Annotated in this window: 49 protein-coding genes, 9 tRNA genes and 1 riboswitch (2 of these 59 cut by a window edge); of the genes, 40 read left to right on the top strand and 18 right to left on the bottom strand. The window is 46.0% G+C overall.

What is annotated here, in order from left to right; all coding sequences use genetic code 11:
- The 12 genes from tolB to HG547_RS14530 all read left to right on the top strand — a co-directional run.
- Positions 1 to 1,056, top strand: partial view of a Tol-Pal system beta propeller repeat protein TolB gene (gene tolB, locus HG547_RS14585; RefSeq protein WP_037419426.1) — the 3' portion only. The gene continues 273 nt to the left of window position 1, outside the view; the window shows 1,056 of its 1,329 coding nt (coding positions 274–1,329); the start codon falls outside the window, past its left edge; the stop codon is at positions 1,054 to 1,056.
- Between the two features lie 46 nt (positions 1,057 to 1,102).
- Entirely contained in the window at positions 1,103 to 1,636 is a 534-nt protein-coding gene (gene pal, locus HG547_RS14580) for a peptidoglycan-associated lipoprotein Pal (RefSeq protein ID WP_037419429.1), read from the top strand.
- A 24-nt stretch (positions 1,637 to 1,660) separates the two neighbouring features.
- Complete coding sequence (ybgF, locus tag HG547_RS14575) at positions 1,661 to 2,410, top strand: tol-pal system protein YbgF (protein WP_169548219.1); 750 nt, start codon at positions 1,661 to 1,663, stop codon at positions 2,408 to 2,410.
- Positions 2,411 to 2,552: 142 nt separating this feature from the next.
- A tRNA-Lys gene (locus HG547_RS14570) sits at positions 2,553 to 2,628 on the top strand.
- Between the two features lie 54 nt (positions 2,629 to 2,682).
- Positions 2,683 to 2,758 (top strand) — tRNA-Lys (locus HG547_RS14565).
- A 35-nt stretch (positions 2,759 to 2,793) separates the two neighbouring features.
- Positions 2,794 to 2,869, top strand: a tRNA-Lys gene (locus HG547_RS14560).
- A 35-nt stretch (positions 2,870 to 2,904) separates the two neighbouring features.
- Positions 2,905 to 2,980 (top strand) — tRNA-Lys (locus tag HG547_RS14555).
- Between the two features lie 35 nt (positions 2,981 to 3,015).
- Positions 3,016 to 3,106: transfer RNA gene (locus tag HG547_RS14550), tRNA-Lys, on the top strand.
- A 33-nt stretch (positions 3,107 to 3,139) separates the two neighbouring features.
- Positions 3,140 to 3,215: transfer RNA gene (locus tag HG547_RS14545), tRNA-Lys, on the top strand.
- A 35-nt stretch (positions 3,216 to 3,250) separates the two neighbouring features.
- Positions 3,251 to 3,341, top strand: a tRNA-Lys gene (locus HG547_RS14540).
- 33 nt (positions 3,342 to 3,374) lie between these two features.
- Positions 3,375 to 3,450 (top strand) — tRNA-Lys (locus HG547_RS14535).
- 33 nt (positions 3,451 to 3,483) lie between these two features.
- Positions 3,484 to 3,559 (top strand) — tRNA-Lys (locus HG547_RS14530).
- A 272-nt stretch (positions 3,560 to 3,831) separates the two neighbouring features.
- On the opposite strand, the gene HG547_RS14525 is transcribed toward HG547_RS14530, so the two are convergent.
- From HG547_RS14525 to acs, 3 genes are all read right to left on the bottom strand, one after another.
- Positions 3,832 to 4,092, bottom strand: coding sequence for a GrxA family glutaredoxin (locus HG547_RS14525; protein WP_011072684.1), 261 nt, complete (start codon positions 4,090 to 4,092; stop codon positions 3,832 to 3,834).
- Between the two features lie 60 nt (positions 4,093 to 4,152).
- Positions 4,153 to 5,925: a DEAD/DEAH box helicase family protein gene (locus HG547_RS14520; RefSeq protein WP_169548218.1), complete on the bottom strand. Its 1,773-nt coding sequence runs from the start codon at positions 5,923 to 5,925 to the stop codon at positions 4,153 to 4,155.
- A gap of 227 nt (positions 5,926 to 6,152) precedes the next feature.
- Positions 6,153 to 8,105: an acetate--CoA ligase gene (acs, locus tag HG547_RS14515; protein ID WP_169548217.1), complete on the bottom strand. Its 1,953-nt coding sequence runs from the start codon at positions 8,103 to 8,105 to the stop codon at positions 6,153 to 6,155.
- Positions 8,106 to 8,280: 175 nt separating this feature from the next.
- On the opposite strand from acs, the gene HG547_RS14510 reads away from it, so the two are divergent.
- Positions 8,281 to 11,718 (top strand): NahK/ErcS family hybrid sensor histidine kinase/response regulator, encoded by a 3,438-nt coding sequence (locus tag HG547_RS14510; protein WP_169548216.1) that lies wholly within the window; start codon positions 8,281 to 8,283, stop codon positions 11,716 to 11,718.
- Between the two features lie 19 nt (positions 11,719 to 11,737).
- On the opposite strand, the gene bioA is transcribed toward HG547_RS14510, so the two are convergent.
- Complete coding sequence (gene bioA, locus HG547_RS14505; protein WP_169548215.1) at positions 11,738 to 13,096, bottom strand: adenosylmethionine--8-amino-7-oxononanoate transaminase; 1,359 nt, start codon at positions 13,094 to 13,096, stop codon at positions 11,738 to 11,740.
- A gap of 122 nt (positions 13,097 to 13,218) precedes the next feature.
- Here bioA and bioB point away from each other — a divergent pair, with 122 nt between their 5' ends.
- From bioB to bioD, 4 genes are all read left to right on the top strand, one after another.
- Positions 13,219 to 14,271: a biotin synthase BioB gene (bioB, locus tag HG547_RS14500; RefSeq protein ID WP_037427489.1), complete on the top strand. Its 1,053-nt coding sequence runs from the start codon at positions 13,219 to 13,221 to the stop codon at positions 14,269 to 14,271.
- Between the two features lie 99 nt (positions 14,272 to 14,370).
- Positions 14,371 to 15,576, top strand: coding sequence for an 8-amino-7-oxononanoate synthase (locus HG547_RS14495; RefSeq protein ID WP_169548214.1), 1,206 nt, complete (start codon positions 14,371 to 14,373; stop codon positions 15,574 to 15,576).
- Positions 15,577 to 15,673: 97 nt separating this feature from the next.
- Positions 15,674 to 16,501 (top strand): malonyl-ACP O-methyltransferase BioC, encoded by an 828-nt coding sequence (gene bioC, locus HG547_RS14490; protein WP_169548213.1) that lies wholly within the window; start codon positions 15,674 to 15,676, stop codon positions 16,499 to 16,501.
- Positions 16,502 to 16,555: 54 nt separating this feature from the next.
- On the top strand, positions 16,556 to 17,251 hold the full coding sequence (gene bioD, locus HG547_RS14485; RefSeq protein WP_169548212.1) for a dethiobiotin synthase: 696 nt from the start codon (positions 16,556 to 16,558) through the stop codon (positions 17,249 to 17,251).
- Positions 17,252 to 17,337: 86 nt separating this feature from the next.
- Here the strand turns inward: bioD and HG547_RS14480 are convergent, their stop codons facing one another.
- From HG547_RS14480 to pepE, 3 genes are all read right to left on the bottom strand, one after another.
- Positions 17,338 to 18,306, bottom strand: a complete 969-nt coding sequence (locus HG547_RS14480) for a DUF3187 family protein (RefSeq protein ID WP_169548211.1) — start codon at positions 18,304 to 18,306, stop codon at positions 17,338 to 17,340.
- A gap of 666 nt (positions 18,307 to 18,972) precedes the next feature.
- Positions 18,973 to 20,556 carry a glucan biosynthesis protein G gene (locus HG547_RS14475; protein ID WP_169548210.1) on the bottom strand — a complete coding sequence of 528 codons (1,584 nt, stop codon included), beginning with the start codon at positions 20,554 to 20,556 and terminating at the stop codon, positions 18,973 to 18,975.
- A gap of 372 nt (positions 20,557 to 20,928) precedes the next feature.
- Entirely contained in the window at positions 20,929 to 21,639 is a 711-nt protein-coding gene (gene pepE, locus HG547_RS14470; protein WP_055648401.1) for a dipeptidase PepE, read from the bottom strand.
- A 285-nt stretch (positions 21,640 to 21,924) separates the two neighbouring features.
- On the opposite strand from pepE, the gene htpX reads away from it, so the two are divergent.
- Entirely contained in the window at positions 21,925 to 22,788 is an 864-nt protein-coding gene (htpX, locus tag HG547_RS14465) for a protease HtpX (protein ID WP_037419467.1), read from the top strand.
- Between the two features lie 325 nt (positions 22,789 to 23,113).
- Positions 23,114 to 23,464 (top strand): cytochrome c3 family protein, encoded by a 351-nt coding sequence (locus HG547_RS14460; RefSeq protein WP_037419470.1) that lies wholly within the window; start codon positions 23,114 to 23,116, stop codon positions 23,462 to 23,464.
- 70 nt (positions 23,465 to 23,534) lie between these two features.
- Here the strand turns inward: HG547_RS14460 and HG547_RS14455 are convergent, their stop codons facing one another.
- The gene (locus HG547_RS14455; RefSeq protein WP_169548209.1) at positions 23,535 to 24,281 is read right to left on the bottom strand and encodes a cytochrome b/b6 domain-containing protein; all 747 of its coding nucleotides are present in this window, start codon (positions 24,279 to 24,281) and stop codon (positions 23,535 to 23,537) included.
- Positions 24,282 to 24,577: 296 nt separating this feature from the next.
- Between HG547_RS14455 and HG547_RS14450 the strand changes: the two genes are divergently transcribed.
- Positions 24,578 to 25,213, top strand: a complete 636-nt coding sequence (locus tag HG547_RS14450) for a LuxR C-terminal-related transcriptional regulator (protein WP_011717426.1) — start codon at positions 24,578 to 24,580, stop codon at positions 25,211 to 25,213.
- Between the two features lie 141 nt (positions 25,214 to 25,354).
- Here the strand turns inward: HG547_RS14450 and HG547_RS14445 are convergent, their stop codons facing one another.
- Complete coding sequence (locus HG547_RS14445) at positions 25,355 to 27,121, bottom strand: PDZ domain-containing protein (RefSeq protein ID WP_169548208.1); 1,767 nt, start codon at positions 27,119 to 27,121, stop codon at positions 25,355 to 25,357.
- 145 nt (positions 27,122 to 27,266) lie between these two features.
- Here HG547_RS14445 and hinT point away from each other — a divergent pair, with 145 nt between their 5' ends.
- The 6 genes from hinT to tsgA all read left to right on the top strand — a co-directional run bounded on the left by hinT (position 27,267) and on the right by tsgA (position 31,283).
- On the top strand, positions 27,267 to 27,623 hold the full coding sequence (hinT, locus tag HG547_RS14440) for a purine nucleoside phosphoramidase (protein ID WP_011623075.1): 357 nt from the start codon (positions 27,267 to 27,269) through the stop codon (positions 27,621 to 27,623).
- Positions 27,620 to 28,147 carry a PaaI family thioesterase gene (locus HG547_RS14435; RefSeq protein WP_037427471.1) on the top strand — a complete coding sequence of 176 codons (528 nt, stop codon included), beginning with the start codon at positions 27,620 to 27,622 and terminating at the stop codon, positions 28,145 to 28,147. The genes hinT and HG547_RS14435 overlap by 4 nt, the downstream gene beginning before the upstream one ends.
- Positions 28,134 to 28,598: a PaaI family thioesterase gene (locus HG547_RS14430; RefSeq protein ID WP_088585477.1), complete on the top strand. Its 465-nt coding sequence runs from the start codon at positions 28,134 to 28,136 to the stop codon at positions 28,596 to 28,598. Before HG547_RS14435 ends, HG547_RS14430 begins: the two co-directional genes overlap by 14 nt.
- Positions 28,599 to 28,711: 113 nt before the next feature.
- On the top strand, positions 28,712 to 29,104 hold the full coding sequence (locus HG547_RS14425) for a YcfL family protein (protein ID WP_169548207.1): 393 nt from the start codon (positions 28,712 to 28,714) through the stop codon (positions 29,102 to 29,104).
- A gap of 269 nt (positions 29,105 to 29,373) precedes the next feature.
- Positions 29,374 to 30,078, top strand: a complete 705-nt coding sequence (gene deoD, locus HG547_RS14420) for a purine-nucleoside phosphorylase (RefSeq protein ID WP_037427467.1) — start codon at positions 29,374 to 29,376, stop codon at positions 30,076 to 30,078.
- Between the two features lie 50 nt (positions 30,079 to 30,128).
- Complete coding sequence (gene tsgA, locus HG547_RS14415) at positions 30,129 to 31,283, top strand: MFS transporter TsgA (protein WP_169548206.1); 1,155 nt, start codon at positions 30,129 to 30,131, stop codon at positions 31,281 to 31,283.
- Between the two features lie 77 nt (positions 31,284 to 31,360).
- On the opposite strand, the gene HG547_RS14410 is transcribed toward tsgA, so the two are convergent.
- The gene (locus tag HG547_RS14410; RefSeq protein WP_169548205.1) at positions 31,361 to 32,041 is read right to left on the bottom strand and encodes a Crp/Fnr family transcriptional regulator; all 681 of its coding nucleotides are present in this window, start codon (positions 32,039 to 32,041) and stop codon (positions 31,361 to 31,363) included.
- Positions 32,042 to 32,264: 223 nt separating this feature from the next.
- Positions 32,265 to 32,374: riboswitch (TPP riboswitch) on the top strand.
- Positions 32,375 to 32,427: 53 nt separating this feature from the next.
- Between HG547_RS14410 and HG547_RS14405 the strand changes: the two genes are divergently transcribed.
- From HG547_RS14405 to HG547_RS14370, 8 genes are all read left to right on the top strand, one after another.
- Positions 32,428 to 34,629, top strand: coding sequence for a TonB-dependent receptor (locus tag HG547_RS14405; protein ID WP_169548204.1), 2,202 nt, complete (start codon positions 32,428 to 32,430; stop codon positions 34,627 to 34,629).
- Positions 34,630 to 34,731: 102 nt separating this feature from the next.
- A complete protein-coding gene (locus HG547_RS14400) occupies positions 34,732 to 34,992 on the top strand; it encodes a hypothetical protein (RefSeq protein WP_037427460.1) in 261 nt (86 codons plus the stop codon).
- Between the two features lie 116 nt (positions 34,993 to 35,108).
- Entirely contained in the window at positions 35,109 to 35,774 is a 666-nt protein-coding gene (pnuC, locus tag HG547_RS14395; RefSeq protein ID WP_011072658.1) for a nicotinamide riboside transporter PnuC, read from the top strand.
- 74 nt (positions 35,775 to 35,848) lie between these two features.
- Positions 35,849 to 36,988, top strand: coding sequence for a phosphotransferase (locus HG547_RS14390; RefSeq protein WP_169548203.1), 1,140 nt, complete (start codon positions 35,849 to 35,851; stop codon positions 36,986 to 36,988).
- Between the two features lie 178 nt (positions 36,989 to 37,166).
- Positions 37,167 to 38,024, top strand: a complete 858-nt coding sequence (locus HG547_RS14385) for a DUF6279 family lipoprotein (RefSeq protein ID WP_169548202.1) — start codon at positions 37,167 to 37,169, stop codon at positions 38,022 to 38,024.
- Positions 38,025 to 38,090: 66 nt separating this feature from the next.
- On the top strand, positions 38,091 to 38,684 hold the full coding sequence (locus tag HG547_RS14380) for a DoxX family protein (protein WP_047538935.1): 594 nt from the start codon (positions 38,091 to 38,093) through the stop codon (positions 38,682 to 38,684).
- A gap of 129 nt (positions 38,685 to 38,813) precedes the next feature.
- Positions 38,814 to 39,362: an NAD(P)H nitroreductase gene (locus tag HG547_RS14375; protein WP_037419513.1), complete on the top strand. Its 549-nt coding sequence runs from the start codon at positions 38,814 to 38,816 to the stop codon at positions 39,360 to 39,362.
- A gap of 34 nt (positions 39,363 to 39,396) precedes the next feature.
- The gene (locus tag HG547_RS14370; RefSeq protein WP_069455139.1) at positions 39,397 to 39,894 is read left to right on the top strand and encodes a GNAT family N-acetyltransferase; all 498 of its coding nucleotides are present in this window, start codon (positions 39,397 to 39,399) and stop codon (positions 39,892 to 39,894) included.
- Between the two features lie 83 nt (positions 39,895 to 39,977).
- Here HG547_RS14370 and astB read toward each other — a convergent pair whose 3' ends face one another.
- On the bottom strand, positions 39,978 to 41,312 hold the full coding sequence (gene astB, locus HG547_RS14365) for an N-succinylarginine dihydrolase (RefSeq protein WP_037419515.1): 1,335 nt from the start codon (positions 41,310 to 41,312) through the stop codon (positions 39,978 to 39,980).
- 331 nt (positions 41,313 to 41,643) lie between these two features.
- On the opposite strand from astB, the gene topA reads away from it, so the two are divergent.
- Positions 41,644 to 44,280, top strand: coding sequence for a type I DNA topoisomerase (gene topA, locus HG547_RS14360; RefSeq protein WP_088586936.1), 2,637 nt, complete (start codon positions 41,644 to 41,646; stop codon positions 44,278 to 44,280).
- A 144-nt stretch (positions 44,281 to 44,424) separates the two neighbouring features.
- On the opposite strand, the gene zomB is transcribed toward topA, so the two are convergent.
- The gene (gene zomB, locus HG547_RS14355) at positions 44,425 to 45,204 is read right to left on the bottom strand and encodes a flagellar motor control protein ZomB (RefSeq protein WP_037419518.1); all 780 of its coding nucleotides are present in this window, start codon (positions 45,202 to 45,204) and stop codon (positions 44,425 to 44,427) included.
- Positions 45,205 to 45,431: 227 nt separating this feature from the next.
- Here zomB and cysB point away from each other — a divergent pair, with 227 nt between their 5' ends.
- Positions 45,432 to 46,406: an HTH-type transcriptional regulator CysB gene (gene cysB, locus HG547_RS14350; RefSeq protein WP_011622367.1), complete on the top strand. Its 975-nt coding sequence runs from the start codon at positions 45,432 to 45,434 to the stop codon at positions 46,404 to 46,406.
- 87 nt (positions 46,407 to 46,493) lie between these two features.
- Here the strand turns inward: cysB and HG547_RS14345 are convergent, their stop codons facing one another.
- The 4 genes from HG547_RS14345 to HG547_RS14330 form a co-directional block, all read right to left on the bottom strand.
- Positions 46,494 to 47,156: a response regulator transcription factor gene (locus tag HG547_RS14345; RefSeq protein WP_169548201.1), complete on the bottom strand. Its 663-nt coding sequence runs from the start codon at positions 47,154 to 47,156 to the stop codon at positions 46,494 to 46,496.
- Positions 47,157 to 47,365: 209 nt separating this feature from the next.
- On the bottom strand, positions 47,366 to 47,797 hold the full coding sequence (locus tag HG547_RS14340) for an acyl-CoA thioesterase (protein WP_037419524.1): 432 nt from the start codon (positions 47,795 to 47,797) through the stop codon (positions 47,366 to 47,368).
- Between the two features lie 149 nt (positions 47,798 to 47,946).
- Positions 47,947 to 49,011 carry a 3-deoxy-7-phosphoheptulonate synthase gene (locus tag HG547_RS14335; RefSeq protein ID WP_169548200.1) on the bottom strand — a complete coding sequence of 355 codons (1,065 nt, stop codon included), beginning with the start codon at positions 49,009 to 49,011 and terminating at the stop codon, positions 47,947 to 47,949.
- A 181-nt stretch (positions 49,012 to 49,192) separates the two neighbouring features.
- On the bottom strand, positions 49,193 to 50,005 hold the full coding sequence (locus HG547_RS14330) for a pyruvate, water dikinase regulatory protein (RefSeq protein WP_011072591.1): 813 nt from the start codon (positions 50,003 to 50,005) through the stop codon (positions 49,193 to 49,195).
- Between the two features lie 124 nt (positions 50,006 to 50,129).
- Here HG547_RS14330 and ppsA point away from each other — a divergent pair, with 124 nt between their 5' ends.
- From ppsA to HG547_RS14310, 4 genes are all read left to right on the top strand, one after another.
- Complete coding sequence (gene ppsA / locus HG547_RS14325; RefSeq protein ID WP_169548199.1) at positions 50,130 to 52,499, top strand: phosphoenolpyruvate synthase; 2,370 nt, start codon at positions 50,130 to 50,132, stop codon at positions 52,497 to 52,499.
- Positions 52,500 to 52,598: 99 nt separating this feature from the next.
- Positions 52,599 to 55,640: an FAD-binding and (Fe-S)-binding domain-containing protein gene (locus HG547_RS14320; RefSeq protein WP_169548198.1), complete on the top strand. Its 3,042-nt coding sequence runs from the start codon at positions 52,599 to 52,601 to the stop codon at positions 55,638 to 55,640.
- 88 nt (positions 55,641 to 55,728) lie between these two features.
- Complete coding sequence (locus HG547_RS14315; protein ID WP_169548197.1) at positions 55,729 to 56,220, top strand: DUF1285 domain-containing protein; 492 nt, start codon at positions 55,729 to 55,731, stop codon at positions 56,218 to 56,220.
- A 138-nt stretch (positions 56,221 to 56,358) separates the two neighbouring features.
- Entirely contained in the window at positions 56,359 to 56,778 is a 420-nt protein-coding gene (locus tag HG547_RS14310) for a MarR family transcriptional regulator (RefSeq protein WP_169548196.1), read from the top strand.
- A 29-nt stretch (positions 56,779 to 56,807) separates the two neighbouring features.
- Here HG547_RS14310 and HG547_RS14305 read toward each other — a convergent pair whose 3' ends face one another.
- Together HG547_RS14305 and HG547_RS14300 are read right to left on the bottom strand one after the other, a co-directional pair.
- Positions 56,808 to 57,155, bottom strand: a complete 348-nt coding sequence (locus tag HG547_RS14305) for a hypothetical protein (protein WP_037419354.1) — start codon at positions 57,153 to 57,155, stop codon at positions 56,808 to 56,810.
- Positions 57,156 to 57,350: 195 nt separating this feature from the next.
- Positions 57,351 to 57,671 carry the 3' portion of a Glu/Leu/Phe/Val dehydrogenase dimerization domain-containing protein gene (locus tag HG547_RS14300; RefSeq protein WP_047538898.1) on the bottom strand. 714 nt of this gene lie beyond the right edge of the window, so the window shows 321 of its 1,035 coding nt (coding positions 715–1,035); its start codon lies beyond the right edge, outside the window — the gene reads right to left on this strand; the stop codon is at positions 57,351 to 57,353.

Genomic DNA, 57,671 nt, shown 5'->3' with positions numbered 1-57,671 from the left:
TGGGCTAATGTTAGTGCAGAAGCCGTTGTGGTTGGTTCGGTTAAGCCTTACGGCACGGATCAGTTTTTGGTGAGCTTTGATCTTATTGATTTGGTTAAAGCACAAAACCAAGCACTGAAAGGTCCTGCAAGTCCAACTGAATTTTTGATGGATAGTCGTCAGACAGTGATTTCTGCGACCCAGTTTCGTCAGTATGGCCACCGTATAAGTGATATCGTTTATGAAAAATTGACCGGTATTCGTGGTGCGTTTTTAACGCGCATTTCTTATGTATTGGTTAACCACAGTCAAAAAGCGGCTTATTCATTAATGATTGCTGACTATGATGGTTACAATGAGCAGATGTTATTGCGCTCTCCTGAGCCTTTGATGTCACCCGCGTGGTCACCCGATGGCCGTCGTTTAGCTTATGTGAGTTTTGAAAACAAAAAAGCCGAGATTTTTGTTCAGGACCTATACACTCAAGTGCGTACTAAGGTGAGTAGTTTCCCTGGCATTAACGGTGCGCCTTCTTTCTCGCCCGATGGTAAATCATTGGCCGTGACCCTCTCTAAGGATGGTCAACCTGAGATTTATGTCATTGATATTGCCACTAAGGCGATTAAACGTATTACCAACCACTATTCCATCGATACTGAGCCTTCTTGGTATCCTGATGGCAAGTCATTGTTGTTTACCTCCGAGCGTGGTGGTAGACCACAGTTATATCGTGTAGATTTAAATTCAGGCAAAGTGACCCGTGAAACCTTTGAAGGTGAATGGAATTTAGGTGGTTCAATTACCCCTGATGGTCGCAGCATGATTTTTGTGAATCGCACAAATGGTAAATTTAATATTGCACGTATGGATTTAAGTACGCGCTTTATGCAGGTGCTGACATCGACACGTTTGGACGAGTCTCCAAGTGTGGCCCCTAATGGTACTATGGTGATTTATGGCACTACGTATCAAGGCAAGCAAGTTTTAGCAGCTGTTTCTACGGACGGACGCTTTAAAGCGAGATTACCGGTAGGTCAGGGCGAGGTGAAATCACCTTCTTGGTCTCCGTTTCTCTAGTGTATTAGTTTGATTTATTAACATTTAATTTTATAAGGAACAAGTAATGGATCTGAACAAGTTGTTAAAAGCTATGTTGGTAGCACTTCCAATTATGGCTATTAGTGCGTGTAGCTCAACTTCTGAATCAGAAACTGATGCTATGGGCTCTACAAGTGGTTCTGGTAGTGAACTCAATGGTGGTGTTCAAACGGGCGGTATTGGTGGAATGTTGTCGCCTGAAGAGCAACAACGTCAGCAACTCGAGCAGTTGAGAAAAGAGCACATTATTTACTTCGATTTCGACCGCAGTGAAGTTCAAACTGAATATGCAGCTGTCCTCGAAGCCCATGGTACTTATTTAGTTGAGCACCCAAGTGTTCGTGTATTGATTGAAGGTCATGCCGACGAGCGTGGCACGCCAGAATACAACATCGCACTGGGTGAGCGTCGTGCTAAAGCTGTTGCTAAATACTTACAAGGCATGGGTGTACAACCAAGCCAAATGAGCATCGTAAGCTATGGCGAAGAGAAGCCACTTGACTTCACTCGTACCGATGAAGGTTTTGCTAAAAACCGTCGTGCAGTTTTAGTTTACTAAGATTGAATTACGGAGAGTAACGAGATGAAACGTGCCGTCTTAATTACGGCAATGTTCTTCGGAGCAGGAGCTGCAATTGCAGCTCCTGCTCCTGTTGAAGACCTTGCTGGTGGTTCAGGTGATGACAGACTTGCTCGTTTAGAGCGCATTGTAAAATCGAGACAACAAAGCGAAATTGATATGCAGCGCCGTCTGGATACTTTGCAGCAAGAAGTTCTCGACTTACGTGGTTTGACTGAACAACAAAATTATCAAATAGAGCAGATGCAGCAACGCCAGCGTCAGCTTTATGATGAAATTGCTAATTTATCTTCTAAAGCAGCGACTCCAGCCGCTTCAGTGGCTTCCACTCCTGCCGCTGCAGCAGCAACCGCGAATGCGGCCGCCAGTAGTTTAAGTGAAACGGCCAGCTACGAAAGTGCAGTTAATCTTGTGCTGAAAGAGCGTAAGTATGATGATGCAATCCCAGCCTTTCGCGCTTTCATTAAACAATATCCAGATTCAGTTTATGCCGCCAATGCTAATTATTGGTTAGGACAATTGCTGTTTAATAAAAGTGAGTTTGCTGAAGCTAAGCAAGTTTTCAATACGGTCGTGACCCGTTTTAGTGATTCCAACAAACGTGGTGACAGTTTAGTGAAGCTTGGCATGATCGCAGAGAAAATGGGCGATAAAGCAGGTGCAACTCAATATTACCAACAAGTAGTAAAAGACTACGCCAATAGCGCTGCAGCACGCATTGCTCAGCAACAACTGGCTGCAATTAAAGCGTAATTAACTAAAAAACATACTCTTAGTCTGTTTTTCATGCAAACGACAAAAAATTGGGAATTTACGCTTGCATGGGGAAATGAAAAAGGTATTATAGGCGCCCTCGGAACGGCGAGGTCGTTCGGGGCGCAAAATACCAGTATATGGGTCGTTAGCTCAGTCGGTAGAGCAGTTGGCTTTTAACCAATTGGTCGAAGGTTCGAATCCTTCACGACCCACCACTTACTCTAGTAAATAGAATAAGTTAACGGTATTTGAAGTGTAGTAGATTAGATGGGTCGTTAGCTCAGTCGGTAGAGCAGTTGGCTTTTAACCAATTGGTCGAAGGTTCGAATCCTTCACGACCCACCACTTTTCTGGAAGTGTAAAATTCAGAATCCTTAGATGGGTCGTTAGCTCAGTCGGTAGAGCAGTTGGCTTTTAACCAATTGGTCGAAGGTTCGAATCCTTCACGACCCACCACTTTTCTGAAAGTGTAAAACTCAGAGTATTTAGATGGGTCGTTAGCTCAGTCGGTAGAGCAGTTGGCTTTTAACCAATTGGTCGAAGGTTCGAATCCTTCACGACCCACCACTTTTCTGGAAGTGTAAAATTCAGAATCCTTAGATGAGTCGTTAGCTCAGTCGCTTATGTTATAAAGCTAGGGCAGTTGGCTTTTAACCAATCAATCGAATGGTTTAAATCCTTCATGATTCACCACTTACTGAAGTGTAAAATCAGCGTTCACTAGATGGGTCGTTAGCTCAGTCGGTAGAGCAGTTGGCTTTTAACCAATTGGTCGAAGGTTCGAATCCTTCACGACCCACCACTTTTCTGGAAGTGTAAAATTCAGAATTCTTAGATGAGTCGTTAGCTCAGTCGCTTATGTTATAAAGCTAGGGCAGTTGGCTTTTAACCAATCAATCGAATGGTTTAAATCCTTCATGATTCACCACTTACTGAAGTGTAAAATCAGCGTTCACTCGATGGGTCGTTAGCTCAGTCGGTAGAGCAGTTGGCTTTTAACCAATTGGTCGAAGGTTCGAATCCTTCACGACCCACCACTTACTGAAGTGTAAAATCAGCGTTCACTCGATGGGTCGTTAGCTCAGTCGGTAGAGCAGTTGGCTTTTAACCAATTGGTCGAAGGTTCGAATCCTTCACGACCCACCACTCTTTATCTCTTCTAGTAAAAATCTTCTTTCGCTATTCATCACTAAAAATCTTAATTTCACTGCATTTTCTAGTTTGCTCATAGACTTGTTGTCAGTTTTGCTCACGTGTTAAATGGTCCATATTGGCTGCAGATAAATAATAACAACTGGGGAAACATAAAATGGAACAAGCAAAATTGAGGTTGCTTTACTCTGCAACATTATTGATGTAACAACTGATGCAAAAGTAAAAAAGGAGACCTCAGGTCTCCTTTTTATCTCGTATTAGGGTTAACCTAACAGATTGTTATCACGAACATATTGTTCGAAATCGGTGCAACCACCTACGTGTTTTTCATCAACGAATATCTGGGGCACCGTTTCGACTGGCTTGCCGACAGTCTTCTCGAGATCCGCTTTAGAAATCCCTTCGGCGTGGATATCTACATATCTAAATTTAAAGTCATCACGTTTTTCAACGAGTTGCTCTGACAGTTGTACTGCTCGCACGCAATAAGGACAGCCAGGACGGCCAAAAATAACAACGTACATAATAGCTCCTTAGGATTACTTTAAGCGTTTTATACCATAGCGCTAACCGAATTGATAATGTCAGATGTGTTTATTTTCAGTTTGATAGCGCCCTTGGTAATCGAAATAGCTTTCGAGCAGATCCCAGCCTTTTTTGTGCTTTTTCAGCAGTAACAGATCTGGCATCCGAAAGGCGGCACTATCGGCAATCAGCTCAGACACTTTTTTGTATTGCTTAGGTTTAATGCCTGGCGTGCGACTATGGGGGAAAATAAACAGCGCATACAAGGCACGCCATTGGGCGGGTGTTTGCAGCTTAAAGTGCCGATTAAACTCATTTCCGTCAATGTCTAGATATTGCACCTTAAGATCGCCTGCATCATCCATTAACGTCATATGCTGGCAGCGGAACAGATGATGGTGTTGCTTATTCAATACTTGCTTAAGGCGTTTATCGGGGTCGATTAAGGTCGAATGGCAATGCTGGCAAATACGCGCCGCAATGTCGTTCTCTTGTCCGCAATCGGGACAGGATTTAGACCTAAATCGAAAGTCACATTGTTGCTTTTGCCCATGATGCTCGACAATGCCCTGACAGCGACGGCCAAAGTGCTCGATAATATCGCCATCCTTGTCGGTTAATCCCCAAAAGATATTGGCAAACTGGCAGACAGGGCAATGCACTTGTACCGGAACCGACTTACTATTGGGCTTAGCTTGGCCGACTTCTGGAAAATACAAATCATAACCATTGGCCGCGTAATCAATCACTAAACAATCTTTTTTACCTTCACAGATCCTAAGGCCTCGGCCAATCATTTGCTGAAACAAACTCACCGATGCGGTGGGGCGTAAAATCGCAATCAAATCCACATGGGGCGCATCGAAGCCAGTGGTTAATACCGCCACGTTGACGAGGAACTTAAGCTCCCTCGCTTTAAAGCGCTCGATAAGCTCATCACGTTCATTATCTGGCGTTTGCGCCGTGATGATTGCCGTTTGTTCGCAGTGTTCCTTGTTAAGCTGGCTGACAATTTCTTCTGCATGGCGCACGGTCGCGGCAAAAATAATGATCCCTTGGCGATGATGACTCAGTTCAATCAGTTGCTTCACAATCGCCGTTGTGGCGCGCCCAGCGTGGTTCAGCAGCGCATTAACTTGGGCCTCGGGATATTCGCCATTGTCATTGGGTTTGATTCGGCTGAAGTCATATTGGGCACTTAACCCATCGAACAAGGTGGGCGCAGTTAAATAGCCTTGCTTAATCAGCGGACGGATGGGAAGCTCGAAAATACACTGCTCGAAGACCCCAAGCTCGGGCGAGCCGACTTTGCCGTGGTAGTGGCGTTTATAAATCCAGCCAGTGCCCAGTCGATAAGGGGTGGCAGTCAGGCCTAATAATTTGAGCTTTGGATTACGCTGCTGTAAATGACTTAATATCTGCTGATATTGGCTGGTTTTTTCGAGGCTGACTCTGTGGCATTCATCGATAATCACTAGCGAGAAGGGCTCATCGAATTGAGTTAAGGCGCGCACGGCGGACTGGATACTGGCCACGACGGTTTTGCCGTCAGTCGATTTTTGATTTAACCCAGCGGAGTAAATGCTGGCCTCAGTCGTCAGTAATCCCACCTTTTGCGCGTTTTGGGCAACCAGTTCCTTCACATGGGTTAAAACGAGCACTCGTCCTCTGGCGATGCGGGCAAGCTCGGCAATAACGATACTTTTCCCGGCACCCGTGGGTAGGACTAACACGGCGGAATCGGTGCTTTTTTTGAAATGCGCGATGGCGGCATCGACGGCTTGTTGCTGATAATCCCTGAGGGTAACGCTTGGGCTGGAATTAACTGACACGCTGCTAGCTATTCTTGGTCGACTGAGTTTAGCGCCAAGCTTAACACAGAACAAAAAAAATGCCCCTTGGTTGGAGGGGCAACTAAGAGAAAGGGGCAATCAGGCACTTTCTCAACAGGGTTTACTTGATTAAAAGGAACACTTGCTAAAACGGACAGGTGTTCAAATGAACAGGGGCTAAAGCCACACTTAACCGTGATAAATCACGATTAAGTGTGGGACAACGATTACTCGTTGCGATTCAAGCGAGTTTCAATCAAGGTTTCAATCACAGCTGGGTCGGCCAGTGTTGATGCATCCCCTAAATTGGTTACTTCGTTCGCGGCAATCTTACGCAGGAAGCGGCGCATGATTTTGCCTGAACGTGTCTTAGGCAATCCTGTTGCCCACTGGATAAGATCCGGTGTTGCTAAGGCGCCAATTTCCTTGCGAACCCATTGGCGCAGCTCTTGGCGAAGTTCTTCGCTTTCTTCTGTGCCGCGGGTTAAGGTCACATAAGCGTAAATACCTTGGCCTTTAATATCATGGGGATAGCCCACAACAGCAGCTTCAGCGACCAGTTCGTGTGACACCAGTGCACTTTCCACTTCGGCGGTACCTAATCTGTGACCTGAGACGTTAATCACGTCGTCCACACGGCCAGTGATCCAGTAATAACCGTCTTCATCGCGGCGAGCGCCGTCACCAGTAAAGTACATGCCACGGAAGGTTTTAAAATAGGTCAGTACGAAGCGTTCATGGTCACCATATACGGTACGCATTTGGCCTGGCCATGAGTCGAGCAGCACTAAGTTTCCTTCGGTTGCGCCTTCTAAAATGTTACCCATGTTGTCCACGAGCGCCGGTTGTACCCCAAAGAAAGGACGAGTCGCCGAGCCGGGCTTAGTATCAGTTGCGCCTGGCAGTGGGGTGATCAAAATACCGCCTGTTTCAGTTTGCCACCAAGTATCGACAATCGGGCAATGCTCGTGGCCGATGACCTCGTGGTACCAACGCCAAGCTTCTGGGTTGATGGGTTCGCCTACAGAGCCCATGATGCGCAGTGAGCTGCCATCGTACTTATCAAAATGTTGTTTACCTTCGGCCATTAGTGCACGAATAAGCGTTGGTGCAGTATAGAGAATATTGACTTTATGGCGGTCAATCATCTCGCCTAAACGCGCAGGGCTTGGGTGGTTAGGAACACCTTCGTGGATGAGCACCGTTGCGCCGTTGGCAAGCGGGCCATATACCATATAGGAGTGACCAGTAATCCAACCCACATCAGCAGTACACCAGTAGATCTCACCGGGTTTGTAATCGAACACATACTCGTGGGTCATGGAGGCATACACCATATAACCACCAGTAGTGTGCAATACGCCCTTTGGATTACCCGTTGAACCTGAGGTATAGAGTAAGAACAGCGGATCTTCTGCGCCCATTTCTTCGACAGCGCAATGTTCGGATGCGGTTTCAACCAGTGAATGCCACCACACATCGCGACCTTCTACCCAGTCAATCTTGCCGCCAGTGCGTTGAAGCACAATGACTTTCTCAACACTGGTCACATCGGGATGTTTTAACGCATCGTCGATGTTGCGTTTGAGCGGAATGGCGCGGCCACCACGCATACCTTCATCGGAGGTGATGACGATTTTGGATTTACCATCGATAACCCGAGAGGCGATAGAATCGGGTGAGAAACCACCAAAAACAACGGAATGCACAGCACCAATGCGAGCACAGGCCAGCATCGCGATGGCGGCTTCTGGCACCATTGGCATATAAATCGTGACGATATCGCCACGGCGTACGCCTTGGCTGCGTAGCGCGTTGGCAAATTTACATACTTGAGTGTGCAGTTCACCGTAGGTGATTTTGCGTTGTTCGTTGGCGTTATCGCCTTCCCAAATAATGGCGACGCGGTCGCTGTGCTCCGCCAAATGGCGATCAAGACAGTTTGCCGATGCGTTTAGGGTGCCGTCATAGAACCAGTTAATCGATAAATTATGATCGTCAAAAGTGGTTTTTTTGATTTTAGTGTATGGCTTTATCCAATCGATACGTTTGCCGTGCTCTCTCCAGAAACCCTCTGGATTGACAATCGACTCTTGGTACATTGTTTTATATTGATCGTTATTTACAAGTGCATTGGCAGCGATATTGCCGGAGACTTTGTAGAGAGACTGCGAGCTCATAGGGCTTCCCTTTCGAAAAATTGCGTGGTCTGAGTATGGTATGCAAGAGGGAGTCAACTCCATTAGACCTTGGTCTAGTTTTAAAATTTCCTTTATATTTAGGCTGTTGCACTCGAAAATCTGGCTAGATTTCAGCCATTATTTATCGCACAATAATGGAAAAAAGAGCAAAAATATGAATCTCACCTTAGTCGTCGCCGTTATTGCTATTTGTTATGTATCACTTTTATTCCTTTTAGCCTGGGGGGCGGAGCGCTGGTTTAGCGGCGTGACCAAGAAGCTGCAAGTGGTCATTTATGGCTTAAGCTTGGCGGTTTATTGTTCTTCTTGGAGTTTTTTAGGCACGGTTGGACAGTCGGCTAAGGATTTTTGGTCGTTCATTCCGATTTTTATCGGCCCAATTCTTATCTTCACCTTAGGGTTTGGCATGTTGCGCAAGATGGTCCTCGTGTCCAAGGCGCAAAATATTACCTCGGTCGCCGACTTTATTGCTGCCCGTTACGGTAAATCGCAAACCTTGGCGGCCATTGTTACCCTGATAGCGTTGTTTGGCATCATGCCTTATATTGCGCTGCAACTTAAGGCGATGGTGTTCAGCCTAAATCTATTTCAACCCGCGGATGACCCCTTAAATGGCATTATGATTGCGCTACTGATCACCGCGCTGTTAGCCATTTTTGCCATTCTTTTTGGCACTCGTAAGCTCGATGCTACCGAGCATAATCCCGGGATGATGCTGGCTATCGCGTTCGAATCCTTAGTTAAACTCGCGGCATTTTTGCTGGTAGGGATGGTGATTAGCTTTGGCGTATTTGACGGGTTTGGCGATATTTGGCAGCAGGCGAGTGATAAAGCGTTAATTCATAACCCAAACCCCCGTATTGAAACCTTGATGCCTGAACTGCTTGTCGGCATGGCGGCATTTTTGTGTATGCCGCGCCAATTCCATGTAATGGTAGTTGAGTGCGCCGATGAGTCGGTTCTTTCTAAAGGGCGTTGGTTGTTTCCGCTGTATTTGGCCTTATTTGGTCTATTTGTCGGGCCACTGGCATTAGCGGGTAAATTGATCTTGGGCGATAGCGTTGCAGCTGATACCTATGTGATTAATTTACCGCTTGCGTTAGATCATCCGCTGCTGGCGGTGATTGCGCTGTTAGGTACCTTATCTGCGGCGACGGGGATGGTGATTGTGGCCGTGGTGACAATCAGTGTTATGGTGAGTAACGAATGGCTCGTCCCTGTGATGTTACGTACTGGCAATATCCGCGAGAAAAACTTCAGCCAGTTTTCGCAGATGCTACTAAATGCCCGCCGCCTCGCGATTATCATCATCCTTGGGTTGGGTTACGGCAGTTATCTGGCGCTGGCTGATAGCGACTCGCTATCGCATCTGGGGATGCTGTCCTTTGGTGCTTTTGCCCAACTTGCACCCGCGTTAGTGGGTGGACTCTACTGGAAACACGGCAATCGTGCAGGGGTGTTTTTAGGACTCAGTGTGGGTTTTAGCTTGTGGTTTTACATCATGCTCAGTGGCATGACGGGTAACCAAAGCCCAGCGACATTAATGTCTAGTAATTTCGACCTATTAGATGCTATTACACCGAATGTGCGTGATGCGCTTACGGCGTTATTTGCCAATATTGCCTGTTATGTGTTGGGCTCGATTTGGTTCAGGGCCGGGGTGGCCGAGCGTATTCAGGCCAGTGCTTTTGTCAGCCCTGGTAAGCTTAAAAATAATGCCAATAAGAAAAGCGGCCCTATCTCGCAGCAGGATTTATTGATCTTAGCCAGCCGCTTTGTGAGTCCAACCCGCGCCTATGAAAGTTTTAGTCGATTCTCTACCGAAGCGGTTAAAAGTGACAGTTGGCATAAGGCCGCGACTCCAGAACTGATTGCTCATACCGAGCGTTTACTCGCTGGCGTGCTCGGCGCTTCGAGTGCTTCTTTAGTTATGGATTCGGTTTTACAAGGTCGTGACTTGGCCTTAGATGAAGTCTTTAGCCTTGTGGATGAAGCCTCATCCAAAATCATGCTTAGTCAAGATATGCTGCGCGGCGCTATCGAGCATGCCTACGAAGGGATGAGCGTGATCGACAGCGACCTTAACTTGGTTGCATGGAACTACAAATATGTCGAGTTATATCAATATCCTGAAGGCTTTTTACAGCAGGGTATGCCTATCAGTGAAGTGATCCGCTTTAATGCCGCCAGAGGTTATTGTGGTGATGGCGATATAGAGCAACAGGTTGAAAAACGTGTGCAGCATATGCGTAATGGCACACCGCATACTTCAGAGCGGCAACGTAAAGACGGTAAAGTGATTAAAATTCAAGGTAATCCCATGCCCGATGGTGGTTTTGTGATGACCTTTACCGACATTACCCAATATCGTGAGCAAGAACGGGCGTTGCTCGAAGCCAATGAAACGCTCGAGTCGCGTGTTAAAGAACGTACCTACGAACTAGCTCTGCTAAATAGTGAGTTACTTGAGGCCAAAGCACAGGAAGAAATGGCTAACGCCTCTAAGAGTCGCTTTTTAGCGGCGGTGGGGCACGATTTAATGCAGCCACTGAATGCGGCAAGATTGTTTACTGCGTCGTTATCCCAATACCCTAATTTGGATCGCGAGGCACGCACCACCTTATCCCATGTGAATAGCTCGCTTAAAACCGCCGGCGAGTTGCTCACCGACTTATTGGATATTTCTAAGTTGGATTCCGGCATGGTCGAAGTGAACCGCCGTGACTTTGCTATATCTGAGCTACTCAATGGTCTGTCGGTCGAATTTGAGGCGATGGCGGCGGACAATCAAATTCGCTTTAAGATGATCCCCTGCAGCGCGACGGTGAATTCTGATCCTTCTTTGCTCAGGCGTGTGCTGCAAAACTTTTTAACCAATGCCTACCGTTATGCCCGCGGAGGACGAGTGCTGTTTGGATGCCGTCATCGCGGCAGCGAATTGGAGATCCAAGTGCTCGATACGGGCTGCGGAATTGATGAGCATGAAACTCATGAAATATTTAAAGAATTTAAACGCTTAAATAATCCACGTAGTAAAAGTGTCAGCGGTTTAGGCTTAGGGTTAGCAATTGCCGATAGGATAAGCCGGGTACTTAACCACAGTATTCAGGTGTCTTCGCAATTGGGGCGTGGCTCGGTCTTTTCCATTACGGTTCCCTTAGGGGAAACCGTGCGCCAGCCGCAGGTGAAGGCATTGCCATCGTTATTACAACCGTTATCAGGGATTAAAGTATTGTGTATCGACAACGAGGAGGCGATTCTTGCGGGGCTTGAGAGCTTACTCAGTCGTTGGCAATGCGAGGTGATTTGTGCCAAGGATTTAGCCGATGCGCGGATTAAGTTAGGCCTTAAAGGCGTGGCGCCCGATATCGTGTTAGCCGATTTTCACTTGGATGATGGTCAAAACGGTGTTGATGCGATGGATGGGATCCGCGCACTCTATGGCAAAGAGTTACCGGGCATTTTAATCACAGCGAACACTCGCAAAGAGCTGGTGGAAGATGTGCAGCGCCGGGGTTATCACTATATGGCCAAAATGATTAAACCCGCGGCGCTGCGGGCATTGATATCAAGCCTGGTCAAAAAGGCTTAATAACTTGCGGCCATGGCGATTAGCCATGGCTGATGCAGATGTTTTGACCTCGACTTACGTCATCCGAAGTGGTTTTCGGTGGTGTAATGGTGGCCGCGACTTGCTTCATCGCTTGGGTGAGTTGGCTGAGCTGCGCCGAACTTATCACATAGGGCGGCATAATATAAATCAGGTTGGCAAAGGGTCTAACCCATACGCCTAGGTCGACAAATTGCTGCTGCAGCGCCGCGGTATTCACCGCTTGGTGCATTTCTAACACACCAACCGCGCCGAGCACGCGCACCTCTTTCACGCTGGGAATATCAATGGCATCGGCAAGCTCGCGCTGCATTTGCTGCTCGATGGCGGCAACCTGTGCTGGCCACTCTTGCTGATTGATTAAATCTAAGCTGGCGCAGGCGGCGGCGCAGGCAAGGGGATTACCCATAAATGTCGGACCATGCATAAAGACGCCGGCGGGTGATTGGCTAATGCCTTGGGCGACGTTATCCGTGCATAAGGTAGCGGCAAGGCTGATATAACCGCCCGTTAAGGCTTTGCCTAGGCAGAGAATGTCAGGCGTGATGCCGGCATGTTCATAGGCAAATAACTTACCGGTTCGGCCAAAACCCGTGGCGATTTCATCGAGAATAAGCAGCACATGATATTCATCACACAGGGCACGTAGGCCGCGTAAATACTCGCTGCTGTAGAAGCGCATTCCCCCTGCACCCTGCATAATCGGCTCGATAATCACGGCGGCAATCTCTTGATGTTGCTCGCGTAAAATGCGCTGCATTGGCGCTAAATCATCTTGGCGTAACGATTCACCAAAGGGCGTTTGCGGCGCGTCGACAAAACACTGTTTTGTGACTGCTTCACCAAACATGGTATGCATGCCACCTTCGGGATCGCAGACACTCATGGCGGCAAAAGTATCGCCATGGTAGCCCTTCTTCACCGTAAGAATGCGCTGTTTTTGGGCCTTTTGCGCTAAAGGTAAATCTTGCCCCTGCCAATATTGCAGCGCCATTTTGATGGCAACCTCAACGGCAATCGAGCCCGAGTCGCACAGAAAGACTTTCGTTAATGGCTCGCAGGTCATCGCCAGCAGTTTTTTGCAGAGTGTAATGGCGGGTTCATGGGTAATGCCACCAAACATGACATGGCTGAGTTGGTGCAATTGCTGCTCCATCGCCGTTAATATTGCCGGATGACCATAGCCATGCACGCAGGCCCACCAAGAGCTGGTGCCATCAATCAGTTTACGGCCATCGACCAATTCCAGCTCGCAGCCTTGGGCACTGTGTACCCCAAAAACAGGAAGTGCACGAGTCATGGAGGTATAAGGGTGCCAAATATGGGTGCTATCAAAATCCAAGTCGAGTAAATTGCGCATAAAAGCTCACAGTGTTGATTGAAAATTAATCAGTGGTAAACCTGTATCACTGGTTGGCGTTGACAGTTTAAGGGCTGAGGTTATCCTAGCCAAGGTAAAATACAAAAATAAAAGGGTGTTCAATGTCGCAGTTGCAAGTTCGTCATGATTGGAAGCGGGAAGAAATCGAAGCCTTATTTGCGCTGCCGATGAATGACTTATTATTTAAAGCCCACAGTATCCACCGTGAAGTGTACGATCCTAACGAAGTGCAGATCAGCCGCTTACTGTCGATCAAAACCGGTGCTTGTCCTGAGGATTGTAAATATTGTCCGCAGAGTGCGCGTTACGACACTGGCCTTGAAAAAGAGCGTCTATTAGCGATGGAAACCGTGCTCACCGAAGCGCGCAGTGCCAAAGCCGCGGGGGCTTCGCGTTTCTGTATGGGCGCCGCCTGGCGTAACCCGAAAGATAAAGACATGCCATACCTTAAGCAAATGGTGCAAGAGGTGAAAGCCCTCGGCATGGAAACCTGCATGACCTTAGGAATGTTAAGCGCCGAGCAAGCCAACGAGTTGGCCGATGCGGGCCTTGATTATTACAACCACAATTTAGATACCTCGCCTGAATACTACGGCGATGTGATCACCACCCGTACCTATCAAAACCGCTTAGATACCTTAAGCCATGTGCGCGCATCGGGCATGAAAGTCTGCTCTGGCGGTATTGTTGGCATGGGCGAAAAGGCCACAGACCGGGCGGGTTTATTGCAACAACTGGCGAATTTACCCCAGCATCCGGATTCTGTGCCGATCAATATGCTAGTTAAAGTGGCCGGTACTCCCTTCGAAAAACTCGATGATTTAGATCCGCTGGAGTTTGTCCGTACCATCGCCGTGGCGCGTATTTTAATGCCTAAGTCCCGTGTGCGTTTATCGGCGGGCCGTGAAAACATGACTGACGAACTGCAGGCCATGTGTTTCTTTGCGGGCGCGAACTCGATTTTTTACGGCTGCAAGTTACTGACTACGCCAAACCCTGAAGAAAGTGACGACATGGGGCTGTTCCGTCGTCTGGGCTTACGCCCTGAGCAGGGCGCAGCCGCGACTATCGATGATGAGCAAGCAGTATTAGCTAAAGCTGCGGCTCACCAAGATAAAGCTGCGTCTCAGTTTTATGATGCGGCTGCGCTATAACCACAGTGTATAAATGCGCTTCATTAAGCGTTGGAGCGCTTTACCTTCTAAAGGATTTATGGCGCTTACGTTTAGCAAGAAAATCCTGAGCAAGAGAATATGAGTTCACCACTCGCGTCAAAACTGGCTTCAAAAATCCGCGCCCGTCAGCAAGCCTTAGCAGGGCAAGGTTTGCTAAGGCAGCGTCAAGCATTATCAACAGATGCCGTGCTAAGCGACGCTGAGCCGCAGTTTTGCTTTGAGGGGCAAACTTATCTTAACTTCAGCAGTAACGACTACTTAGGGCTTTGCCGTGCGCCCGAATTAATTGCGGCGCTACACCGCGGTGCACAGCAATATGGTGTCGGCAGCGGGGCATCGCCACTGGTGACGGGCTACAATGAGGCGCATTTAGCGCTGGAAACCAAGCTGTGCCAGATAACCGGATTTGAGTCAGCGTTACTGTTTAGCTCAGGGTTTAGCGCTAATAGTACGCTCTGTAAAACCCTGTTCGATAAGCAAGATGTTGTGCTGGCGGATAAGCTGGTTCACGCGTCTATTATCGATGGTTTACGCGATAGTGGCGCAGATTTTAAACGCTTTTTGCACAACTCAACTGAGAGTGCGGAGCGGCTGTTAGCCAAAAACACGGTTTCAGCGCTGATCACTGAAAGTGTGTTTAGCATGGATGGCGATATTGCGCCGATTTCGGCGTTATCTGCACTTTGCCGCGCGCATAATGCGTGGTTGATTGTCGATGATGCCCATGGTTTTGGCGTGTCTGATATTTTTAATCAGCCAGCTGCCAACCTTATCGACATCCAGATAGTGACTTTTGGCAAGGCATTAGGCTGTCAAGGCGCAGCAATTCTGGGTAGTCGAGAGTTGATTGCGTTTTTAGTGAGTAATGCGCGGGAATATATTTATTCCACTGCACTGTCACCGGCCAATGCTGCGCTAGCTTTGGCCGCAGTTGAACACTGTGAAGCTCAACCTGAACTTAGGCAAAAGTTGCAGCGTAATATCTCGCTGTTCAAACAGTTATGCCAAGATGCCGATATTCCACTTCTTGGTAGTAATACCGCGATTCAACCTCTGATCATTGGTGATGCCGAGCAAACCTTACTGGTTGCGCAAAAGCTAAAAGCCATGGGGATTTGGGTTGGGGCAATTCGTCCACCAACCGTGCCCGTAGGCTCAGCAAGATTACGTATTACTTTGAGTGCATGCCATAGCGAGGCGGCAATTCGGTGCTGTGTTAAGGGCATTGCGCAAGTGCTGGCCGAAGTTGCACTACCTAGGGTATCTGAGCGTCCTGCGCGATAAGCTAATGTTTTCGATACTGCTTATGGCCGACGATTCGATGCCTTAATCTTGAGAGTTGAAAGATCAGAGTTTGATTTAAAAGTGAGAATAACCAGAGATGTTCATGCCGCTTGGCGTTAGCCTTAATCCCCATGAGCCCGCAGATCAGCTCTCGCATATTGCCGAGCGGTTTTCAGCAGCAGCCAAGAGCTATCAAAAGCATAACTGTTTGCAGCGTTTAAGCGGCGCGAGTTTGTTGCAGGGATTTGTAGCCAAGGGCGCAATTCTTGATATTGGCGCAGGGCCGGGAACCAATTTTGATCATAATGCCACAGGCACAGATATTAGAGTTTATGCACTCGATATCGCTTTGGGCATGCTGCAACAGCTTAATGCGACTTACCCTGAGCACCGGTGTGTTTGCGGTAATGCCGAGCAATTACCCTTTGCCGATGCGTGCATCGATAATATTTACTCTAATTTGGCTCTGCAGTGGTGCCATGACTTTTCGGCTGCAACCAGCGAAATGGCCAGAGTCTTAAAGTCAGGTGGAGAAGCGCATCTGAGTATCGTGGCGGCAGGCAGCCTGGCTCAGTTATCTACTCTTGGTTTGAGGGTCAATAGTTTTTTATCCCTTGAAAGCTTACAAGCGGCATTTGACGACACCGATTGGCAATTTCTTGATGTGAAGCTCATGCCAATGACCGTCTATTTTCAAGATCTTAAAACCTTACTTTATTCCATTAAGGGCGTGGGCGCATCGGTGCAATCCTCATTACAGACAGTAACTTCTGCAGATCCCGATGCCCATTTAGGTAAATTGCGTGGCCGCCACGATTGGCAGGCTTTACAACAACGCGCAGAACTATTTCGTGAGGCACAGGGCCTGCCTTTAACCTATCAGATCGCCCAATTTCGTGTGCGTCGCCAAGGTGGCTCGGTATAAGCCTCTAGCAACGGTTTGGCGCATGATTGGCCAATAGATTAACAAGGAAAACGCATGTTTTTTGTAACAGGTACAGATACCGATAGCGGTAAAACCTTAGTATCGACCGCACTGTTAACCGCATTCAATCGTGACGTTCTGTGCGCAGGGTCTTCGCGCTTAAGTCTTGGGGTGAAGCCTGTTGCCTCAGGCTGTGAAATCACTGAAAAGGGCTTGCGTAACAGTGATGCATTAAAACTGATGTCGGCCTCATCCCTTAAACTGAGCTATGAGCAGGTGAATCCGATAAGTTTTGAACCTGCGATTGCACCGCATATTGCAGCAAAACAGCAGGGAGTTAATTTATCCCCCGAGGCTATTTTGGCCAAGCTTGATCGCGCGGCGTTTGCGCAGGCGGATTTTTGTTTAATCGAAGGGGCGGGCGGTTGGCGTTTGCCCTTAGGGGAAGGGCGCTATTTATCTGAGTTGGTAAAACAGCTTAATTTACCCGTCATTCTTGTGGTAGGAATGAAGCTCGGTTGTCTAAATCATGCGTTATTAACTCAAGAAGCGATATTAGCCGATGGCTTAACGGTCGCAGGTTGGGTGGCAAACTGTGTCGATCCCAATATGAGTGTGTTCGATGAAAACTTAGCGTCGCTTAAAGAGATGATGGTATCGCCTTTCCTTGGTTGCATTCCTCATCTTAAGCAGGCGGATGCGGAGCATGCCGCCAACTTTATCGATATCCAATCCTTATTTCTGAAATAAGCTTATTCAAATAATAAGTTTGATATCAAAACAGAGGCAATATCGCCTCTGTTTTTGTTAGTTAGTGTAGATTTAATTTATTGTGTCTAAAACTTAACGCGATAGCCAATATTAAAGGCAATATCGGTGCTGTTATCCATATTGAAATAGTTTTCAACAATAGAGAATTCTATTGCACTGGTATCTAAATAGTAACGGTCGCCGAGTAATATTTCGTTCGAGGCTTTTGAAAAATCATTTTCGGTTTCGAGTAAGCCCTGATAGTGATGTAATTCAAGTAACCAGCCATGGCGACTCGTTAAATATTCATAACCGAGATTGACGGAATAAGCATGATTATCGTAGCTTATCCCCGAAAGAACCTCATTACCCTGCCTAAAACTAACAGCTGCGGTAGAATGAACATGATGTTTTTCATAACGAAAGCTGTAATTAAGCTGTAACGCTTGTTCAAAGCTTTCATCTTCAAAGGGGACTGAGTCGACATAGTTATAATATAGGCTGCCTCCTAAAGATAAGCCCTGATATTGGTTTTCAAACAATTGGTAGCCAACATAAAGTATGACGACATTATTGAGGTTTTCGCCTGAAATATCTTGTTGATTAACGGCATCTTTAGAAAATATTTGATTTTGATGTTTAGCGGCATCTTCACGACCATTTTGACTAAAACCAAATGCATCATGAAACCACATAGTTACTGAGTCTAAGTGATTATCGCCACTAAAACGCCAGTGATAACTGGTATCTATCATCCATTTATCATTGACTTGCCAAGTCAGTCCTCCTTCAAGGGTGTTGTGATAGTAATCGGCAAAATAGTCATCGGTTTCAGCCCAAACACTGGCTGCACTTGCGGATAAGTGCAGCTCTTTTTGACCTTCAGGTAACGAAAACCCTGATCTTAACATCGGTGTTAAACTGCCTGCTTGGGCCGGTGATTGCGCATAGCTGCGTAAAGGACCATAGTCACTAAAATCGACGGCAGTTGCCAAGACATTCTGGGTAAACAGTAACGAAAGCGTGAGAACTGATTTCAAGTGTGAAAATGGCATAGCATAAATATCCGTCTAGATGATGAGTCAGCTAGATTTGATAGGTTGAAGAAACTTAGCATTATCAAGCGAGATTAATGGAGAATATTAAGATGAATGTTAACCTTTATCGCCATGTTAGCATCTTGTTTACATGTTAAATCAGCAAATAGCTGAGTAATACTAAGGCTAGCCAAAATGCTCGCCCAATCATTGGTAATAAATAATATAAGATAATTAACGTACTTGTAATTAACAATATTGTCGTTGGCTTACGAAAATACGCAGCATTTAATGTAGGTAACTTCATTTTTTCTCTAACATATTGATGATGCGAAAAATAACTAAACACTGAATAGGATGAGCACAATAGGTAGATATCTTATAAAAACGTAGCTTGTGTGAATATTCAGTTTTTTTGAGAGGCTAATATAACGCCGTAGGATTGGGGTGTAAATGTTATGAGACGCTAAATAGGATTCAAAAACTGGAACTGAAAATCCCTATTTTTGTTAGAGATAAATAATCCTACTTATTCCGAAAAATACTGTGGTAAGTCATCGGAAATATTAAACTGCTTAACTGTAAGGTTATTAATGTGAGTGTGGAAATATTGATTTTACCCATAAAAAACGCCGGATTTCCGGCGATTTTTATGGTGTTAAGCAAAAGTCTTAGTTTATCGGCCTAGGGCCAATCATCACTGTTCCAGCGATATAGCCAAGTAGCGGCGACAGGTTTTTCATCTTTACGCAATTGAATGCGCAATTCTGCCACATTGGTACTTTCAGGCTCAAACGTAATGAAGATCCGAGCACCATTAATTTCAGGGTGAGCTACTATCCGAGATGAGAGAATTTTACCCTTACTGATACTGGCATCAATTGTAATTTTTTCAATATCTTGTGGCTTGATATTGCTGTAGTCGATAAGGAGTTCTTTGCCTTTGGCCTGTTTTTGTCCCTTAGAGCTACGAATTACCCGTGCTTTGTTTGTAAAACTTGGGCTGTCATTAGACGCTGTAATGCGGTAGGAATAGCGATAGGGCTCAGCCTGCTTTAATCCCCCCTGAGGTTCCCAATAGGCGACGATATTATCATTGGTTTCGGCGCTTGATGGAATTTCAAGCAGTATTAATTGCCCTTTACCCCAATCGTTTAATGGTTCAATCCATGCAGAAGGACGTTGTTGGTAGTTCGCACCAAGATCTTGATAGTAGTCGAAGTTACGATGGCGTTGGATTAAACCAAAACCCTTAATATCTTCGTCACCAAAGGCACTGATTTGCAGTTTGTTTGGATTATTGAGTGGTCGCCATAAACGCTCACCGTTACCTCGATCAATTTGTAATCCTTCAGAGTTATGCACTGCAGGACGATAATCGGGTTTGTCAGGCGTATCTAAACCACCATAAAGAAACATGGAGGTCAGTGGTGCTAGGCCAACGTGGGCGATATCTCGGCGCGGAAAGAGGGTGACATCGACATCAACACGTGTCGGTGCTCCAGGATAAATACCAAAGCGATAGGCACCTGTAACACTCTGACTATCTAGCAATGCGTGTACCACAATCGCTGTTTGATATTTAGAGGGCCGCTCTATCCAAAAACGTTTAAATAAGGGATATTCTTCACCTTTAGGTTGGGCAACATCAATGGCTAACCCGCGGTTTGATAATCCATAGGTTTGGCCCTTGGATAATGCACGAAAATAGCTTGCCCCTTGAAACATAATGAACTCGTCTTTGACTTCATCGTCATTGATAGGGTAATGAAGTCGAACGCCTGCATATTGTCCTACCTGCGTGAGCAATTTCTCAATGGTATCATTGGGCACACTAAAGGAAGATTCTGTTAACTCGATAGGAAAAGCTCGGCTGTTTTCAACGACATCAATATCCACCAAATTTTTGTATAAAAAACCGGGCGCAAAAAGTTGCACTGAAAACTTAGTGGATGTTCCGCCCCAAATCGCAGCGTTTTCTTGATAATTGATCTTGCCATAAGTGGCGTAATCTAAGTCGATCAGTTCCTTCGGAGCCTTTCTAGCTTCTTTGAAGGGTTTTTGAGCCAGTTGCTGTGCTAACTCAACGACGGTGTCATGGGAGAATGCCTTAGCTTTTTTATCATCGCTTGCATTGGCGGCATAGGCGGGGGCTAAACTACTGATGCTCATTATGCCGGCCAGTATAGACCCAAAAAAAAGTGTTAATTTGGTCTTTTTATGACCGTTCATCGGGGTTGAATGGTTCAATGTTGAATGCAGTCGCAAAATGAAAACTCCTCACTTGGATGGACCAAGGGTAAAAAAATACTCCTGTGCCTTGGTCATAACTCCCTAATTTTAAATAACTTAGAAAATTTGTTTCAGAATGTAGCTAGGGGTAAATGCAAAAATTAATCTTGTTTATCAAGGTGTTCGACAACGAAATTAGTGCAGATACTTAAGTGGTGCAAGTTTTTTCTCCTGCGGGAGATATGCCGATCCTTGCATGATGAAAGGATATTGATAGCGGGCAAGGTCAATAAATCAGTCTAGTTTTTTGTCGCGTTCAACTCTTAAAGGAGCGGCATTTGCATGTTAAGTGGTTAGCTTAGTGTGAATGTTACCCTATTTACCACGATGAATGCCGCTAACGAGATCTTATTTTAGCAAATGAGATAAATCGCTACCTACGGGAATAGGGAGCTCCTGCTGTTCGCCACAGAATAAATAGGCAGGATTATCACCCAACAGTGATAAAGTGTCTCCCTGTCGCCATAGCGCACTGCCTTCAACAATGCCAATGACGGGCGTGTTCGGATCGACACGGGTAAATTCGAGTAATCGCTGAGCCCGAGTTTCACCGTTATGTCCTGGAGCACGGTAGTTTGAATAATGTGGATTTACCTGAAAAGGCACTATGTTTAGGGCCGCGAATGATGGCGGTTCAATGATCGGCATATCGTTAGTTGTACGAATGCTTAATCCAGATACATTTGACCCTGCGCTCCAACCAATGTAAGGCTTACCGCTAAGGACTTCATTACGAATAAGCTGCACAAGATCGTACTTATACAACTCATGCAAAAGATGAAAAGTGTTGCCGCCACCAATTAAAATACCGTCGGCATCTTTAATCGCTTGGCGCGGATCAGGGTGTTGATGAATACCACTAATATCGAGTTTAAGCTCACTGAGTCCCGTCACTACAGAGGCTAAGTAGGTGTCGTAGCTCATGCTTACCCCTGCATAAGGAATAAAAATCCATTTTTGTGCGTGAGCGGTGAGTGGTTTGATAAAAGGCAGCGCATGGGAAAGATAAGGCGTGTCACCAACACGTGAACTGCTTAGCAGTAGGGCATTAACGGTCATTTTTTATCCTTAAATCTCAGAATGTGCAGGCATGTTAACAAAGTTTAATTACGATAAACATAGATAAACACACATGAATTTGGCTGTAACACTGACAGCGCCTAGATTTAAGTTTGGCTTAATAGACTGTCCCTAGACTCACGAGCCATGAAAGGCTGTGTCTAAATTGAGAGAAAAATAAGCGATTAGAAAAACTCTTACCTTTACCCCTTGAATTTCGATTAATTGGACATATTATGTCTTTGAACAAAATAAATGGCACCTTTGTGCCGTAAAGGAGCTGATATGAAGCGTATATTTTTATTGATTGCGACTAACCTAGCCGTGTTGCTAGTAGCCTCAATTGTAATGTCTATTCTAGGCGTGAATACGTCTACTATGGGTGGACTCTTAGTGTTCGCTGCGATTTTTGGATTCGGCGGAGCCTTCATCAGCTTAGCGATTTCAAAATGGATGGCGAAAAAGACCATGGGTTGTGAAGTAATCACCACCCCACGTGATAGCACTGAGCGTTGGTTAGTGGAGACGGTTGCCCGCCAAGCCCAGCAAGCTGGGATTAAAATGCCAGAAGTGGCAATTTACCAATCGCCGGAGATGAATGCATTTGCAACTGGCCCAAGTAAGGACAACTCATTAGTTGCCGTGAGTACAGGTCTGTTGTATGGCATGAGTCAAGACGAAGTCGAAGGCGTACTTGCCCACGAAGTAAGCCACGTCGCTAACGGCGATATGGTCACTTTGACCTTAATTCAAGGCGTGGTGAACACCTTTGTAATCTTCGCGGCGCGTGTTGTTGCAGGCATTATCAACAACTTCGTCTCGAGCAATGATGAAGAAGGCGAAGGTTTGGGCATGTTTGCTTATATGGCAGTGGTATTTGTTCTTGATATGTTGTTTGGTATTTTGGCATCAATTATCGTGGCTTACTTCTCACGTATTCGTGAATACCGTGCCGACGAAGGTGCAGCTCGCTTAGCGGGCAAGCATAAGATGATTGCAGCACTTGAGCGTTTACGCCAAGGCCCAGAAAGCTCAGCAATGCCAGCACAAATGTCTGCTTTTGGTATTAACGGCAAGCGTTCAATGGCTGAGTTAATGATGAGCCATCCGCCTCTAGAGAAGCGTATTGCGGCTTTACAAACTCGTTAATTGAGTCCAAACGTTCACCAAAAGGAGACCTAGGGTCTCCTTTTTTATTAGGGCTTTTCTTTTGCTGATGATTAAGCTAGGGAGGCTTTTAGTTGTAATTGGTAGGTTGTGACAATGTAAAACTCTTATATAAGCATGTGGTTACATGATGCAGCGCACATTTTACCCTTGAGTATATTGATAAAGTTACTTTGCATAAGATTGTGTTGCTTATTACTCAATCCTTAGCTAAGTTAAATCGAGTCGTGCTATTTACATTGGTTGCAAGATGGAAGTCACCCCTGACAAGAATTTCCACTGTCAATCACCATTGGAGGATACAATTGTGAGCAAAAAACTATTAAGTGTGCTTTTCGGGGCAAGTCTTGCAGCGCTAGCGCTGTCGCCAACCGCATTTGCCGCGGATCAAAAATTATCTGACTTCCACGCTGAATCTGGTGGTTGTGAAAGCTGTCATAAAGATGGTACGCCATCTGCTGATGGTGCCTATGAGTTTGAACAATGCCAAAGCTGCCATGGTAAGCTTTCTGAAATGGACGCAGTACATAAGCCACACGATGGCAATTTAGTCTGTGCTGACTGCCATGCGCCACACGATATGAACGTAGGTCAAAAACCTACCTGTGAAAGCTGTCACGACGATGGCCGTACTCCGGCATCTATTCTGAAGAAGTAAGTTTGACTTCAGATTGAGCTTGATAAAACGCCAGCAAATGCTGGCGTTTTTTATGCTCATTGAGTTGACCTCATTCGTCCTTCGGTTGTCCTTGAATAAGCTTTTTGCCTGAAAACATGGCTGAGATAATGCCAGGTTGGCGTTTGACTTCGGTGTAGATTACGGCAAAAACATGCAGCATGATCAACAGTATCAATAAATACACTGCATACACATGTACCTCTCCTACAAGACCTTTTATGGGCTTTATCACGTTAGCTTTATCGGTATCGACGCCCGTTGCATCGTAGGGTTGTAGGCTACTCGGATCAACATTGGTGGCCACAAGGTACTGTTGGACTGCACTTCCCAGGGGTGGATAGTAAATATCGGTACCGGCGCGGATCAGCCCAGTAATCATAATCGTGACTAATAAGAGCATGATAGCGAGAACGGCGAATTTTCCTTTAGGGTTGTGACCTAGATATTGGGGATTTTTACCCGCGGCAAGTTCTGCTTTATAGGTTTGTAACTCGGCCTTGCTATTGGCATTGGGGAACATATGACTAAAGCGCGCGTATTTGTTACCCATAAAGCCCCACACTAAGCGGATCAGTAAATTAATCGCAAAGCCATAGCCAATGATGACGTGCAGTGTCTTAAGCCCAATTTTGCCGGAGAGTTCGGTTATACCTAAGTCGCTGCGAAACATCATTATACCGCCCACGATAAGCAGGGCGAGTACGAGGATGACATTAATCCAGTGGAATAGACGCGTAGGTCTGTCCCAGACGGGGTAGGATTGTATTTCAATAGGGCTTGGTTGCTGGCTGGACATGGTATTTCCTTATGTTTTGTATTGATTTGATTTTACGCCTTTCTGTTAAAAATAGCGCATTATTTTCAGTTTAAATTAAGCCTTCTGCTTGACAATGATTTGTCCTAAAGTTGTAGAAGTTTTTGATTTGCGTACGGTAAATATTTTTTACGTAAGTCTTTTGAATCTGTTTTATCTAATGCTAATATCGTGTGCACGATAGACTTGGAAGTCTATTGAACGGATGTTGAAGTGGTATTGAGAGATGTTTCTCCTCTCAAAATAAATAATCGTTAACCAGACAGGGAGTGAGCAGGATGTTCAAAATATTACATTGGATTGTAGTGTCAAGATCGCAAGTTCTGATGGAATTGCTTGCAGGCCGCTGGCCGCAGGAGTTTCTGGTGAAGCTGTCGCAAGTCAGTCCAGATGAAATGTGCGATCAAATCAAAGATAACCAAGCCTCTATGGTGGTGATTGACCTTTCCACTGTTGATCTTCAGAAAGCCTATCAATTTCAACGCTTGCTTGCCCGTGAACACCCGAGTGTGCGAGTCGTCTACATTCAATTCCCTAAACAGGTTGATGCCCGTTTTTTAATGCAAGCCTCGACTACGGCAGGGGTGTTTTATCTGGATGCAGGACTGACTGAAATCAGCCTTGGCCTGTCTAACATCCTGCGTGGACACAGAGTGATCCCCATCCAATTGGTGAATGGGGTAAATGATGACTTTGGACTGTTCGAAGATACCGAGCCATTAACCATCCGTGAGCGCGAAGTGTTACAAGCCCTGTTGTCTGGCAGCACTAACCTCGATATCGCGAATCAATTGTTTGTGAGTGAGAGCACCATTAAGACTCACTTGTACCGTGTGTTCCGTAAGATTGGTGTGTCAAGCCGTGGGCAAGCCATTGCATGGGCGCAAACCTACTTACACGATGTGGTGGTGTAACGCGTTGTTGATGGGGCCGCTAAGCCAATATTCAATTGAACAACTTAAGAATCAAATAAAAAGGGGCAATCTTCGATACGATTGCCCCTTTTGTGCTTTATGGGTTAAGGACTATTGCATTAAAAACTAATAGATTAAAGATCAACGACCTAACCAAGCCTGCAGTTTGTCTTTATCTATGATACTTAAGGCAACCGTATCCTTAGGCGCCTCGGTAATGAGCAGTTCTCCCGTCATCAATTCATCGCGTCTAAACCAATGCAGGCTTAAGCGTTGTCCGATTGGGTATTGCTGAAGCTGAGCTTCAAATTGGGCTGTTACCTGTAGATTATCCGCCGCAATTAAGATGTCTCCGGCACTTAAGCCCGCAAGGTGCGCAGGGCTGCCTTGGGTGACCGTGGTTACTTTAAGGCCCATTGGCGCAGCTTGCGTTTTAGCGCCAAAGGCAATCCCATACCCTTTGGCCGTGCCACCGCCGACATCCTGCGCACCATTGCTCGCGCGTAAGGTCAACTCAACCCCAAACTCGGCAAGTAGCGGTGCCAGTGGGATATCGTCGGTATTGTCTAAATAGGCGAAGAGATCTTGGCAATCACGCCCCAGTAAGCGTTCAATAATCCTTTGATGGCATTCATCAGTGGTACCACGATTTTGCAGGGCATATTCTTGCCACAGAATGGTCATTAGATCATCGAGATTATATTTTCCCTTAGTTTCACTCCTTAGGGTTAAATCCAGATACAGCGCAAACAGGGCGCCCTTAGTGTAATAGCTAATAATGGCGTTTTGGGCGTTTTCATCCTGCTTGTAAAACTTAGTCCAAGCGTTAAAGCTCGAGTCCTTAATGCTTTGTTTAAAACGGCCTTGACTGCGGTATACCCTTGTAAAGGTTTCGCTCAGCATATCTAAGTAGCTTTGCTCATCGACTAAGCCTGCGCGATAGGTAAGGAAATCATCATAATAGGAGGTGATGCCCTCATAGGCCCACAGCTGCGGCGTATAGGTTTCCGCCTCGAGTTGATAGGGCAAGAAGCATTCCGGCTTGATGCGCTTAACGTTCCAGCTGTGGAAATATTCATGGCTGCAGAGCGATAAATAAGTGCGGTAGTCGTTATTTATCGGCGCATCCATCGACAGCGGTAAATCTTTGCGTGAGCACATGAGTGCTGTCGATGCTCGATGTTCCAAACCACCAAAGCCATTGTCGAGTACTGTCGTCATAAACAGATAACGCTCAAAGGGCGCTGGCGTGCCAAACAGCTTGATTTGATACTCGCAAATCGCCTTTAAATCTTGGCAGAGTCTCGGCATATGGGCGCGGTGGCGACCGTTTAGTACGATATCGTGCCTTACGCCGCAGGCTTCAAAACTGGCGTGGGTGAATAGCCCCATCTCAACTGGATGATCGATAAGTTCGTCATAGCTTTGCGCACAAAACTCACCAAAGGCAAATTCATCACCGCTTTGACGTGCCATGCTGGTGGCAAGGCGCCATTCATTTAGGCTCGGCTCGGTCGGCGCCGCCATCGTCACTGTGTGTAAGCCTGCCTCAAAGCCATGGGCGGCTAAAAATACACTGCTGCCGTTAAAGAAACCGTGGGTCATATCCAGATGCGCGGTGCGTACCGACAGGTCCCAAGCATAAACTTGATAGGTTAAGGTCAGTTGGGTGCTTTGATGTTCGACCGACCAGGTTTGTTTATCCAGTTGAATGAGCTTAAGCGGCTCTTCGTTACTGTCTGTGGCTTTAAGGTCGATAATATTCTTAGCAAAATCCCGCACCATATAACTGCCGGGAAGCCACGCGGGCAGGCTAAAAACTTGCTTAGGGTGGGGCTTTTGTACCGTCATGGTAACGGCGAACAAGTGCGCCTTGGGATCGACGGGAATGATGTGATAGTGGATCATAATTTATCCTGTAAAACTGATGCGTTTTAATGGGCGTCATGCTGCCAAAAATACGCACAACAGGCAAATGAAACGCAAAATATCTGGAGACACAAAGTGTTGAATTGCTAGTATACTATCCCAATTAACCCAAGGAGGACTCCCCATGGCCGAAGAAACCATTTTCAGCAAAATTATCCGCCGCGAAATTCCCGCCGACATTCTGTATCAAGACGAGCTGGTGACTGCTTTTAGAGACATCTCGCCAAAGGCGCCAACCCATATTCTGATTGTGCCGAATCATTTGATCCCAACCGCAAATGATATGAAAGCCTCGGATGAACCCGCACTCGGCCGGATGATGACTGTGGCAGCCAAACTGGCAGCAGAGGCGGGGATTGCCAAAGACGGTTATCGTTTGATCATGAACTGCAATAAACATGGCGGACAGGAAGTGTACCATATCCACATTCATCTCGTCGGCGGAGAGCCACTGGGACCCATGTTGAGCCAAGGTCAATGAAGGTAAATCCTGAGTTTTTCCCGCTGACTCAAATGGCGCAGCGGTTTGTCGATCAGCTCGCCCAGTGCCGTCGCTTAGGGTTAACCGTACTCGAAGCCAGTGAGCACCATGTACTGATTGAGTTGCCCTATAGTACGGAGTTAATTGGTTATCCCGATACGGGCGTTATCCACGGCGGGGTGATCACCACCCTGATGGATACCGCCTGTGGAAGCGCAGTGGTGAGTGCGATTTTTCAAAAATATCAATCCTTAGAGATTTCGCCCACCCTCGACTTACGGGTCGATTATATGAAGCCCGCGCAGCCCCATAAACCGGTTTATGGCTTTGCCGAGTGCTATAAGTTGTCATCCAATATTGCCTTTACCCGCGCCATCGCCTATCAGGACAGCATTGATGATCCTATCGCCCATGCGGTGGGCTCCTTTATGCGTATCAGCCCAGAAATGGTCGGCGATGCCTTTAGGCAAGCCTTGATGGGAGAAGCCGTGCCGTCTTTAGGAGAGACAGATGAACTCAAATAAGCCGGCCGAGCCGAAAACCCTCGATGTACAGGAAATTGTAAAACGCGCCACCGAGCTGAACGACTTTGGTCATCTGCTCGAACATGTCCCTTATGCTAAGTTTATTGGCATGAAGGTCGAGCGCTTTGGCGATGAGCTGATTTTCAAACTCCCCGCTAAGGATGACAATATCGGTAATCCCATCCTGCCTGCGATTCATGGTGGGGTGATAGCCGGTTTTATGGAAATGTCAGCCATAGTGCAGTTAATGGTGTTTATGCAAACGGCAAAAGTGCCAAAAGTGGTCGATTTCTCGATTGATTACCTGCGAGCAGGCCTGCATAAAGACAGCTTCGCCGAATGTCGTATCACCCGTCAGGGGCGACGAGTCGCCAATGTGAATATCAATTGTTGGCAAACCAATCGTAAGCAGCTTATCGCTACCGCAAGGGCGCACTTTTTGATCGATTAATCGCGAGCGCGGGGCATGATGAGCACGTTAAGCATAAGTTCAGCTGGCGTCGCGTAGTGTCATTGCCCATCCGTTGTTCGGCACCTAGGTTTTTGTGAGTGAGGGAAAACAAAATGAAAGCAATTTACAGTGGATTAATCTTGGCAGCAGCAATGACACTCGGCGCCTGCACTAATACGGCGGGCATTTCGGTGAACTCACAGGGAGATACCCGTGTCGATAGTAAGAGTTTTGCCCGTGATATCAGTGTCGAAGGGGTTGAGGCGCGCCGTGTTGGCGATCTTATCCAAGGTTCGGCGCTGATCGTCAGCAAGTCCTCAAGCGATATGCGAGTGCAATATAAGTTCACTTGGTATGATGCCAGCGGTTTTACCATTGAAGATGAAGCCACCAGTTGGAAATCGGTGAAATTACACGGCAAACAACAGCTACAAGTGTCGGCTGTGGCACCAAATGCCCAAGTGGTAAAATTTGACGTTTATGTGCGCGAGACCCATTCAAACTAGATTGGTGTTTGTTTTAGTAGAGTCTGTGCTGGGTTCTCTATATTTAAAAAGACTTACTCTTTTGGGTGTAAGTCTTTTTATTTGTATCAAATACAATGTGTTAAATAAGATTTTGTTATTAAGTTTTATGATGCTAAGTGTAAACGTTGCGATAAATCATCCACTTTTAACAAAAAAGGGGGATTACAACAGAAGATCCGGACTTTAGTCCTAAAAATATTTCGCGGTTGAGCACTACTATCTGCATATTACCACATGAGGATAGATCTATGACGGCTCATATTAATGCGCAACCTACTGATTTTGCAGAAACTGTTATTATGCCGGGCGATCCGCTGCGGGCGAAATATATCGCTGAAACCTATCTTACCGATGCCGTAGAAGTGACTAACGTTCGCAATATGTTGGGTTACACAGGTTATTACCAAGGGCAACGCATTTCGGTGATGGGCCATGGTATGGGTATTTCATCTATGGTGCTCTATGGCCATGAGTTGATTAATTTTTTCGGCGTTAAACGTATTATTCGTATCGGCAGTTTAGGGGCGACCCAACAGCATGTCGAAATGCGCGATGTGATTTTAGCTCAAGCCGCGGGTACGGATTCCCCAACGAATGCTAAACGCAGCAGTGGCTACCAAATGGCGACCTCAGCCACCTTTTCCTTACTGCACAAAGCCTATACCAAAGCCAATGAAAAAGGCATTAGCGTGAAAGTTGGCAACGTATTTAGTGGCGATCTTTACTATGATCCTGACGAAGATATGATCCCGGCGCTTGAGCGTTTCGGGGTGTTAGGTATTGATATGGAAGTGGCAGGACTTTATGGCTTGGCACATCAACAGGGAATTGAATCCTTAGCGATTCTGACGGTATCTGACCACTGTTTAACCGGTGAAGAAACCACGGCGCAAGAGCGTCAATTATCCTTTAATAATATGATCGAGCTCGCCTTAGAAACCGCGCTTAATTAGGGTTAACGCTATCCTTTGTACCCTTAGCATTTCACTGATGGAATGACAACATGAATAATAAAATCACCTTAACCGCAATTAGTTTTCTCGCTAATTTTATAATGGCGGGCTTTGCCACTCAATTTGGGATGCTGATTGAACCCATAGCGGATAAATTTTCAGCAAATGTGAATGACGTTGCTTCAATATTCTCCTTGCTTAATGGCGGCGCACTGGCGGGGACTATTGCCGCTTTTTTCTTTATTGAAAAATTAGGTATCAAGCGAATTACCTTAATTAGCTACAGCCTAGTGGCATTGTGTGCTGTCGCGTTACATCTTACCACTTCGCTACAAGTGGTGATGATAGCCATGACCTTGATTGGTTTTTGCGGCGGTGTGGGGCTATGTATTGCGGGTACGATAGTGGTATCAGTGTGGCAAGAGAAATTACAAAGCACCATGCTTGTCGTGCAAGATGCCACATTTAATATTGCGGGGGTTATTTTCCCTTTAATCACAACTTACGCACTCACAAGTTCATTGTCATGGAGTTACAGTTACTTAGCCGTAGGTTTAGTCGCGTTAGGAACCGTGATTATTACTTTGTTCACTAATTTTTCACTATGTGAGCAATCATCGAATACGGAAGATAAGCAACAATCTGAATGGAATTTCGGCATTATTAGCGGTGGTATTGGGTTATTTTTAGGCATGTTGGCGCTGTATACGTTTTTAACTTGGGCCCCTTTATTTGTTAAGCAAAAATTTGATATTCCATTTGAAGACGCGGGCAATATTATTACTCAATATTGGTCAGCTGCACTGATTGGTGCGTTAATTTCGACGCTGATTGTGACTCGGGTAAAAATCCACCATTTTTTAGTCGCAATTATCGGTCTTGCTATGGTCATCACCTTTATGATTGTGACAACTGATAAGCTTAATTGGATAGGTTATTTAACCTATGGTTATGGCTTTGTGTGCGCAGCTCTTTACAACGCATTTATTGCTTATGGTGTGTCTTTTGTTAAAAAGGCGAGCAGTAAAAATGTGTCTTATATTTTGATCAGTGGCAGCACGGGGGCGATGTTTAGTCCCGCCATTAGCTCATTCTTTGAACGTATTATTGGATTGCAAACGGTGATGTATGTTATCCCGCTACTTTATGTTGCGATATTTATCATGCTGATTGTTTCAGGCCGAATGAAACCTGCTGCGGCCTAAAGTTCATTTGCGACGTTAATTGATTTGGCCCACTCATTGCTAATGAATAATCTTGAGAGTGGGCTTTTTTAATTTGGTTATATAGCAGCTTCAACAAATTGTTTAAGGGCATTGAGATCTTTAATCCTTATGCCTTCTTTATTGCGTTCAATCAGGCCACGTTCTTCAAGCAACTGTAGTGCCCGTCGGTAAACGCGATCGGTTGTACCAAATCGCTCCGCTTCTAAATAACGCTTACTAAAGCCATCAACGGGTAAATCATTTAAATATTCGTGGTAAATATCATATGCCACGTTATAGCTGATGGGATACAGCAGGCGCCGGGTAAAAATATCGACGGTGTCTTGGTAGTCAATGGCAATGGCGCTGGCAAAAAATAACGCTAGCTGTGGGTGCTGGCCGAGGGAATATTGTAGTTTTTCGGCGCTAATGACCATGATTTCTAAGGCTTCATTGGCAATAATATCCAATTGGCATTGATATTGAGTAAAAAACTCCATTTCACCAAAGAGTTGCGAATCACAATCGATAGTCCCCAATTGAAAACATCGACCATTTCTGGCGGTATGGCCAAGCGACACGCGCCCTTGTTTTACCAACACCAGTGACGTCATGGCTTCACCTTGTGTCATTAGATGGGCGCCTTTTTTAAGCATTTTAACTTCGCTGATACAGCTGAGTATCACCGCTTCAATAAGGGGATAGTCTTGCTCCCATCGCTGGCTATAACGTCCTTTGGCTAACGGTTTTAGCTGCATTGAGTATGATCCTCTCATCCTATGTAAAATGGCGGCCTTCTATAACATTATCGTGATAAACGGTCAAATGGGCCAAAGGAGTTGACTGGCGATTTTAGGCATTGGGATTGCGGGCGTTTGGCATAAGATTTTTAACATTGTGTAGAAAGACAAGGTTTTAGTGATATTTAAGGATATCGCCGGCACAAGTGTGTCTACTTTATTATTTTCGTCATGTATACTAAGCGCCGCCAAGGGGTGTTTGCCAACATTTGGCAGACTGAGATGTCATCAGACGAACCCTTAGAACCTGATCCGGCTAATACCGGCGTAGGAATGGGCCAATCAACAGCACACTTCTGAATCGCTTATTCGTTGCCGGATCTCAAACATGTATTTGAGGTCCTATGTCTAACAAAAAGTCTAACAACCAATCTTCAATCTTCACGATATCGTTAACTCGTGCACCATTAGCGCTGGCCGTCTCTGCGGCGTTAAGTGCGTCGGCATGGGCGCAAACCGATGCTATCGACAAACCTGATCCCAATAATGATATGGAAATCATGGTGGTTACGGCGGATTTTCGCAGTGCCAGTTTAGAAAAAATGCCTTCAAGCATTACCGTTATCGATGCCCAGCAAATTCAAGATGAAAGCGCCCAGCACTTTGAAGATGTGATGAACTCCATCGCCAACTTTAACTGGTCAGGTGGTAGTTCTCGCCCCAAGTATTTTCAGATCCGTGGCGTGGGTGAGCAGGAGCAATATCAAGGCGCGCCTAACTCATCCGTTGGTTATATTGTTGATGATATTGATTTATCCGGTATCGGCATGGTGTCGAGCATGTACGATCTGCAGCAGGTTGAAGTGTTACGCGGCCCGCAGGGAACCCGTTATGGCGCCAATGCGTTAGCGGGCTTAATTTACCTTAAGAGTAACGACCCAACCGATGTGTTTGAACATGGCGCCGAGGTTTCTTTAGGTAATGACGATCTACAAACCTTCAGTGGTTTTAGCTCAGGTCCCTTAAGCGATTCCGGCAAATTGCTGTATCGTGTGGCACTGCAGCAACATCAGCAAAACGGTTATCGCGACAATATCTATTTAAATAAAGAAGATACTAATGGCCGCGATGAATTTACTGGTCGCGCGAAATTGCGTTGGTATGCCACCGATGATCTGCAACTCGATTTAACCCTGCTGCATGCCGATTTTGATAACGGTTATGATGTCTGGAGTTTAACCAACGATCCGACAAACACCCTATCTGATCAACCGGGTGTCGATAGCCAGCGCACCACCGGCGCAGGTTTTAAAGCGACATATTCGGGGGCAGAGCAGTTTGAGTTGACCTCGCTGACTTCATTTGCCAATACCGATCACCACTATAGTTACGATGGCGATTGGGCGAACCCTGAGTATTGGGCATCCAAGCAATGTGAGGATGAGGGCAATCTCGCCCCTTGTCAGTACGATTACTTCTGGGACAAAACCGGTCAGCGTAAAACCTTATCCCAAGAGTTCCGTTTAAGCTCGACTGACCAAGGCCGTATTTTTGCCGGCTCAACCGACTGGTTACTTGGGGTTTATGCGATGAACCTTAAAGAAGATAACCAACTGTATTCTGAATATAATACTTGGCCTGATGAGGTGTTAGATTCTGAATATGAAGCAACCAATTACGCCGTATTTGGTCAGCTGGATACGGATTTAGGTGCTGACTATGCCTTGTCTATGGGGCTGCGTGTTGAGCGTCGCAATAGCCATTATTCAGACACCAATAATGATAATTTTGACCCGAGCGAAACCATGTGGGGCGGCCATATTGCGCTGAGCAAAGTGCTGAATGAATCCCATAATGTGTACGCCCGTGTGGCGCGAGGTTACAAGGCGGGCGGTTTCAACATGACTTTGCCAGTCGAACTCAATGATAAAAAAGAGTTTGATACCGAAACCTTATACAACTACGAAATAGGTTTAAAATCCCATTGGTTTGAAGGGCTTATCGATACTAATCTGGCACTGTTCTATATGGATAGACAGGATCAGCAAGTGGCTGCTTCCCAGCAAGATCCTAATAAGCCACAACGGTTTATTCTCTACACTGAAAATGCGGGTAGCTCAAACAACTACGGTGCCGAGCTGGATGCAACTTGGTATGCCACGGATAATCTCCAGTTTTACTCAAGCCTTGGTTGGTTACAGACTGCTTACGGTAATTACCAATATCAAGATAAATACGGTACTGATGTGGATTTAACGGGGCGCGATCTGGCCCATTCACCGCACTTAACCTATAGCCTAGGCGGTACTTATCGTGCGAACTCGGGTTGGTTTGCCAACTTGAATATGAGTGGTAAGAGCGAGTTTTACTACTCAGACAGTAACGATTCGCGCTCCGAGCCATATACTGTTGTGAATGCGCGTTTAGGTTATGAGGCAAGTGCGTGGTCAGCATATTTATGGGGCCGCAACCTATTTGATGAAGAATATGGCGTTCGTGGCTTCTATTTTGGTAATGAGCCTGATAATGGCTGGGCGGAAAAACAATATATCCGCTACGGCGACCCACGCCAAATTGGGGTAACACTGAACGTTAAGTTTATGTAGTACCCAAGCTAGCCGCGCTGTGGAGAGAGACTTGAGGCTTCATGCTATACCGTTTCACGGTGCGGCTATTTTTATGATAAGTATTTGAAATAAGGATTGAAGATGAAACTGACCGCCGAAATTAGCATGTATCCTTTTAATGAAAACTACCTCGATCCAATTAAATGGTTTATTCATCGTTTAGACAGTTATCCAACGATTCAACGTGTTACCAATGCGATGGCGACCCAAGTGTGCGGCGACTATTCGGATGTGATGGCGATGCTGGCCACCGAAATGCAAGCCGCCCATGAGAAGTGGGGCAAAGCCGTGTTTGTGTGTAAGTTTATTGGTGGCGAGCTAAATTTAGCCCACAGCGAGTAACGCCTTTAATGAGCTTGGCCACTGCGCGATATCAGTGGTTAATTTAAGGCTCGCTCACTCAGTTACGGCTCAAGCCTACAGGTTTTTAGAATGCGGTTTATCGTGAGAGTAAGGCAATGACAGATTTATGGTTAACGCTAGTCAATAGTGTTAATGCCGCCCTTGGGGAAGTCCATGTGATGACCGCATGGGAAGCACTCGCCGTAGTACTCGCCATGGCGTATTTGCTATTAGCAATGAAGGCAAGTGTATGGTGCTGGGCCGCGGCGTTCACCAGTACGGCCATTTACACTGTGTTGTTTTGGAAAGTGGCATTGCTGATGGAGTCGATGCTGAATATCTATTATATGGGCATGGCACTTTATGGCTATTGGCTCTGGACCCAAGGTGGCGATAAACATCAAGGTGTTAAGGTGACCACTTGGCCGCTGAAAACCCATCTAAAGTTGATTGCGGCAACCACGCTAGTCTCCCTTGGCATTGGTCATGGTATGGCGACCTTTACTCAAGCTTCTTTTCCTTATCTTGATGCTGCGACCACCTGTTTTGCGGTGATGACCACCTATTTAGTCGCCAAAAAAGTATTGGAGAACTGGCTGTATTGGGTCGTTATCGATCTGGTGTCGATTTACCTCTACTTGAGTAAAGGCCTTATGCTGACCTCATTATTATTTGTGCTTTATGTGGGGTTAGCTGTTGTGGGCTATTTCCTATGGCGCACCGCACTGGCCGAGAGTCGTCTCAATCTTAATGGCGAACGTGCCGCTAAGTTACTTGGTTAAGTGATGACAAATACTGATATGGACCAACTGCCAACACCTAAGATCTTAACTGCAACATCAGTGGTAAGCCGTTAATGCAGCCGTTATCTGCTGAGGTGTTTGCAAGGCTGGTTCCGATATTACGCCAGGCAGGGCTAAGCCATATCACGCATATCCACGAGTTGGCGGGTGGATTAAGTAATCATAACTATCATATTCAAACACCTGCGGCACAATACGTATTACGTCTTAATGCCGATGCCGCCGACCGGTTTTGTTCTCGAGAGCAGGAGTTGTTTTATTGGCGTAATCTGGCTAAGGCAAAGCTTGCGCCTGAGCTGATATGGGCAAGTTGCGATCATCGTTACTATGTAAGTGCATTTATCGAATCACAGGAGATTGCCTGTCGAGTTAACGTTTCTCGGATGCCGGATATGCTCGGCGACGGGGCTGATTTTTATCACATGGTTAACTGGAACGACTTGGAATATCAGTGTAGTGCGGCCGAATTCACCCATGGAGAACTGTGGGTGCAAAGATGGCTGCATGCGCATGCTGAAAATATTGAGTGCGCATTATACGAGACTCCCACGCCTCAGTCTTTCGCCGCAGAGTTCACACCGCTGACATTACTTGAATCCCAGTGCCCAAATTATGCACATTCTCTATTGCAGCAATTATTGCAACAGCTACGCTTGCAATCCGCTGGGCCCTATCACATCAGCGTGACAGAGCAGTGGCAGCAATATCATCAACAGTTATTAGCCTTTGCTGCAACCGATAAAGGCTGCGCTTGGCAGACGCGGTTGGACTCATTGTTGGGCTTACAACCGCAAATTCATCGTTGGACAAAAGCGTTAGCCGATTGTTTGGTGGCGGCGCAATTTTGCCATCGAGACTTAAATCCGCATAATCTGCTGATAAAGGATAACCGGCTGTATTGTATCGACTTTGAATACGCCACTGCCTCTCATCCTTTATGTGAGCTGGCCGCTGTGCTGGCGACCCACAGATTAACACCAGCGCAGCGGCATATTTTAGTACAGCAATATCTTGCAAAACATCCAGGCCTCACATCCACAGCAATAACGGCGATTCCAGCTGCAATTGAAATGTATTGGGTGTTTGCGCTTTACTGGGCGCTACTGATGGCGGCGCAAACAGATGTAGAGCGTCAGCAGGCGTATCTTGCTTGGTTTGATAGCTTTTGGCAGCTAGTAAGCCAAGACGCTTAAACACATCTTTACGCTACCACACTTAGTCAAAGATGCTTGCACCCATAATCCTCTGTAAAACCACTTAAGCAAAACAGTTAAGGTCAAACACTTCGTGATGTTTACTGCTATGTTATTGGTGCAACTTTTTGTTAACCTGAGTGTCGTAGGATGACAAAGAGAGAAAGGACGCAAATTGATGAAAAAAACCTTGTTGCTGTTGGTATTGGTGTTTGGGGTATCCGCGTGTTCGACTAAGTTTAGTTACCATTTTCTGGATTGGGCTATCGGTTGGGAATTAGATGACTATGTCACTTTAGATAAAACTCAGCAAAAGAGTATGGATCGGCTTATCGAAAAGTTTGTGCGTTGGCATCAATCTGAAGAGCTTGCTCACTATGTGGCGCAGTTAACCGAAGTTGAACATCTCATTCAAACCAATACCTTAACCCCTGCGCTTTGGGCTGAGCATGTCACACTCGCCAAGCGGCATTGGTTTAGGTTATTTGAGTTTGCGCTACCTGACATGTTGCCGATCATCGCATCATTAACGGATTCTCAGGTAAAGCAAATTCTTACCCAGTCTCGAAAAGACGAGCAGGAATTGATTAAGGAATTTGCCGGTAAAACTCCAGAGCAGTTACAACAAGAGGCCGATGAGAATCTTATCGAGCAATTCGATGACTGGCTGGGGAGCGTAACGGATGAGCAAAAAGCGCTTATCCATCAATATAATCAACAGCGGTTATCCACCCTAGATATGTGGCTCGACTACCGCCATGAATGGCTACGCCAGTTTGAGATAGCCCTCGGGCAGCGCAGCGATATTCCGCTGTTGACCGAGCGTTTGACGTTGCTGATGACACAGCCAGACGAGCTTAAATCAGAAAAACACCGCGCTATTTTAAGGCAAAACACCGAGGCCTTTGGGGCGTTATTGCTGGCCATTAATGCTAGTTTGACACCTAAGCAGTCGAAACATTTTTATAAGAAGCTGAACAAGCTTATTCAAGATCTTCGCGAATTAAATCAAGAGGGAATCGAAAAGGCTGTTTAGACTATGAAAGATTAATCCTGGTGACAAGGTCTATTGAGCAACGTCATTTTGTTGAAGATATAGCCCATGTCCCTCGTTTCTTTTTATCAAAAATCACTCAATGCTAGCCGTCTGTTTGATGGACTCGCACCCTTAGCCCTTAGGCTCTATCTTGCACCTGTACTGATGCAGGCGGGGTATAACAAACTCGCACATTTTGAAGACACCGTCGCTTGGTTTGCGAATCCCGACTGGGGGCTGGGTCTACCAATGCCGACATTAATGGCCGCGCTGGCGGCGGGCACTGAGTTTTTTGGGGCGATTTTGTTATTACTCGGATTAGCCACGCGACTGATTTCTATCCCGCTGATGATCACTATGCTGGTGGCCGCTTTTACCGTGCATTGGCCTAATGGTTGGCTGGCAATTGCCGATGGCAGTTCATGGCTGGCAAATGAGCGGGTGCTCGAGGCGGGTGACAAGCTGGATAAGGCCAAATCCCTGTTGCAGCAATACGGCAATTACGATTGGTTAACCAGTTCAGGTAACTTGGTTGTATTGAATAATGGAATTGAGTTTGCGGTGACCTATTTCATTATGTTGCTGGCACTCTTAAGCCTAGGTGGTGGGCGTTATACCAGTCTTGATTACGTTATCGCTAAGCGTTATGGCATAAAGTAAGCCGAGCGACCTTGCCTGTAAACGCTTTCAATCCCACTTTTACGTGGGATTTTTTGTACCTCTTTAGCCGCAATTTGCTATGCTTGAGCCAATTTATACGCACCCATTTATAAGAACAGGGATAATTACTTGGACGCTATCGAACTTTTACTCACCCGCCAATCTACTCCAAGATTAACCGCGCCAGCACCCAATGAGCATGAGCTTAAAATCATTTTAGATGCGGCGATTCGAGTGCCGGATCATGGCGCGTTAGCGCCGTGGGAATTTATTATTGCCACGGGGAAGGGTTTAGACACCTTAGCGGATATCTATGTTAATGCCGCCAAAGCCAGCGGCGCCGATGAAGATTTTATCAACAAAGCCAAAGGGATGCCGATGCGTGCGCCCATGGTGATTACGGTTGTAGCGAAAACCCAACAACATCCTAAAGTGCCAGTGCTCGAGCAGCAAATTGCAGCGGGCTGCGCTACGATGGCAATGCAGCAAGCGGCATTCGCCTTAGGATTAGGCGCAGTGTGGCGCACGGGAGATTTTGCCTTCGATGCCAATGTGAATGCAGCGTTAGGTTTAGCGCCAGAGGATCAAATCGTCGGCTTTTTATATGTTGGCACCCCAGCGGTAGCCGCACCGAAAAAACCGCAAAAGGATGGCAGCCAGTACGCCCGTTACCTATAACCTAGTTTATCCCCGCTGAATGGGAGTCCTTAGTATGCAAGTTGCCCAAACCCCAAGATTACTGCTGCGGCAGTTAACGCCCGATGATGCGTCATTTATTTTGGTGCTACTCAACACCCAAGGATTTATCGACAATATCGGCGATAAAGGAGTGCGTAGCTTGCAGGACGCCAAGGATTATATCGCTAATGGGCCTGCTATCAGCTATCGCGAGCATGGTTTTGGGTTATTTGCCGTGGTACTGGCCGAAAATGGTTTTCCGATTGGGATCTGCGGGTTAATTAAAAGACCCACGCTGAAGGATGTGGATTTAGGTTATGCTTTTTTGCCTCAATATTGGGGCAAAGGCTACGCGTTTGAAGCCGCTAGGGCATCACTGGAATTCGGTAAAACCTTAGGGATTGAACGGATTGTCGCGATTGTCAGCCCACATAATCAGGCCTCTAAGTCGCTGTTGAATAAATTAGGCATGTCGTTTGAAACCGAGTTGCAGTTAACGCCTAATGACCCCCCAGTTGAATTATTTTCCTGATAAATTCTAAGCACTCAAAAAATGAGGCCCCAACATTGGGGGCCTCATTATGCGATTAACTAACGTTACTTTTTACTGAAACACTATCGCTGGAATGGATATACGCTCCCGAGTTTCATAATTTGAGTGAGCTCATCTAGCGCGGTGCGTGATTCGATAACGAGTTGTGGATCGGCTAAATCCTGAGTTGATAAACGGTCGCGATAGTGCTTATCTACCCAAGCGTTTAAACGTGCAAATAAAGCATCGTTAAGTAAAGTGTGCTGATTTACTGCGGCAACTTCGCGCTCATTCATGGCAACCCGTAAACGTAAGCAGGCTGGGCCGCCGCCATTTTGCATGCTTTGTTTCACATCGAAATACAGCACTTGTTTGATTGGCGTATTTAAGGTGAGTAGCTCATTTAAATAAGCATAAACAGCGGGGTTTTCTTGGCAGTCGGTTGGGGCAATGATCGCCATCTCTCCTGAGGGGAGAGTGATGATTTGGGTATTAAATAGATAACTTTTCACCGCATCGTTAATCGCCACTTTGGCGGTTGGAACTTCGATAAAATATAACTCGGTATCGAGTTTGCGTTTTATTTCATCCAATTTTGCCTGTGTATTTAAGAATGCTTGCTCATGGTAAAACAGCACATTTTGGTTACCCACGGCAATTACATCATTGTGAAATACGCCTTGATCAATCACGTCGGGATTTTGTTGAATAAAAACGCAGTTATCCTCTTCGAGTTGATGCAATCTTGCTATCGCCATCGAGGCCTCTAGGGTTTGTCTTGCCGGATATTTCAGTGGTTTAGGAGCATGAGGATTTGTCGCCTCTTGTCCATAAACAAAGAGTTCAACCCCAGCGTGGCCATATTCCTGACACAGGCGAGTGTGGTTCGCTGCGCCCTCATCACCGAAGCTATTATGCTCAGGTAAATGATTATGGTGATGAAAATAGTGGGGATCATTGAAAGTTGCTGTTAAGATGCGCCCCGTTGTGATGGGCTCGATGCTGCGATGCAACTTATCGACTAGATTAGCGGGCGTGAAATGCAGTTTACCATCACGGGTGTCGGCACTGGGTGACACGGTAGCCGCATTAGCCGTCCACATGCTTGAAGCACTGCAACAGGCATTAAGTAGCGCAGGCGCGGTTTTAGCGGCTTGTTGTAAAACTTGGGCATCGCTGCCAGAAAAACCAATTCGGCGCAGCGTGTTAAGATCGGGGCGCTCTTGTGGCGCTAACATGCCTTGGATCATCCCTAAATCAGCGAGTGCTTTGGCTTTTTGCAAACCTTGTTTAGCGGCGGCTTTAGGATTAGAGACTAAAGCGGCGTTGTTGAGTGAGGCCACATTGCCAAAAGACAAACCGGCATAATTGTGGGTTGGCCCAACGAGTCCGTCGAAATTCGCTTCAAAGTGCTTCATTGCATATCCTTGTGATAGGGAAGGTTATTATTTATTCAAATGGTCCCTGAAGCGACCCAGTATACTGAAGGTTTTTGTGGGCACAAGCGCACGGTTTTGTGCTCAAAGCGACTTTTTCGCGATAAATGCATAACTATTTCTTGCTTGCTGGCAAATAATGAAATATTAGTTTTTAATTACGCAATATTATTTTTTTACATTTTTTCAACTTTGATTAAAAAGTGACTCGCTGGTACATATAAAAGAGGGATTAGCTTGAAACTCTCAATGCAACCCTCTATATATGGAGCCAATTTCCACCTTCTTGAGATTTTTTGGCGCAAATCAAACTATGGGTAAATCGCTAGTTATTGTCGAATCACCGGCCAAAGCTAAGACCATTAATAAATATCTTGGCAAAGAATTCATCGTTAAATCGAGCGTAGGTCATATCCGTGATCTGCCTACATCTTCTATATCTGACGGCACCGATAAGGTGAAACCTGCCGCCGAAGTAAAGAAGATGTCGCCAGAAGAAAAGGCGCGATACAAGAAGATGAAAGATCATCAAGCGCTGGTATCGCGTATGGGCGTTAACCCTGAAAAGGGCTGGGCGGCTAAATATCAAATTCTACCGGGTAAAGAGAAAGTGGTTAAAGAGCTGCAAGCCTTAGCCGATTCTGCTGACCAAATTTATCTCGCAACGGACTTAGACCGTGAAGGGGAAGCCATCGCCTGGCATTTGCAAGAGGTGATTGGTGGCGATCCTTCACGTTATCAGCGCGTGGTGTTTAACGAGATCACCAAATCTGCGATTCAAGAAGCCTTTAGTAAGCCTTCTTCCCTCGACACCAATATGGTTAATGCCCAACAGGCACGACGCTTTTTAGACCGTGTCGTCGGCTTTATGGTGTCACCACTGTTGTGGAAGAAGGTTGCCCGTGGTTTATCCGCAGGACGGGTACAATCTGTGGCAGTGCGTCTCGTGGTGGAACGCGAAAGTGAAATCAAAGCCTTTGTGCCAGAAGAGTTTTGGGATGTGCATGCTGAGCTCAATACGCCAGCCAGCGAAGCACTGCGCATGGAAGTGGTTAAGTATTTAGATTCAGCTTTTGAGCCAACCAACGAGCAACAAGCGTTAGCCGCGGTGCAGGCCTTATCTTCGGCCAGCTTTAAAGTGATTGCCCGTGAAGACAAAGCGACTCAAAGTAAACCTTCTGCCCCCTTTATTACCTCCACCCTGCAACAAGCGGCCAGTACTCGTTTAGGCTTTGGGGTGAAGAAAACCATGATGATGGCGCAGCGCTTGTACGAAGCGGGTCACATCACGTATATGCGTACCGACTCGACAAACCTAAGCCAAGAGGCCTTAGACAGCGTACGTGAGATGATTGGCAAGGAATACGGCGCCAAGTATTTACCTGCCGAGCCTATCCGCTACGGTTCTAAGGAAGGCGCACAAGAAGCGCACGAAGCGATTCGTCCTTCAAATGTCAATGTTGAAGCTGCGGCTTTAACTGATATGGAACGTGATGCGCAGCGCCTTTACGAGTTAATTTGGCGTCAGTTTGTCTCCTGCCAGATGACACCTGCCCAATACGACGCGACTAAACTCACGGTGAAAGCAGGCGACTACGAACTTAAAGCAACAGGACGCATCCTGCGCTTTGACGGTTGGACCCGTGTTCAAACTGCAATCAAGAAGAAAAACGAAGAAGACAATACGCTACCGGCAGTGAACGAAGGGGATGTATTATCTCTCGTTGAACTCGAGCCTAAACAACATTTTACTAAGCCTCCTGCGCGATACAGTGAAGCGTCATTGGTTAAAGAGTTAGAGAAGCGCGGTATTGGCCGTCCGTCAACCTACGCCACCATTATTTCGACGATCCAAGAACGTGGCTACGTGAAAGTGGAAAACCGCCGCTTCTACGCTGAAAAAATGGGCGAAATAGTCAGTGAACGCTTAGTCAATAGTTTTGCCGAGTTGATGAGCTATGACTTTACCGCCAGCATGGAACAGACCCTCGACGATGTTGCTAAGGGTGAGTTGGATTGGAAAAAAGTGCTCGATGGTTTCTATGCTGACTTCACTAAACAATTAGAGAAAGCAGAATTAGCACCGGAAGAGGGCGGTATGCGCCTCAATCAAATGGTGATGACCAATATTAAGTGCCCGACTTGCGGTCGTCCAATGGGGATCCGTACCGGCACAACAGGGGTATTCCTCGGTTGTTCTGGTTACGAGTTGCCACCAAAAGAGCGCTGCAAAACCACCATGAACTTAACGCCAGGCATTGAAGCGATCAGCGATAGTGAAGATGCCGAAACCGATGCATTGCGTGCCAAGCACCGCTGTGGTATTTGCGGCACGGCGATGGACAGTTATCTTATCGACGAAAAACGCAAACTGCATGTTTGTGGTAATAACCCTGTTTGTGAGGGGTATGAAGTCGAAGAAGGGCAATTTAAGATCAAAGGTTACGAAGGCCCATTAATCGAATGTGACCGCTGTGGTCATGATATGGAACTGAAAAACGGTCGTTTTGGTAAGTACTTCGGTTGTACGAATGCGGAATGCAAGAATACCCGTAAATTACTGAAAAACGGTGAAGCGGCGCCACCAAAAGAAGATCCTATTTACTTACCAGAGCTGAAATGTAGCAAGTCGGATGCGCACTTTGTGCTGCGTGACGGGGCGGCAGGGATATTCTTAGCGGCCAGTACCTTCCCTAAATCGAGGGAAACCCGTGCGCCACTGGTTGAAGAATTAGTGAAATACCGTGAACTCTTATGGCCAAAGTATCAGTATCTTGCTGATGCACCTATCGCCGATGATGACGGCAATAAGGCTGCGGTGAAGTTTAGCCGTAAAACCAAAGAGCAATATGTGGCGACGGAAGTCGACGGTAAAGCCACTGGATGGTCCGCCCATTATGTTAATGGTAAATGGGTAAGTGAATCATCAGCGAAGAAAGCGAAGAAATAAACATGTGCTTATGGGCATGTTCACAAATCGTCATTGAGGATGAACGCTTTGTGAATATGCTCTAGGTTGTGTTACTGCTTAAGTTAGATTTCAACCAATAAAAAAGCCAAGTCACTGACTTGGCTTTTGTGTTTTAAAGATTGATCACCATTTCTTTTTCGGTTGAAACAGCATATCGATATCGTCTTCTTCATTCTTGGGTTTAGGTGCACTGGGTGCAGTGAGTTTTTGTGCGCCCATAATTTCATCTAATAGCATTTTGGCTTCATCGACTTTACGGGCGATGAAGGGGTCGTTTGGCGTCTGCGCTTTAATCGCATGCAAAGTGGCTAATGCTTTAGTCACCATTTGCTTTGAAGATCCGTATTGCTTCATAAAACTTGCGGCGCGAGCACGTGACAACATAGAGTCAACGTTAATTCTGAGCTGTAAACTATCAATACGATTTTCTTCCTGACCAAACACCGCTGGGTCGACTCTCCCTTTGTTATGCTCTGCACGCAAAATGGCTTTTAGTTTCTTTAACGTTTGTACTAACACCAAAGTTTGTTTGTCGTTATCAGGCAATCTAAAATTCTCAATCGGCGGGACTTGAGGTGGGTTAGCTTGTAATGAATCAATTTGATTTTTGATATCGGCAAGTCGACGTTGAAAATCAGCTTGTTGTTGGCTTGTGCTCAGTGATGTTGCCATTTCCAAAGCATCTTGAACACGGCGATAGAGCACTAACATTATATGTGTACTACAAGGTATCATCCCTGTATTGGATAATACGGTTTCTGTTTCATCAAGAATCGCACGTTGGCGGGCAAATTCAATCCTACGTTCAGCCTCTGCACGTTCTTTTTGTTGTTGTATTACGTTAATTCCGATAACAAGCAGTAATAGTGCACCGATGAGGATCAGAACCAAGGTGAATGTCATAGCTGTTCCATTATTTATCCAATTGAGCTAATGCTACAATAAATCAATAAACTAGCATAGTTATCTTAGCCTAGGTTATCATTTCTGTCGTTTGAAACATAAGACTTGTGCTCTATATTCCTATTTGCTTTAATTTTTACTATATACTATAACGATTGATTATAGCTGATACTGAGTGGTGCTATTTTAACCAATCCATTTCAGCCTGTTTGAGACAAGGACATAAGATGAAACTGCAACAGCTCAGGTATATTGCTGAGGTCGTAAAGCATAACCTTAACGTATCGGCCACAGCTGAAAATTTATACACATCACAGCCTGGGATCAGTAAGCAAGTTCGCATGTTGGAAGATGAATTAGGTATTCAAATATTTGGTCGCAGTGGTAAACATTTGACCCATGTGACGCCAGCTGGACAGCAGGTGATTAATATCGCCAATGACATCTTAGGTAAAGTTGAAAGTATTAAAAAAGTATCTGAGGAATATACAAAACCGGATCAAGGTGAATTGAATATTGCGACAACGGATACCCAAGCTCGCTATGCTTTACCCCATATCATTCGCCAGTTTATCGACCGTTATCCCAAAGTTAACCTACATATGCATCAGGGGACGCCATCGCAGATCAGTGAGCAGGCAGCCCGAGGTGATGCTGATTTTGCGATTGCGACCGAAGCGATGCATTTGTATTCCGATTTGATTATGTTGCCTTGTTATCACTGGAATCGCTCCGTCGTTGTGCCAAAAGATCATCCCTTGGCGACACGGACTCATATTAGTATTGAAGATTTAGCCCGTTTTCCATTAGTGACTTATGTGTTTGGGTTTGATCGGGCATCGGAAATTGAGAAAGCGTTTAATCGTGCAAACCTTGAGCCGCGGGTTGTCTTTAGTGCTACCAGCGCTGATGTGCTGAAAACCTATGTGCGCTTAGGCTTAGGTGTCGGAGTGATTGCCTCTATGGCGATTGATCCAAATATTGATAAAGATTTAGTTGCCATCGATGCTGGCCATTTATTTGCCCATAGCACCACTAAAATTGGTTTCAGGAAGGGTAGTTTCTTACGAAGTTATATGTATGATTTTATTCAACACTTTGCGCCACATTTAACTCGTGATGTGGTTGAAAAGGCCGTCGCATTACGTGATCAGCAATTAATTGATGAGATGTTTGCAGATAAAAATCTGCCTATGCGTTGATTAAGCTACGCTATTGGTGAAATTAATAAAAATGCCGCATCAATTGCGGCATTTTTATTGTGTTGAGAGTTGAAATGACACGTATGACTATGACAAATCGACTTTATCCATTTCAAGCTGACTTAAAGCAATAACCGCTTGAGTGCGATTACGAACGCCTAGTTTTCTGAAAATGGCAGTGGCGTGAGCTTTTATTGTTGCTTCAGAAACCCCTAAGTCATAGGCAATTTGTTTATTGAGCAAGCCCTCAGCAAACATTTGCAGTACTTTATATTGCTGCGGCGTGAGATCTGAGAGCTTACTGGCCATTTTATCAGTGCAGTCATCTTCGATAGGTATAATATCAGCACCTTTAGGTAGCCATAAATCCCCACATAAAACAGCGGTTAGGGCTTCTTTCAAGGTTTCCATCGACGCCGATTTAGGGATAAAACCGCTACCACCGTAGTGAATAGCACGGCTAATGGTATTGATATCCTCGTGGGCCGAAATCACGATCACAGGCAGCTCAGGGTAGTGAGAGCGCAGATGGATAAGCGTCGAATAGCCGTGGGAACCTGGCATCTGCAAATCCAGTAAAACCAAATCGTAGCTGACACTTTGTGAATCTAACACAGACTGCAACGCATCGGCACTGTCAGCCTCAAACCACTGGGTGCGCTCAAAGGCGCTACTGAGTGCTTGACGTAGTGCATTTCGAAACAATGGATGGTCGTCGGCAATAATTATATTTAAGTTTTCTAGCTTCATGGCTTTTTTGATTATGTTCGTGGCGCGTGAAGATTAAACCCAATGTAACAGAAAAGTAATCGAGGATCCTATTGGTTTATGCAGCAAGAAGGACAAAATTTTTATATGTTTCTGGTTGTTATACTTTTGTCTCGCTTAAATAAATGAATAAATTAGCCCTAAAACCTTGCTGTTAAAGGGCTAGAGTACGTTATTACGTAGTATAAATCTTATTCAGCCGTCCACACTTGGGTTGGATGGCGTTGTTCGTCTACCGCAACAAAGGTGAATACGCCACGGATCGCATGCTCACGGTGATCTTGGTACATGTCTTCGACAAAAATATTGACTTCGACCTTTAACGAGGTATTACCTACATGGATCACGCGGGCGATAAGCTCTGCTAAGGTACCCGCTGGAATAGGTTTTTTAAAGTCGATTCGATCAGAGCTGACTGTAACTAAGGCTTTACGGCAGAAACGAGTCGCAGCAATAAAAGCGGTTTCATCCATCCATGCTAAGGCTTCACCACCAAATAAGGTATTGTGGTGATTGGTGATAGAAGGAAATACGGCTTTGATTACCCGCGCTTCGGATTGATTGATTCGTTGTTCGATGGCATCGGAAAAAGCAGGGCGAGTAGAGTCGAGTGAATGTGGCATACGGCAACCTGAGGTTATGCATTTTCAAGAGGCGCGATTATAGTGAGTTTTCAATTTGAATGATATAAAACGACTATATCGTTAGGTTTTAAGACAAAACGAAAAGTAAAAAGGCTTCCAGTGGAAGCCTTTAGTGTTTGGTAATCGACTTATTTACCGAGAAGTTCACGCCTATCGCGTGAGGCTTTCGCCAGATCTCGCAGTAATTTTTCTGAGTCATCCCAATGTAAGCAGGCATCGGTAATGCTTTGGCCATAGCATAAAGGTTGACCCTCAATCACTTTTTGATTGCCTTCCTGTAAGAAACTTTCTGCCATGATGCCGGCAATGGCCGTACTGCCCGCGCGCATTTGCGCCATGATATTTTCAGCAACGACCAGTTGTTTTAGGTGATTTTTTTCACTGTTACCGTGGCTAAAATCAACCACTACACGCGGCGTTACATTGACAGACTCAAGTTTTAATCTTGCTTGTTCAATATCCTGCTCAAAGTAATTAGGTTTTTTACCACCTCGTAAAATAATGTGCCCATAAGGATTACCATGGGTACGATAGACTGACATAGCGCCATCTTTATCTGGTGAATAGAAAATATGTGGCACTTTGGCGGCACGAACGGCATCAACGGCGATATTGATATTGCCATCGGTTCCATTTTTAAAACCCACAGGGCAGGAGAGTGCCGAGGCCATTTCGCGGTGGACTTGGCTTTCAGTGGTGCGAGCGCCGATAGCGCCCCAGGTGATTAAATCAGCAATATATTGACCGTTCACCATATCTAAAAACTCGGTGGCAATCGGCAATTTCAGCTCAGTGATTTGCTGTAGTAGCTGACGGGCAATACGCAATCCTTTATTGGGTTCAAAGCTGCCATCTAAGTCAGGATCGGAAATTAACCCTTTCCAGCCAACAATGGTGCGCGGCTTTTCAAAGTACACCCGCATTAAAATACAGAGATCGTCCTTTAACTCTTGATGCAGCACAGCTAAACGGCGGGCGTAGTCGAGGGCAGCTTGCGTATCATGGATAGAGCAAGGGCCAATGATCACCAGTAGACGATGATCTTCGCCCATAATAATGGCTTCAACTTCACGACGTTGCTGAACGAGGTAATCGGCTGCATCTTGGGTTAACGGGTACTCAGATGCCAGTTGTGCAGGTGAGATGACTTTAGCTAATAAGGAAGTGCGTAATTCGTCTGTTTTAATGGTCATTCAAAATACCGAGCTTGCGTGCGGCGCTTTTCGCCAGATTGCCTCGGATTATAACGAATCGAACAGCATTGCACAGTGCCAATTGTGTTAATTGTCGGCAACTGTGCAATGAATTTGATTTAAGTTAGACCTATTTAGCCTAAATCGAGGGACTCGATTGTCTCGTTCGAAATCATCAAGATTAGAACATATGACGTTCTAAACCCGTCACATCTAAAATCTTAGTGGCGATTTCTTCGACCGAGTGGTTGGTGGTGTCGATATAAGGAATACGTTCACGTTTGAACATCATCTCGACTTCTTTTACCTCTAAACGACACTGCTTTAAGGAAGAGTAGCGACTGTTTTCCATCCGACTTTGGCGGATTTCATGTAAGCGTACCGGATCGATGGTCAAACCAAACAATTTTTTCTTATTGCGTTTTAAGGCTTCGGGCAGTTTAAGGTTATCCATATCGTCTTCGGTGAACGGATAGTTAGCCGCTTTAATCCCAAACTGCATCGATAAATAGAGGCTGGACGGGGTTTTACCGCAGCGAGACACGCCCAACAGGATCAAATCGGCCTGATCCATATGCTTCATGGTTTGGCCATCATCATTATCCATCGCAAAATTGATGGCATCGATACGGGCTTCATAACCTTGATTGGCTTTACCGTGGGTGCGGTGTAATACAGGCGATGCACTTACGCCTAAATGTTGTTCAAGTGGAGCGACAAAGGTATTTAAAAAATCGTAATCGAGACCTTCACTCGAATAAATGATGTCCCGAATTTCCGGTTTGACGATTGAATGGAACACTAAGGGGCGTTCGCCTGTTGTAATAAAACAATCATTAATTTGTCGTTTAACGTTTTCAGCTTTTGCCAATGTTTCGACAAATGGAATTGTAAGTGACTCAAATTCTAATGGAAATTGCGAGAGAACTGCATGCCCAAAAACCTCTGCTGTGATCGCTGTGCCGTCGGAGATGTAAAATACCTTTGGTGCCATACTGACCTCTTGTAGTAATAAAATTACAAATAAAATTATAGATTTACGCTTCTTCAGCGGGAGTGTAAAATGCCGCTGCCCTCGTGTGAAGGGGCCACTGAAATAAACTTGCGGAGATAGAACTGTGCAGCAATACGTACTCTGGTATCAGGAATTAGGCATGGGTGACGTCAACTTGGTTGGCGGTAAAAATGCTTCTCTTGGCGAGATGATCAGCAATCTAGCTAATGCCGGTGTTCAAGTACCTGGCGGATTTGCGACTACTTCTTATGCGTTCAATGAGTTCCTTGAACAAAGTGGAGTAAACCAGAAGATTTATGACATTCTAGCCACACTGGATGTAGATGATGTCAATGCACTGGCAAAAGTAGGTGCACAGATCAGACAATGGGTGATTGACACCCCATTCCAACCAGCTTTAGAGCAAGCCATTCGTGAAGCTTACGATAAACTTGCCGCTGAAACTAGCGATGCATCATTTGCAGTACGTTCTTCTGCTACCGCAGAAGATATGCCAGATGCTTCTTTTGCTGGTCAGCAAGAAACCTTCTTAAACGTGAAAGGATTTGACTCTGTACTCGTGGCGATTAAGCACGTGTTTGCGTCACTCTTTAACGACCGTGCAATTTCATACCGTGTTCACCAAGGTTATGAGCACCACGGTGTTGCCCTGTCTGCCGGCGTACAACGCATGGTTCGTTCAGACAAAGCGGCATCAGGTGTGATGTTCACCATGGACACTGAATCAGGCAACAATGATGTGGTGTTTATCACTTCCTCTTTCGGTCTGGGTGAAATGGTTGTTCAAGGTGCGGTAAACCCTGACGAATTCTATGTCCACAAACCTATCCTTTCTCAAGGTCATAAAGCCGTTGTTCGCCGTAATATCGGTAGTAAGCTCATCCAGATGGTGTATTCCGATGATGCTGCTCACGGCAAACAAGTGAAAATTGAAGACGTTGCTGCTGAAAAACGTCGTCAATTCTCCATCAACGACACCGAAGTGATGGAACTGGCTAAACAAGCAATGGTTATCGAAAAACACTACGGTCGTCCAATGGACATCGAGTGGGCGAAAGACGGTAACGATGGCAAACTCTATATCGTTCAAGCGCGTCCAGAAACGGTTCGTAGCCGTGAAGACGTACAATTAATTGAACGTTACCACTTAAAGAGCCGTGGCGCAGTGATCTCTGAAGGTCGTGCTATCGGTCATAAAGTGGGTTCAGGTGTGGCTAAGGTATTAACCTCTATCGCGGATATGGATCAAATCCAACCAGGCGATGTGTTAGTGACCGACATGACTGACCCAGATTGGGAACCTATCATGAAGCGCGCCAGCGCCATCGTGACTAACCGTGGCGGCCGTACCTGTCACGCGGCAATTATTGCCCGTGAATTAGGCGTACCAGCGGTAGTCGGTTGTGGTGATGTGACCGACCGTATCAAAAATGGTCAGTTAGTGACAGTATCTTGTGCCGAAGGTGACACAGGTTACATCTACGAAGGTAAACAAGAGTTTGAAGTGATTTCAAACCGCGTTGATGCACTGCCTACATTACCGATGAAGATCATGATGAACGTGGGTAACCCAGATCGTGCATTTGATTTTGCCCGTTTACCTAACGAAGGTGTGGGTTTAGCGCGTTTAGAATTCATCATCAACCGCATGATCGGTATTCACCCGAAAGCACTGCTTGAATTCAACCAACAAGATGCTGCATTGCAGGAAGAAATCAACGAGATGATCGCCGGTTACGACTCTCCTGTTGAGTTCTACATCGCTCGCTTAGTCGAAGGTATTGCATCTATTGGTTCGGCTTTCTATCCGAAGAAAGTGATCGTACGTATGTCAGACTTTAAGTCTAACGAATACGCTAACTTAGTCGGTGGTGATCGTTACGAACCTGACGAAGAAAACCCAATGTTGGGCTTCCGTGGTGCAAGCCGTTATATCTCTGAATCATTCCGCGATTGTTTCGCGCTTGAATGTGAAGCGATTAAGCGCGTGCGTAATGAAATGGGTCTGAAGAACGTTGAAGTCATGATCCCATTCGTCCGTACCGTGAAAGAAGCTGAGCAAGTGATTGAACTGCTGAAAGAGCAGGGCTTAGAGCGTGGTAAAGATGGTCTACGCGTCATCATGATGTGTGAAGTACCGTCAAATGCGCTGTTAGCGGATCAGTTCCTTGAGCACTTCGATGGTTTCTCTATCGGCTCAAATGACTTAACACAGTTAACACTCGGTCTTGACCGTGACTCAGGCATCATCAGCCACTTGTTTGATGAGCGTAACGAAGCGGTGAAAATCCTGCTGTCTATGGCCATTAAAGCGGCTAAGGCCAAGGGTGCTTATATCGGTATTTGTGGTCAAGGACCTTCAGATCACGCCGATTTCGCGGCTTGGTTAGTTGAACAAGGCATCGATACCGTATCGTTAAACCCTGATACCGTAATTGATACTTGGTTATATTTAGCCGAAGCGCACGCTTGATCTAGGCCGTAATTTTATCAAGGTGTTAAAAAAGCCGCTTTTTAGCGGCTTTTTTTTGTTTATAATGGGCCGCATAACAATAATTGACTGAAGCCGCCCATGTTACCTCTGTTATCACATCAACAAACCTTAGAACCTGTTTATCTGGCCTATCTTGATGCTTTAGAACAAAGTGCCTATGAAGGTGATATTGATAAGCGCTACAGCGCGCGCTTAGTGCAAGCCACGGATAACTCCGTCTATCAATTTTTGCCCCAAGCGGTGCTTTATCCTAAACATCAAAAGGATATCGAGATAGCGCTTAAACTTGCTACGAAAGCAGAGTTTGTGGGTGTGACTTTTAGTGCCAGAGGTGGCGGAACAGGCACTAATGGTCAGTCGCTGACCCACGGTTTGATCCTCGATGTGTCTCGTTATATGAATCGTGTGTTAGAAGTGAATCCTGAGCAGGGCTGGGTTAGGGTTGAAGCAGGGGTCATTAAAGATGCGCTAAATGATGCGCTGCGTCCCCATGGATTCTTCTTTAGTCCCGATCTCTCAACTTCAAACCGCGCCACTATTGGCGGTATGATCAACACCGACGCCTCGGGCGCAGGCTCTTTGGTGTATGGTAAAACTTCCGACCATGTACTGGCACTGCGCAGTGTATTGATAGATGGCAGTGTGTTAGATACTCGTCCCCTCGATGCGGGTCTGTTATGTAATCCCGATAACGTGAGTGAAAATCCACTTGGACAAAAACTGATTTCGGCTATTGCAAAGGTATGCCGTGAGAAGCGCGCGCTCATTGAGCAACAATTCCCTAAACTCAATCGATTTTTAACTGGATATGACTTAAAGAATGTCTGGAATGAAGGCTTAACTCAGTTCGACCTTTCACGCATTTTAACAGGCTCTGAAGGCACGCTGGCGGTCATCACCGAAGCGAAACTCAACATTACACCACTGCCCAGTGAGCGGGCTATGGTGAATATTAAGTACGATTCCTTCCAGTCTGCGCTGCGTCATGCACCTTCCTTAGTGGCTGCGCGGGCAACGGTTGTCGAAACCGTGGACTCTAAAGTGCTTAATCTTGCCCGCGAGGACATTGTTTGGCATTCGGTTTCCGACCTTATTCAAGAAGTGCCGGGTAAAGTCATCGATGGCCTGAATATGGTCGAGTTTGCTGGTGATACGGCAGAAGTTGAGCAAAAGCTTGCGAATCTTGAGGCTGTATTGACCGAGCAAATTGGTCGCTGTGAATGTGGTGTGGTCGGTTATCAAGTCACTCAAGATAAGGCCAGCATTGAGAAAATCTATGGCATGCGTAAAAAGGCCGTTGGATTGCTCGGTGCTACCAAGGGACGTCGCAAACCCATTGCATTTGCCGAAGATACTGCAGTGCCGCCTGAAAAACTTGCCGATTACATTATGGAGTTTCGTGCGCTACTCGATAGTCACAATTTGCAATACGGTATGTTTGGCCATGTGGATGCGGGCGTATTACACGTAAGGCCTGCGCTGGATATGTGCGATGTCGAAGATGAAAAACTGCTGAGGGTGATTTCTGATCAAGTTGCGGCGCTGACACTCAAATACGGCGGCCTGATGTGGGGCGAGCATGGTAAGGGCGTGCGTGGCGAATACGGCCCATCGGTATTTGGCGATGAACTTTATGGCGTATTGCAAGACATTAAAGGTCTATTTGACCCTGATAACAGGCTTAATCCCGGCAAGTTAGTGGCACCCAAGCAAGTCGGCAGCTTGGCATTTGATGTGGATAGTACCAAGCGCGGCAAGTTTGACAGACAAATTCCCGTTGAAGTACGCGATGCCTATCCCGATGTGATGAACTGTAACGGCAATGGCCTGTGTTTTAATTACAGTAGCTACTCGCCCATGTGTCCGTCATTTAAGGTGACTGGCGATAGGGTGCAATCCCCCAAAGGCCGTGCGGGTCTGATGCGTGAGTGGCTGCGTTTGCTTGAGTCGGAAGGGGTGGATGTGAACGCGCTGGCGAAAGCCAAACCCTTAGGCATTTTGCAGCGGATGCAAAACACCATCAATGCCAAACGTGATTATGATTATTCCCATGAAGTGATGGAATCGCTGAAGGGCTGTCTTGCGTGTAAGGCGTGTTCGAGTCAGTGCCCGGTTAAAGTGGATGTACCTAAGTTTAGGGCGCAATTCTTTAATATTTACTATCAACGTTATCTGCGTCCGGCCAAGGATTACCTGGTTGCGGGCATAGAAGACAGCTTACCTCTGATGGCTGCTGCGCCAAGGCTGACCAATTTCGCCTCGCAAAACCCGCTCAGCCAATGGGTGATCAAAAAGGCCATCGGTTATGTGGATGCGCCAGCGCTGTCGGTGCCGACATTAAAACAACGACTCGATGGTCATGCGAGTCGCGGTTATGACCTGGCGGCATTGCAGGCCATCCCCGCCGATGAGAGGGCAAAATTTGTATTAGTTGTACAAGATCCCTTCAACAGTTTCTACGATTCGGGCTTGGTGTATCGCTTTATCCAATTGATTGAAACCTTAGGATTAAAACCCGTTCTACTGCCGTTTAAGCCCAACGGTAAACCGACGCATATCAAGGGCTTCTTGGGTAAATTTGCTAAAACGGCGCAGTCGAGTGCGGATTTCTTAAACCAAGTGCATAAGTTAGGTATGCCGATGGTTGGGATCGATCCCGCCTTAGTGCTCTGTTATCGCGATGAATATAAAGAAATTTTAGGGGCTAACCGCGGCGCGTTTGAGGTTAAACTGGCTAACGAATGGCTGCTTGGCATACTGCAGGATATTCCCACTAAGGCCATGCAAGATAAACAATTTACTTGGTTTAGCCATTGTACTGAGTCTACGGCGAAGCCTAATACAGCCAATGAGTGGAGCAAAATCTTCACTCACTTTGGCGCTAAATTGACGGCGGTGAATTTGGGCTGCTGCGGCATGGCGGGTACCTACGGCCATGAGGCTGAGAATCTTGAGCGTTCTAAGACCTTGTTTGATATGTCATGGAAAGACACCTTAAGCAAGATGGATGCATCACAGGTGCTAGTCTCTGGCTATTCATGTCGCAGTCAAGTAAAACGTTTCGCCGGTTACAAGCCAAAACATCCACTAGAGGCTTTATTGGAGCTCGTTAAGGCTTAACGCAATTTTTTATTAGGGATTGGATAATCCTTAAGGCAATGCCACACTAAACCAGTCGTCAGGCTGGTTTTTTTATTGAGGAGACGCTATGGAAAAACACACGGACAATGTTATCGATACGCTACAGGCATTCACCAGCAAGCCAACGCCGGATGACGTCGCCACACTGCCAACAGCACTGTGTAGTGAAGTCGCGTTATTTTGTATTCAACTCTCCGGTGACTGGTTATATCAGGGCAGCCCATTGCCGACGAAGTTTGCCAAGTTATTTGCCAGTATTTTACATGGCATCGATGGCGAACATTTTCTGATCACACCAGTCGAAAAGGTGCGAGTCGAGGTGGATGATGCGCCACTGTTGATTGTGGATTATATGAAGGATGAGACAGCATCGGGTTTAACGCTGCGCAGTAGTATTGGTACCGAGCATTCTCTGGCGACACTCAATCATTTAAAGCTCACCGACTTTGGGATTTATCTGCCGCTAGAGCGCGGCCTATGGGGAAAATTGAGCCGTGCCTGCTACTACAATTTTGTGAATGAATTCAATTTAACCGATGACGGTGGCCTCAGTGCTTAAAGATTTTGATTGTAATAACTTGGGGAGGCTGACTAGTTTATTATGGGTTAAGTGATAGTATTAAAACTAACCTTAGCCAATCCTACTCGGGTTTAGGTTTGTGTCGATGGGTCTAAATGTTGTTTTCGGAGGTGCTGTTTGAACCGTTATGAAAGCTTAGGCTATCTTGTTTCGCACTTAAATATTGAGCTGCAAAATGAACTCGATTTGCAGTTGAAACGCTATCAGCTCGACATTAAGTTGTGGCCAGTATTATTCGCGCTTTGGCAGGAGGAGGGGATTACTCAGACTGAGTTGTCCAAACGTTGTGATGTAGCGAACTATACCATGACCCGTTTGCTCGATCAGTTGCAGGTGCAAGGCCTCATCACCCGCCATCAAGAACTCGATAATCGCCGAGCTTTCCAGATTTTTCTCACCGATGAGGCCAAGGCGCTGGAGCAGGATTTGATCCGTGAGGCCGAGCGCGTCAATGAAAAGTTTCTTGCTAATCTTACTGAAGATGAACGAAGTTATTTTATTAAGCTTTTGAATAAAATAAATAAGCTTTCAGATTAGTCGATAATACCTTCGGCTAGTTTTGCTATTTATAAAGGGAGTAGCATAAAAAGTAACACTAAACTTGACCCCAGTAATAACCCTTGTTGTAGTAATCGTTGTCGCTGCATTAAGCTATTTTTTCCCTGTTTCAGACTAGTGATTAGCTGATTACGCTTATAAATACGGCAAGTTAACTCATTTGTGAAGGGGTCAATAAACAACTTACATAGGCATTGCCCACCATCTTTCAATTTGATCAAATGTTCACTTTGATGGCTAAAATTGAGTTTGCGCGAAACCATTTGGCCATTGATATAGACTCTCTCCAAACCCGACCAATCACTTGCTTGTAATTCAAGTGAATCTTTCCCCAGCTCATATTTGAAACTGACCATAGTGGCACCTTCTCCGTGACTGACGAGTAGTTAATTCAAGCAGAGACATATAGGGTTTTCCACTACAGAAAAGTGAATTTTACGTGGCGTTTTGGTATCTGATTGGTATTGAGAGGAATTTATTTTTTAGATGGATAAGTGGAGCGAGGGAAGTGGTTGAGGCGGACAACGACTCGTTGTCCGCCTACTGCATGATTAGGCTTTGGCCGCTTGGTAAATGGCACGGGCCATTTCGTCAGCTACTGCACCTGTCGTGCGGTTTTCAGCATCGGCCTTAGCAAAAATCTTCAGCAGCGTGTTGTAGATTTCTCTGACCTTAGCTTCTGATTTTGCTGCGTCATAATCTTTTTCAAATGACACGTTGATAATGCCGCCAGCGTTAATCACATAATCTGGCGCATACAGAATGCCCATTTCTTTTAACTGCTCGCCATGGCGGACTTCGGCTAATTGGTTGTTGGCGCAACCCGCAACAATCTTAGCTTTGAGTTGTGGTAGGGTAACATCGTTTAGAGT

This window comes from Shewanella sp. DNRA4, assembly GCF_012843185.1.
GTDB lineage: Bacteria > Pseudomonadota > Gammaproteobacteria > Enterobacterales > Shewanellaceae > Shewanella > Shewanella xiamenensis.
This window is presented reverse-complemented; position numbering and strand designations above follow the sequence as displayed.

Coding starts and splice junctions, on each gene's coding strand:
- bioB (WP_037427489.1), top strand. CDS start 13,219: ATGTCGCAGTTGCAAGTTCGTCATGATTGGAAGCGGGAAGAAATCGAA.
- astB (WP_037419515.1), bottom strand. CDS start 41,312: ATGAAGCACTTTGAAGCGAATTTCGACGGACTCGTTGGGCCAACCCAC.
- HG547_RS14390 (WP_169548203.1), top strand. CDS start 35,849: ATGCAGCCGTTATCTGCTGAGGTGTTTGCAAGGCTGGTTCCGATATTA.
- tsgA (WP_169548206.1), top strand. CDS start 30,129: ATGAATAATAAAATCACCTTAACCGCAATTAGTTTTCTCGCTAATTTT.
- HG547_RS14330 (WP_011072591.1), bottom strand. CDS start 50,005: ATGGCACCAAAGGTATTTTACATCTCCGACGGCACAGCGATCACAGCA.
- cysB (WP_011622367.1), top strand. CDS start 45,432: ATGAAACTGCAACAGCTCAGGTATATTGCTGAGGTCGTAAAGCATAAC.
- bioC (WP_169548213.1), top strand. CDS start 15,674: ATGTTCATGCCGCTTGGCGTTAGCCTTAATCCCCATGAGCCCGCAGAT.
- HG547_RS14335 (WP_169548200.1), bottom strand. CDS start 49,011: ATGACCATTAAAACAGACGAATTACGCACTTCCTTATTAGCTAAAGTC.
- HG547_RS14370 (WP_069455139.1), top strand. CDS start 39,397: ATGCAAGTTGCCCAAACCCCAAGATTACTGCTGCGGCAGTTAACGCCC.
- HG547_RS14400 (WP_037427460.1), top strand. CDS start 34,732: ATGAAACTGACCGCCGAAATTAGCATGTATCCTTTTAATGAAAACTAC.
- HG547_RS14510 (WP_169548216.1), top strand. CDS start 8,281: ATGAATCTCACCTTAGTCGTCGCCGTTATTGCTATTTGTTATGTATCA.
- pnuC (WP_011072658.1), top strand. CDS start 35,109: ATGACAGATTTATGGTTAACGCTAGTCAATAGTGTTAATGCCGCCCTT.
- HG547_RS14410 (WP_169548205.1), bottom strand. CDS start 32,041: ATGCAGCTAAAACCGTTAGCCAAAGGACGTTATAGCCAGCGATGGGAG.
- HG547_RS14480 (WP_169548211.1), bottom strand. CDS start 18,306: ATGCCATTTTCACACTTGAAATCAGTTCTCACGCTTTCGTTACTGTTT.
- deoD (WP_037427467.1), top strand. CDS start 29,374: ATGACGGCTCATATTAATGCGCAACCTACTGATTTTGCAGAAACTGTT.
- zomB (WP_037419518.1), bottom strand. CDS start 45,204: ATGACATTCACCTTGGTTCTGATCCTCATCGGTGCACTATTACTGCTT.
- HG547_RS14430 (WP_088585477.1), top strand. CDS start 28,134: ATGAACTCAAATAAGCCGGCCGAGCCGAAAACCCTCGATGTACAGGAA.
- hinT (WP_011623075.1), top strand. CDS start 27,267: ATGGCCGAAGAAACCATTTTCAGCAAAATTATCCGCCGCGAAATTCCC.
- HG547_RS14405 (WP_169548204.1), top strand. CDS start 32,428: ATGTCTAACAAAAAGTCTAACAACCAATCTTCAATCTTCACGATATCG.
- ybgF (WP_169548219.1), top strand. CDS start 1,661: ATGAAACGTGCCGTCTTAATTACGGCAATGTTCTTCGGAGCAGGAGCT.
- bioD (WP_169548212.1), top strand. CDS start 16,556: ATGTTTTTTGTAACAGGTACAGATACCGATAGCGGTAAAACCTTAGTA.
- HG547_RS14445 (WP_169548208.1), bottom strand. CDS start 27,121: ATGATCCACTATCACATCATTCCCGTCGATCCCAAGGCGCACTTGTTC.
- HG547_RS14345 (WP_169548201.1), bottom strand. CDS start 47,156: ATGAAGCTAGAAAACTTAAATATAATTATTGCCGACGACCATCCATTG.
- pal (WP_037419429.1), top strand. CDS start 1,103: ATGGATCTGAACAAGTTGTTAAAAGCTATGTTGGTAGCACTTCCAATT.
- HG547_RS14385 (WP_169548202.1), top strand. CDS start 37,167: ATGAAAAAAACCTTGTTGCTGTTGGTATTGGTGTTTGGGGTATCCGCG.
- HG547_RS14455 (WP_169548209.1), bottom strand. CDS start 24,281: ATGTCCAGCCAGCAACCAAGCCCTATTGAAATACAATCCTACCCCGTC.
- topA (WP_088586936.1), top strand. CDS start 41,644: ATGGGTAAATCGCTAGTTATTGTCGAATCACCGGCCAAAGCTAAGACC.
- HG547_RS14425 (WP_169548207.1), top strand. CDS start 28,712: ATGAAAGCAATTTACAGTGGATTAATCTTGGCAGCAGCAATGACACTC.
- HG547_RS14380 (WP_047538935.1), top strand. CDS start 38,091: ATGTCCCTCGTTTCTTTTTATCAAAAATCACTCAATGCTAGCCGTCTG.
- HG547_RS14435 (WP_037427471.1), top strand. CDS start 27,620: ATGAAGGTAAATCCTGAGTTTTTCCCGCTGACTCAAATGGCGCAGCGG.
- HG547_RS14525 (WP_011072684.1), bottom strand. CDS start 4,092: ATGTACGTTGTTATTTTTGGCCGTCCTGGCTGTCCTTATTGCGTGCGA.
- HG547_RS14305 (WP_037419354.1), bottom strand. CDS start 57,155: ATGGTCAGTTTCAAATATGAGCTGGGGAAAGATTCACTTGAATTACAA.
- acs (WP_169548217.1), bottom strand. CDS start 8,105: ATGAGCTCGCAGTCTCTCTACAAAGTCTCCGGCAATATCGCTGCCAAT.
- HG547_RS14340 (WP_037419524.1), bottom strand. CDS start 47,797: ATGCCACATTCACTCGACTCTACTCGCCCTGCTTTTTCCGATGCCATC.
- bioA (WP_169548215.1), bottom strand. CDS start 13,096: ATGCGCAATTTACTCGACTTGGATTTTGATAGCACCCATATTTGGCAC.
- pepE (WP_055648401.1), bottom strand. CDS start 21,639: ATGACCGTTAATGCCCTACTGCTAAGCAGTTCACGTGTTGGTGACACG.
- htpX (WP_037419467.1), top strand. CDS start 21,925: ATGAAGCGTATATTTTTATTGATTGCGACTAACCTAGCCGTGTTGCTA.
- HG547_RS14495 (WP_169548214.1), top strand. CDS start 14,371: ATGAGTTCACCACTCGCGTCAAAACTGGCTTCAAAAATCCGCGCCCGT.
- HG547_RS14450 (WP_011717426.1), top strand. CDS start 24,578: ATGTTCAAAATATTACATTGGATTGTAGTGTCAAGATCGCAAGTTCTG.
- HG547_RS14315 (WP_169548197.1), top strand. CDS start 55,729: ATGGAAAAACACACGGACAATGTTATCGATACGCTACAGGCATTCACC.
- HG547_RS14320 (WP_169548198.1), top strand. CDS start 52,599: ATGTTACCTCTGTTATCACATCAACAAACCTTAGAACCTGTTTATCTG.